This window comes from Erwinia sp. QL-Z3, from assembly GCF_004551645.1.
Lineage (GTDB): Bacteria > Pseudomonadota > Gammaproteobacteria > Enterobacterales > Enterobacteriaceae > Erwinia > Erwinia billingiae.
Genome location: NZ_CP037950.1, coordinates 4,774,149 through 4,830,187, shown reverse-complemented (window position 1 = coordinate 4,830,187; position 56,039 = coordinate 4,774,149). Strand labels below are relative to the sequence as shown.

Sequence of the window (56,039 nt, the reverse complement as noted above, 5' to 3'; positions counted from 1 at the left end):
CGGTTGAGACCGCCATGTTGATGCTGCTTTATCTGGTCGGTCCGGAGGCGGCGCACAATTCCCAGCTTTATTCAGCAGCTCGTTCCCGCGATCAGGCTGCGATTCTGTTCAATCTGGCCTCCAAAATGTGCCGGATGAACCCAACGCTCATGCAGTACGTTGCAATCAAGGACTCCGCAAAAGAGATTCACTGCCCTGATTTGGGTTCTTATTACCGGGCACTGAGCGCAGAGGCCACCACGGCATACGGATTTTCACCTCGTTTTGTTGCTCACGATGAGCTCGGACAGGTACGCGGGCCGCGTGACCCTCTCTATGAGGCGCTGGAAACGGCGACAGCAGCGCAGGAAAACCCGATTTCCATCATCATCAGCACGCAGGCACCTGATGCAAGCGACCTGCTAAGCCTGCTTATTGATGATGGGCTGACCGGTGCTGACCCGCGTACGGTGGTAAGGATAGACACCGCGCCGGAAGATATTGATCCCTTCTCAGTTGAGGCGATTCGCCTTGCTAACCCGGCGTTTGACGTGTTCATGAATCAGCAGGAAGTTCTGGACATGGCCGCAAGCGCCAAGCGTCTGCCGTCGCGGCAGGCTGAATTCGAAAACCTTGTGCTCAACCGTCGCGTTGAAGCTAAAAGCCCGTTTGTGAGCCAGACCGTATGGCATATGAACAAGGAAGAGCCAGATGATCTATCGGGCGTAACCGTCTGGGGCGGGCTCGACTTGTCGAGCGTATCCGACCTCACCGCACTGGTGCTGACTTCTGCGAAAGGTGATGTTCACAGTAAGTTCTGGCTTCCTGCTGAAGGACTTGCTGATAAAGCTAGGAATGACCGCGTACCTTATGACATCTGGGCAAAGCAGGGATACCTCAACACTACGCCAGGCAAGGCTATCGAATATTCCTTCATCGCAAGAGAACTCAGGCACATTTTCGATACGTGCAACGTTAGAGCAATGGCCTTTGACCGTTACAACATGCGCTTCCTGCGTCCACATCTCATTGATGCTGGTTTTACCGAATCAGAGCTGGAGCGATTTGTCGAGTTTGGACAGGGTTTTGTATCAATGTCACCCGCGCTACGTGAACTGGAAACAAAACTTCTTGGCGCAAAACTGAAGCACGGTAATCACCCGATTTTGGAGATGTGTGCCAAAAACGCGACAGTCATTACCGATCCCGCTGGCAACCGCAAATTCGTTAAAGGTAAATCCAGTGGCAGAATTGATGGCATGGTCGCCCTGGCAATGTCCATTGGCGCACAGAATAGCGATGACGTTGAGGACCAGGGCGACGTTAACGATTTCATTTATAACTTTTTGAGCGTTTAAAAAATGGCAGATACCGAGTACAGCATTGACTTGCGCACGCGCTCGCCATTCTGGGCGCGTATGGCTTCCATCTTTACCGGAGGAAGGTTGGTAACTCCTGATAAAGGCTCCCAGATGGGGGGAGTCTCAGCACATGGAACCGTTGGCGAATCTGTTGTTTCTGATGAACGCAACATGCAGATCAGTACTGTGTGGGCGTGTATCAGGCTGATATCGACAGTGACGGCTTCATTGCCGCTTGATGTTTACGAAACCGTCAATGATCAGCGGAAAAAGGCAGACAACACCAATCCGCTGGCAAAACTTCTGCGCTTCCGGCCAAACAACTTCATGACCGCGCTTGAGTTTCGCGAAGCCATGACCATGCAACTTTGCGCCTATGGTAACGCCTATGCTCATGTAGAGCGTAACGGCGTGGGTGATGTAATCAGCATGGTTCCGCTGATGAGCGCCAACATGGATGTCCGTCTTAGCGATAACGGTAAAAACGTCATTTACCGCTATCAGAGAGATGCTGAATACGCGGACTTCAAGCCTAAAGAAATATTCCATCTGAAAGGCTTTGGCTTTAACGGTCTGGTGGGGTTGTCACCGCTGGCGTTCAGCGCCAAATCAGCGGGTGTCGCCATTGCAATGGAAGACAATCAGAGAGAGTTCTTCGCTAATGGAGCGAAGTCACCGCAAATACTGATGACCGATGGCAAGGTGTTGACGAAAGAACAGCGCGGGCAGCTGGAGGAAAACTTTAAGGAGATAGCCGGTGGTCCAGTCAAAAAGCGTCTGTGGATACTGGAGAGCGGATTTACAACTCAGTCCATCGGTGTTTCTCCGCAGGATTCGGAAATTCTTGAAGCACGTAAGTTTCAGGTTGCTGAACTGGCCCGTTTTTACGGCGTTCCCCCTCATCTGGTCGGCGATGTCGAAAAAACAACGTCATGGGGAAGCGGTATCGAACAACAAAACCTTGGGTTCCTGCAGTACACGCTGAAACCATATCTAGACCGCTGGGAATACAGCATAGAGCGGTGGCTGGTTAAAGAATCGGACCAAGGCAGGTTACACGCCGAGCATAATCTCGACGGGCTTTTGCGCGGTGACTCAGGGGCCCGGGCGGAATATTTCAAAACCATGACGGGTAGCGCACTCCTTACTATCAATGAAGCCAGACGGCTGGACAACCGGCCACCTATTCCGGGTGGAGATATTCCTTATCTCCAGTCCCAGAACGTGCCACTCGACCAACTTGGAAAAGACAATAAGCCCCGCACTGACGGGGCTTAGTCATTTATGGGGGCTTCAATGCCGGACATTCAGAAAACACTGTCCTTTAACCAGGCGGAAATTAAGTTTGCAGGCGATGGCAGTCAGGGGATTTTTGAAGGTTACGCATCCGTGTTCAACAACACTGATTCTGATGGCGACATCATCCTACCAGGTGCATTCAAAAACACGCTGTCGACACAAAGCCGCAAGGTGGCGATGTTCTTCAATCACCGCACCTTTGAAGTGCCGGTTGGTAAATGGGATACGCTTGAAGAGGACGAGAAAGGACTTTACGTCAAAGGTCAGTTAACACCCGGCCTTAGCACTTCATCTGACCTCAAAGCAGCCATGCAGCACGGAACGGTAGAGGGTATGTCTGTCGGTTTTTCAGTTTCTAAAGATGATTACAGCATCGGCGCAACCGGCATGATATTCAAAAACATCTCTTATCTGCGGGAGATCAGTGTCTGTACCTTCCCGGCCAACGAGCTTGCTGGCGTTTCTGCCATGAAAAGCATCGAAACAATCAAAACTATTCGAGACGCGGAGGCTTTCCTGAGGGATTCAGCAGGGCTTTCACGTACAGAAGCACAGGCGTTTCTCGCCAGTGTTAAGTCCGCAGGTCGGAGTGAGTCCGGTAGCGGCGACATTGACGCGCTGACCCAGCGCATTACCTCATTTGCCGCTAATCTGCGGAATAATTAACGGAGTTTTACATGTCTGAATTAGCCACTCTGGAAAAAGCGATCGAAAACTCACAGAAAGAAGTGCGTGAACTGATCGAAGGTCAACGCAAATCGATTAATGAGAACGGTGAAATCAACAAACAGCTTCAGGCCGACCTGACAAAAGCTCAGGAAGAACTGAAAACCAATGGTACCCGCCTGTTCGATCTGGAACAGAAGCTGGCTGGCAATTCGCCAGAGCAGACTGCGCAAAAATCTTTTGCTGAGCGTGTCTCTGAGGACCTGATTAAAGGCTGGGATGGTTCTCGCACTAAAGCGAAAGTGACCAGCTTTGAAAAGGCGATCGGATCGGGCTCTACTTCTGCGGGCAGACTCGTTTTACCACAGCAGAATCCAGGTATCCTTATGCCTGGCCTGCGCCGTTTGACTGTGCGTGACCTGTTGGCACAGGGCCGTATTTCCAGCAATGCGCTGGAATATGTCCGCGAAAACGTGTTTACCAATGCTGCGGCGCCTGTGGCAGAGGGAACGCTTAAGCCAGAAAGTAATATCACCTTCACCAAAGAGACGGCAAACGTCAAAACTATCGCCCACTGGATTCAGGCATCACGCCAGATCATGGACGATGCGCCGGCGCTTCAGTCTTACATTAATTCCCGCATGATGTACGGTCTGGCGCTGGTGGAAGAAAACCAGATGCTGAACGGTGACGGTACCGGCGATAACTTGCAGGGCCTGAACGTTGTAGCTACAGACTATGAATCAGAGCTGAATGCCACAGGTGATACCGGCGCTGATGTTCTTGCTCATGCGGTTTATCAGGTTTCCCTCAGCGAATTTGAAGCTGATGGTATCGTTCTTAACCCGGCTGACTGGCACCGCATTGCGCTGCTGAAAGATGCCAACGGTAATTACATCATGGGTGGCCCGCAGGCATTTGCTTCGAAAGTTCTGTGGGGTCTGCCTGTTGTATCAACGACGGCACAGGCGGCGGGCAGGTTCACCGTTGGCGCGTTCGGCCTGGCATCACAGGTCTGGGACCGTATGGATGCCACTGTGGAGATCAGCAATCAGGATCGCGATAACTTCGTGAAAAACATGCTGACCATCCTTTGCGAAGAGCGTCTGGCGCTGGCGCACTACCGTCCCGCCGCTATCGTCACCGGTGACATCACTATTCCCGCTGCAGCATAACTGAAGGGCGCGGTCAGCAATGGCCGCGTTAGCTGACATGAAAATTAAAGCGCTTCGTATGTTTTCTCACTTCCACCTGGGCACCGTTTCGCAGGGCGAGGTGAAAGTGGTTAAAAAAGCAATTGGTGAGGCCCTTGTAGGTCTCAGCCTGGCTGAAGTTATGGACGATGAATCAAGCGATGATTCTGCTTCCAAAAACGTGAAAAAAGGTGCCAAAGGTGGAAATAAGCCCGGAGCAAATGAGCGTGGTAAAGAAGCATCTGAGAATTGATCACGACGACGAAGACGACCTGATTAAGGGTTATGCAGCTGCATCAGTCGATTTCGTTGAGTTCTTCTGTGATGGTTCTCTTGTTACTGCACGCACTCCTGCCGCTGATGATGAAGAGCCTCCGCGCGAGGTTCTTTTTACTTCAGGCATCTGGCAGGCAATGCTGCTTCTTATTGGCCAATATTACGCTAATCGTGAAGCCTCAGCGCCGAACCAAACTGAAATCCCTTTCGGAGTGGAGGCGCTGTTATTCCGACACCGTAAGTGGCACTGATGGCTTGCTCAGGGTGCCAGAAGCGGCGGGAATGGCTTAAAAAGGGGATGAGGATTGCACATGAACGAGCAACAGGTAAACGTTCTGCTGGAAGCGATGCAGAAACAGACGCAGGCACAGATCGAACAGACAGCAGCACTAAACCGCCTGGCTGAGTCGAACGAGTCACTGGCGGCCGTTTTGTATCAGACATTCGCTGAAGAAATTGAGACCACCACGCTGGAATCACCTGTAACGACTTATCTCAGCGGAAAAATGAGGGCGTAGTCATGCAGGCAGGTAAGCTACGCCACCGCATTATTCTCCAGATGCCCGTGAAAACCCAGAGTCCCACTACTGGTGCTGTTCTAAATGCCTGGGGGGATGTGGCTGGTCTTTGGGCGGATGTGGTTGATCTGTCTGCGCGGGAGTTCATTGCCGCTCAGGCGGCACAAAGTGAAATCACGACCCGCATTACCATCCGGTACCGCGATGACGTAACCAGTAAGCACCGGTTTTCTTTCAAAGGCCAGATTTACAACATACACGGAGCCCTAGCCGATGATAAAAGCGGACTGGAATATCTCACGCTTCCCTGCTCAAAGGGGGTTAATGATGGCTGACGGTATCGATTTTAAGCTCACTGGCACTGATTCCTTGATGGGGAAGCTGGATGAAATCAGCGATGACCTGCGTCGAAAGGGTGGGCGAGCGGCATTACGCCGTGCGGGTAATGTCATCATCAATAAAGCGAAGGCCAACGCGAAGCGACTGGATGATCCGGTGACGGGACGAAGCATTGCGGATAACGTAGCCCAGCGCTGGAATGCTCGTCTTTTCAAGCAAACTGGCAATCTGGGTTTCCGTATTGGCGTCATGCATGGTGCCGTATTGAAAAATCCCCCGGACAAAGCTCAGAACGCTCCAACACCTCATTGGAGGCTGTTGGAATTTGGCACGGAAAAGATGCGGGCCCAACCTTTTCTGAGACCCGCAGCGGATAACAGCATCGATGAAGTGATTAAAACCTTCACCACCGAATATGAAAACGCCATCGACAGGGCAATCAAGCGAGCCCGTAAAAAAGGTACTGCGCCATGATTGCACCTATTTTTTCCATTTGTTCTGCCAGCCCCGAAGTTAACTCTCTGATTGGGGGGGATACGCTGCGTCTATATCCATTTGGGATACAGGACGATAATGTAATTTATCCCTATGTTGTCTGGCAAAATATCAGCGGTTCGCCTGAAAATTACCTTGCCCAGCAACCAGATACAGACTCATTTACTCTGCAGGTTGATGCTTACGCTGATACAGCTGAAGAAGTGATAGCCGTGGCCGCTGCACTCCGTAATGCCATCGAGCCTTACGCTTACCTCACGCGCTGGGGCAGTCAGGAAATCGATAGTGAAACAAAGCGGTATCGCTATTCATTTGACGTTGACTGGATAGTCACACGTTGAACACCCCATCTACCCGCCGGCCATGAGCCGGTTTTTTTTTGACCGGAGATAAATAATGTCTGTATTAACTCAAGGTACGCAACTCTATGTGCTCGCGAAAGGTGCGGTGAGTGAAGTGGAATGTATTACCGCTTTTTCCCCCGGAAGCAACCCTGCCGATCAAATCGAAGATACCTGTTTATCTGAGAAACATGACCGCACATACAAGCGCGGGCTTAGAACCCCTGGACAGGCATCAGCAACGCTAAATGCCGACCCCAAAAATACAAGTCACATCATGCTTTATAACCTCTCCATCTCTGACGATGAAGAGGATCAGGACCTCACTTTTGCCATCGGCTGGGCTGATGGTGAAGACGCACCAACCGTAGCTGCGGAAGGCGCGGCTGGTTCCGTGGATGGGTTGGTGCTTCCGGACACGCGAACTTGGTTTGTTTTCAAAGGTTATGTTGGGGATTTTCCGTTCGATTTCGCAGCTAACACTGTTGTGTCAACCGCTGCGTCTATTCAGCGGTCTGGTTCGGCTGTCTGGGTGCCGAAAGCACAGGTAGCCAGTTAATTATTTTACGGGTGTGACATGTCACACCCGCTTTTAATTTCACACCAGGAAAAGAAATGAAGCTGACTCTCGAATCACTGAAGAAAGCAGGTGCATTCACCGGCCGTCCGGTTGAAAAAGAAATCAACTGGAAGCAGGGCGAAAATGAATTTACCGCAACCGTTTTTATACGTCCTCTGGGCTATCACACAGCCACTTCAGACGTACTGGCACATGTTGGAAAAATTGACGGTGTCGCTGGGCGAATTGCCGCCAGCGTTTTTGATGAAGAAGGCCATCCGGTGTTTAAGCCTCAGGATATTACTGGTGAAGCCGATCCGGAACGTGGTGCACTGGATGGTGCCCTGACAATCGCGCTGCTGGTGGCCATTCAGGAGGTGAACGATCTGGGAAAGACCACGAACTCAGTGCCGAAGATGAATTCTGGTGTGAGCTTGTCCTCAACGGAATCGGCGGAAGAACCATCGCAGAAGCCCGCGAAAGACTGAGCTTCAGAGAGTACCAGTTGTGGGTTAAGTACCGGGGGGCTTACGGCAGTCTTAATCCCATCATGCGCACCGAGTGGGGCGCAGCGTTAATAGCCAGCACGCTTGCTAACGTTAACAGGGGAAAAGATACACCTCCTTTCAAAGTGACTGATTTTTCTCCTCATATGAAGAAAGAGGGAATCAGCCTTGAAGAAGCCATGAAGCAGTGGGATTGATTAATTTAATGGGGACACCATGGCCAGTAAATCACTTGGCACACTGACTATCGACCTGGTCGCGAAAACAGGTGGTTTCGTATCCGGAATGAATCAGGCTGAGAGAGCCTCATCCAAATGGGGCAAGCAGGTTCAGGATGATGCTAAGGCAACATCTGTCGCCATTGGAAGCATCGCGGGAGCCGCAGCGGCAGCGGCCGCTGCTGTGGGGGTGTCTGGTTTTAATCTACTGAAGTCGACCTCTCAGCAGGTAGCTGCTACCGATCAGTGGGCAAAGTCCCTGAAAATCTCTACTCAGGAGTTACTCGCCTGGCAGTTCGCCGCAGAGCGTGCGGGCATTGCTGGCGATAACATGGCTGATATCTTCAAAGACCTCAGCGATAAAATCGGCGATGCGGTCCTGAATAAATCTGGTGAAGCTGTTGACGCATTGAATTCCCTTGGCCTTTCTGCTGAAAAGTTATCGAAGGTATCACCCGATAAACAGATGCTGGCCATTGGCGATGCGCTTGGCAAAATCAGCACGAATGCCGGAAAGGTCACCATTCTCGAAAGCCTCGGCAATGACCTGTCAAAATTGCTGCCGTTGTTCGACAACAATAACGAGAAGCTGAAGAACTTTATTCAGCTTGCCAAAGATTATGGAGTTGCACCTGACCCATCCTCCATTGATGACCTCGTAAAAGTAAATGATCTATTCCTGGATATGGAGGCGCAGGTCAAAGGCCTGAAGATGGAGATTGCCGGGGGCCTGGCCAAAGCCGATTTGTCACCACTGCAAGACTCACTGGAGGACCTACGAAAGGTCCTTACCGATCCCACGGTACTACAGGGAATTGTAGACCTTGTAGGCCAGGTCGCTCAGCTAACAGGATGGCTGGTTAAAGCAGCTGCCGCGGCCGGTAAGTTGGCTGCAAACACTGATAACCGAATGGCCGCGCTGGGCGGCAATATCGACATGAAAAATCCTGAGCAGATTCAGGAGAGAATTAACTGGCTGGAGAAAAATAACAGCGGCCGTTCGGGGGGCATGTACGGTCAAAGCCAGTCCTTTATAGGCTGGATGACTGGAAAAGATGACAGCGTTAAGGGCACCACGGATGAAATAACCAGGCTTAATGCTGCATTGGTTACGCTTAAGAAAACTGACTCAGGCGCACTGCCTACTACTCAGGCGACGGTCGCAGGTGGATCGGCTTTTGGCCTTGGGACCGGAGAGACAAACAGCAAAGTCACTCCTAAGAAAAGCGTCAATAAGTTTGACAACGCCTTCAAGTCAATGGAGATGAGCTATCAGCGACAGATTGCCCTCATTGATACCACTGGGAAGAAAACGGCTGAAGTCACTGAGGCTCAGAAGCTTCAGTTTGATATTGCCGATGGCAAGCTTGCCGGGATAAACGCGGCTCAAAGAACGCGCCTTGAAGGGCTCGCCGCAGAGGTAGACCGTCTCAATGATGTGAAGAAAGCAAACATTGAGATGGCTAAGGTTGCTGAATTCACCGCAAACCTCAGTGCCGGAAACCAGAATGCCCGTGAAGACCTGAGCGTTGATGTTCAGGGGGCAGGGCTTGGGGATAAAGAACGCGACAGGATGAAGGAGCGCCTCAGCATCGAGCGTGGTTTCCTGGACCAACAGCGCCAGCTTCAGCTCTCCTATCAGTCCGGCGATATAACCAAATCACTTTACGATCAGGAAACCAACTCGCTTAAAAGCGCCATGACCGATCGCCTGAGCATTCAGGATGATTATTACAAAAGTGTTGATGCGATGCAGTCTGACTGGACAGCCGGGCTCAGTGATGGCCTGGCGAACTGGCTGGATGAATCATCCAATTATTCAGCGCAGGCAGCCAATGTCGTCAGTAGTTCGATGAGCAGCGCTCTGGATACTGTTGCTGATGGATTGGTAGGTAACAAGGCTGACTGGAAAGACTGGATGAGTTCGGTACTAACCATGATTGCCAAAGTTGCTCTTCAAATGGCCGCAGTGAATATTGTAAGTGGCATTGTCAGTAGCGTTGGCAGTGCAGCTATCGGCGCGGCATCAGGAGGTGGCGGTACTGACAGTAACGCTTTCAGCAGTGGCTCTTACGACAACCTGACACTTAATGCAAAAGGCGGCGCTTATTCCTCAAGTGACCTCAGCAAGTACAGTGGGCAGATTGTGAGTTCTCCAACGATGTTTGCATTTGCCAAGGGCGCGGGATTGATGGGAGAGGCAGGGCCGGAAGCCATTATGCCTTTGACGCGTTCAGCTGATGGTTCATTGGGTGTTAGGGCGGTAGGTAGTGGCTCTGGCGGCGGGGCATCTGCAGCTCCACAGGTAAACATCAACATTGATAGCAGCGGAAATACACACACCCAGAGCACTGCAGGTTATGAGCAGTTTGGTAGCCAGATTGGATCATTCGTAGACCAGAGATACAGGGCTTTGCTGATGCGTGACCTTCAGCCTGGTGGTGATATTTGGAACTCAACCAAGGGCAGATAATTTATGGCGATTAAAACCTTCACCTGGTGCCCACGGATTAATGCCCAGGGCGACGTAAAACACAGAGTAAGGAAAGCACAGTTCGGCGATGGTTATGCTCAGCGTTCAGGTGATGGGATAAATACCCGAACACAGGAATGGAGCCTCAATTTTGTGGGTCGGGAGGATTACATCTCCGAAATAGTCGCGTTCCTGGATGAGATGGGAGGCAGCAAAGCTTTTGAGTGGAAGCCTCCGCTTTATTCACTTGGGTTATTCACCTGTGAAGAGTACAAGCCAACGGCAATGGGCGCTGGTCTTTTCTCTCTCGATGCAACATTCGAAGAGGCGTTCAAACCATGATCAACAATGACCTTCAAAAACTTGAGCCTGGTAACCGTGTCCGGCTATTTGAAGTAGATGGAACAAAGTTCGGATCAGATATCCTTCGTTTTCACAATTACATTATCCCTCACACCGAAGCTGAAATTATTGCGGCTGGTGGCGATGAGATGAAACTCCCTGCCAAGTCCATCTGGTGGCAGGGTAATGAATACAGCGCGTGGCCAGTTCAGTTAGAAGGTATAGAAGCATCAACCAGCGGTTCCAGCGCACAGCCAAAGCTGTCAGTTGCAAACCTCAACAGTTCAATTACTGCCCTGTGCCTGGCCTATGACGACATGCTTCAGGCTGAAGTGACAATCCATGACACGCTTGCTCAATATCTCGACCCTCGCAATTTTTCCGTAGGTAATAACACTGCCGATCCCACGCAGGAAAAACTGCAGGTGTTCTATATCGACAGTAAAAGTAGAGAGATACCTGGGCAATTGGTGGAATTCACCTTGAGCAGTCCAATGGACCTTCAAGGAATGATGATCCCCACCCGGCAACTTCACTCGCTTTGCAGCTGGTGTATCCGGGGGAAATACCGCACCGGTGATGGCTGCGATTACGCTGGCACCAACTATTTCGATAAACACGGAAACCCGGTAGACGACCCTTCACAGGATGTATGCAATGGCACTCTGAATAGCGGCTGTAAACCCCGCTTCGGTGCTAACAACCCCTTATCCTTTGGTGGCTTTCCCGGAACATCCCTGATCAAGAGCTAATCATGCGTGAAAAAACTCAGCGGGCTATTTTTGAGCATGCCCAGCAATGCTATCCAAATGAGTGCTGTGGCGTGGTGGCTCAGAAAAGTAGAGTAGAGCGTTATTTTCCATGCAGGAATCTTTCTGATAATCCAGAGGAGCATTTTCAACTTAGCCCAGAAGATTACGCAGCCGCAGAAGATTGGGGATCGGTCATCGCTATCGCTCACAGTCATCCAGACGCCACCACTCAACCCAGCGAACTGGACAAAGCACAGTGCGATGCCACTCAGATGCCGTGGCATATTGTCAGTTGGCCTGAAGGGGATTTTCGAACCATTCAGCCGCGCGGAGAGTTACCTCTGCTTGAGCGTCCCTTCGTTCTGGGTCACACGGATTGCTGGGGGCTGGTAATGAGCTACTTCTGGCAGCAGCACGGCATAGAGTTAACGGATTACCGATTAGATTACCCATGGTGGGAAAGTGGGGAAGAAAACCGTTATCTTGATAACTGGTATGAATGCGGCTTTCGCGAGTTCACCGGGAAACCGCAGGCTGGTGACTTGATCATTATGCAGGTACAAGCCCCGGTGGCAAACCATGCTGGCGTTCTGCTTGAAGGAAATATGTTGCTACACCACATGTACGGCATGCTTAGCCAACGCGTGCCCTATGGTGGTTATTGGCATGAAAGAACAGTGAAGATTGTCAGGCACAATGACTTTATTTAGTTTCATTGTCATGTAGATAATGGCTGCTATCATTCGTTTAATTAACTTAAAGGATGATTATGAAAAAATTTATCGTGATTTTTATTGCCCTTTCCCTTTCCGCTTGTGCAAGTACTGTAGTGCCACCAAGTCAGGCAAAGCAAGCCCCAAGCGATCGAATCTATAAGTACCAGAATTTTGAAAAGGAACAGTCACAGCTAACCGTTGTACGAGATTCAGGATTTACAGGTGGTGGCTGTTATGCTGATGTGTTTATTAACGGTGAGAAAGTAGCAACTTTGGACCCGAAAGAAAAAGCCAGCTTTGCATTGCCGCCTGGTGAATGGGCGGTAGGTGCCCAGATAATGGGTAAAGGCTTGTGCGGACAATCCGGTCAGCGGCAAGAACGATACATAACTCTCGCTCCTTCAGAAAAAAAATCAGCCAGAGTCTTTATTGATGGCGATGGGAATCTGGACATAAGACCAACCACTTTGCAATAAGCCACCTCCGGGTGGTTTTTTTATGGGGAAAATATGAGCTCACTACAACCAGAAAAAATGACAACAATTGAGCTTGCAGGACCGCTTGCAAAAGCATTTGGCAAAACTCATCAGCGGCTTGTCAGAACCAAAGCAGAAGCGATTCATGCTTTGTGCAAAACAATCCATAACTTTGAGCGTTACCTTAATAGCAGCAAGCTTCGCGGGTTAACCTATGCCGTTTTCGTTGGTAAGAAAAATATCGGCTTAGATGATTTAGGTTACCCAGTGACAGAGGAAGTTATTCGAATTGTACCCGTGGTTATTGGAAGCAAAAAAGCAGGTGCACTTCAAACAATCATAGGAGCTGTTCTCGTCGTTGTAGGTGTTGTTATAGGTTATTTCAGCGGAGGCACTCTATCTGCAGTGGGATTTGGTGTAGCCAAGGTCGGCGCTGCGATGATGCTTGGCGGGGTCATTCAAATGCTTTCACCGCAGGCCGCAGGATTGGCAAGTAAGCAGGACTCCGATAATCAGGCTTCATATGCATTTGGAGGCGTGACCAATACCGCTGCTCAGGGCTATCCGGTACCGCTCCTTTACGGTAAGCGCCGGATCGGCGGTGCAATAATTTCAGCCGGCATATACGTTGAAGACCAACAGTAAAACCCCTCAACCTTTTTAAGGTCGCTTCGGCGGCCTTTTTTCATGGGCGCAATATGGCAACAGCAACCACAATCAGTGGCCGCAAAGGTGGCAGCTCTTCATCCCGTACACCTGTAGAACAGCCTGATGACCTTCAGTCGATCGCTAAAGCAAAGTTGCTGATTGCGCTGGGTGAGGGCGAATTCGCTGGTGGGCTTACAGGACAGACTATTTTCCTAGATGGGACACCTCTTCAAAACTCGGATGGTTCAAGTAATTTCAGCGGTGTAGTTTGGGAATTTCGCGGAGGTACCCAAGCACAAACCTACATTCAGGGCTTGCCTGGCACCGAGAATGAAATCAGTGTGGGTACTGAGGTAAAAAGCTCAGTTGCCTGGACGCACACTTTCACGAACACCCAACTTTCCGCTATTCGTCTTCGCCTTAAATGGCCGTCACTTTTCAAGCAGGAAGATGACGGTGATCTGGTTGGATACTCGATCAATTACACCATAGAGCTTCAGACAGATGGTGGTGCATTCCAGACAGTTTTGAATACTGCTGTAACCGGCAAGACCACCTCAGGTTACGAGCGAAGCCATCGCATTGATTTGCCTCAAGCCGGTAGCACCTGGACTGTTCGCCTGCGCAAACAAACTACTGATGCAAACAGCGCCAAAATTGGCGATGCAATGTCGATTCAGAGTTATACCGAAGTCATAGACGCAAAGCTGCGCTACCCAAACACCGCTTTGCTTTACATTGAATTCGACTCAAGCCAATTTAACGGCTCAATCCCGCAAATCTCTTGTGAGCCACAAGGCCGGGTTATTCGCGTACCAGATAATTACGATCCTATTGCGCGAACTTATAGCGGCACCTGGACTGGCGTATTTAAATGGGCATGGACAGATAACCCTGCATGGGTTTTCTATGATTTGGTTGTGTCAGACCGTTTTGGACTCGGCAATCGGTTGACCGCTGCGAATATAGATAAATGGGAGTTATACAGTGTTGCACAGTATTGCGATCAGGCTGTTCCAGATGGTAAGGGCGGCAGCGGAACTGAGCCACGCTATAAGTGTGATGTGTACGTTCAGAGCAGGAATGAGGCATATACCGTTCTAAGAGACTTCGCTGCAATCTTTCGGGGTATGACTTATTGGGGTGGTAATCAGATTGTATCACTGGCTGATATGCCACGTGATGTTGATTACAGCTATACCCGTGCGAACGTGCTTGATGGCATGTTCACATATTCCAGCAGTACGACCAAAACGCGTTACACAACAGCTCTTGTTTCATGGTCCGATCCGGACAATGCGTATGCCGATGCAATGGAGCCGGTATTTGAACAGGACCTTGTGGCCCGTTATGGCTTCAACCAACTGGAGCTCACCGCGATTGGATGTACCCGTCAGTCAGAGGCAAACCGGAAGGGACGCTGGGGCATTCTGACCAACAACAAAGACCGGATCGTGACCTTCGGTGTTGGCCTTGATGGCATGATCCCGCAGCCTGGCTATATCATCGCTGTGGCCGATGAAATGTTGTCAGGAAAAATCACGGGTGGCCGTATTCATTCTGTGAACGGGAGGGCCATTACACTCGACCGCGTTCCTGATGCTGTGGCGGGTGGCCGGCTCATCCTCAACTTGCCGTCAGGGGCTTCGCAAAGCCGCACAATTCAGTCCGTCAGCGGCAATGTGGTAACCGTGACTGTTGCTTACGGAGAAACGCCGCAGGCAGAAAGCGTGTGGGTAGTCGAATCGAATGAGCTTTATGCTCAGCAATATCGCGTGTTGAGTGTCGCTGATAATAACGATAACACATTCACAATTTCTGCCGCCTATCATGATCCGGATAAATATGCCCGCATTGATACCGGCGCAATAATCGATGAGCGTCAAATTAGTGTAGTTCCCCCTGGTAGCCAGTTACCTCCGGCCAATATTCAGATTGGATCATATTCAATCGTGAATCAGGGTATCAGCGTCCAGACGATGCGTGCGACATGGGATGAGACGGCTAATGCTATCGCTTATGAAGCTCAATGGCGTCGTAACGACAGCAACTGGGTTAATGCACCACGCAGCTCAACAACTTCCTTTGAAGTCCCTGGTATTTATGCAGGGCGTTATCTAGTTCGGGTTCGGGCCATCAACGCTGCAGAAATATCCAGCAACTGGGGCTACTCAGATGAAGTAACGCTGACAGGCAAAGAAGGCAACCCACCAAAACCGGTTGGATTCGCGGCCACAGGTATCAACTGGGGCATACAGCTGAACTGGGGCTTCCCGGAGAACACTTCTGACACATTGAAAACCGAAATCCAGTATTCGGCAAACAGTGATCAGTCAAACCCCTTGCTCCTTTCTGATGTTCCGTATCCTCAGGCAATCTATACGCAGTTGGGTTTGCGTGCCGGTCAGGAATTCTGGTACCGGGCTCAGCTGGTCGATAAAACTGGGAACGAGTCCGGCTATACCGATTGGATCAGGGGGATGGCCAACGATAATGCAGATGATTACCTGGGCGACATCGCAGATGATTTTCTTTCTTCAGCAGATGGCGAAAGGCTCACCAGTGACATCGAAACCAACATCGAGGCGTTACTCCAGAATGCCTTGGATATTGGTGCAACCGTCGATCACCAGTTCAAACAGTATGGCGAGGTCCGCGCTGACATTCTGATAGTGAAAACGACTATTGCCGAAGTTGATAAAGCGATGGCCGAATTGTCCGCACAGGTCCAGGCACAAATCGGTGATGTCGTAGCGTCTCTGGAAGACAAGTTGACCGCAGTAGTAGATGGCAATGGCGCATCAGCAATTTATACGCTGAAGACTGGCGTGCGTATCAATGGGGTGACCTACAATGCGGGCATGTCGATCGCAGTGCTGGCTCAGGCTGGTCAACCGGTATCTACGCGTATGGGATTTAACGCCAATCAGTTTGTTCTCATGAGTGGATCCGGAGATACGCAATATTCACCATTTGCTGTTGTTAACGGCCAGGTGTTCATCAGTAGTGCATTCATTCAGGATGGCACAATAACTAACGCCAAAATTGGGGATTTTATTCAGTCCAATAATTTCGTGTCTGGCTCTGCCGGCTGGAGACTGGATAAGTCGGGTACGTTTGAACGAAACGCAGCAAATGGATCTGGCCGGGTGGTCGACACGGGTACATTGCGGCAGGTATATGACTCCAATGGGACATTACGAATCAAAGATGGGCTTTGGTAAGGGGGAGCAATGCCAGCAGGCTTACAGTGTTGGGATGCAACAGGGAAGTTAGTCGTGGATATTGGTGATTACAACTGCAGGTTTCTGGGCGCTATTAATGTCTCATATCCGGCAAATACTGCTGTAGTGACCACTGGTTACTCGGGGCTCAAGGCTAATGGAAGCTTTGGCGTTGTCGTGGCCACAACATCGGGTGGAGGCGTTTTCTCAATATCTGAATTTGCCGTGAGGACTTACGATGGCGGCTTCAGGATAATTGGTATCGCACCGAATAATGCTGCAGCAACTTTAACTGTAAATTTATATGGATTCCTATGAGCGGCTACCAGGTATTCAATGCCGCAGGAGCGGTAACTATCGACTCTGACTATTTTGGAACTTACTTCCGAGATAACAGGCCTTATGCAGGGGTTGATGAATTAGGAGCATACGGTATTACCACGCCGATCGGGGATTCAAGAGACATGGGTTACACATTGAACCCATTCCCGTTAGATGGGAACCTTCAGTGGTTCAAATTCAACAATGGCGCTAAGGCAGTCTTCTGTAACGGTAACGAACCGCTGGCAACTGTCAATGCAGGTTCAATGGCGCGAACCGGAACCGATGTACCAATAGTCAGTGGATATCGCGACGTCTATAACGCTGCAGGACAGTTAGTTTGGTCGGCAGTTTCAGCCGGCAAGATTCCACGGGTTATGGGGTTCTTCGATATCCCAGCTGGATTTGCGCTCGACACAAATGTTTATTCTCAGGCTATAGGCACAAATACCTGGCTGCTAGCCAGCAACTGCCCTGGTAATCTGTCATACGGTGAAGACTCGGGAACGGGATACTCGGGTCTATTTTTCAGATACGACTCTGGAAACCTGCAGGTCTATTGGATTAATCAGAACCAGAGAAGTTGGGCGCAGACTTTTCAGCCGTATGGTTTGCGCATTCCATACGCCATTATCCCTAATCTTTCATGATGAGCAAAAGCGATCTTTTTGATTAAAGAATATCATCCATGCGTCTGTTGCTTAAGGATTCAGCTTGTTTTAGCTTATGGAAAAACAGCGTGGAAATATTATGAAAACTTTACTTTTCATTTTGGCAATGTCCGTCAGTAGCCTCTCTCTGGCAGAAACGCATGGCATCAATTATCCCGACCGTGCTGAGCGCCTTCGGGTAACAGGCCATGCAAAAGTGCTATACGACATCGGCGTAGATGGCTTGGTGAAGAACATCAGGTTTATTGAGGCTGAACCGCGTTATGTCTTTGAGAAAGAGATAACTAAGGGGATGAAGCACTGGAAGTTTGACGAGCAGTCACCTCGGCAGGATGTCCCTCACGAATTCACATTCGCTGACAAATAGAAAATACCCTCATTCCATAAACCCGGCCACCGTGCCGGGTTTTTTATTGCCCGGAGAAATGTTATGCCAGCAGGCACTATCTCGTTAACCAACAATTCAACCACTATTACCGGCACCGGGACATCCTTCACAACTGAGCTTAAAGTTAATGACTTTGTGACCGCCACTGTGGGCGGAGTGCTTTATACCTTAGGCGTGGCCGCTATTGCGTCCAATACATCCCTAACGGTGATCCAAAAATATGATGGGCCAACAACTTCGGGTCTGTCATGGAATCCGGTGCCATACGGAACAATGGCCGCCATCACTGCCCAACTGGCAGCGCAAGTGACATACGCTATTCGTGGTATGAATCTGGATAAAAATAACTGGCAGCAGATTTTTACAGGAACAGGGAATGTCACAGTTACCTTGCCCGACGGAACTTCATGGACCGGCCCGGCATGGAACGGCATAGCTACGGCAATAACTAATAAAGCTGATTTAGTTTCTGGAGCGGTCGCTATCACCCAGGGCGGTACTGGTGCTAAAACAAAAGCAGATGCATGGACCGCTCTTGCAACTTACGGAACAACCGCCGGCACAGCAGCGCAAGGTAATGACTCACGTATCACGGGGGCATTGCAGCGAACTGGCGGAACAATGACATCTCAGATATTCAGCAGCGTGGTTGGTGCCCCAGCAATAATCAAAACCGCCCCGGGTGCGCAAAGTGGTATCAACTACCTCGGGCAAGCGTCTTTAAACAACAATCAGTACATGACTATCGACGTTACAGGAACCGCACAGAATATATTCACAAGGATTGTAACGTGGAACACCAACCCAAAAGTTTTCGGGTTTTATGATAACGGCAATGGTACATGTGACGGTTCGTGGATAAGTGGCTCGGATGAGAGGCATAAATCAAACATTAAACTTGTTCCAAAATCTTTACAGGCGGTTCTCTCATGGCGAGGTTGCACCTACGATAAAAAAGATGGCATGTCTGAAGTTGGGTTGATTGCGCAGGATGTTGAAAAAAGCTGCCCAACAGCTGTCATGAATACTGGGCTCCGCGAGTTCACTGATGGAACAGTAATAGAGGATTTTAAGTCGCTTAATGTTGCTGGTGTGGCGGCTGCATATCACACCGAAGCAATCAAAGCGCTTTTCAGTCTGGTTGAACTGGCATTGGTCGATCCCGAAAAAGCACTGTCCTCGATTGATGATATTAAAGCTGCACTGTCAAAAGGTGAGGCTACAAGCTAAATCTCCTCCTGCATCAACCATCTAACACCTCTATCTCAAAATCCCCTTGATAGCCTGCACCGATCAATACTACTGTATGCACATACAGTATTTTGTGAAGGGGATTATCATGGCACGCAGAGACGACATAGCAACAGCATTCAGAGCAAGCATCAGGATAGCGCCGAACGGCAAGCGCACGGTTACCACTGTGGAATTCGTGGAGCATCTGACGAAGGTGAACCACAATTTCACCCTGGCTGATGCCAACCGCTGGATTGAGCACTACCAGGGTAGCTTCCGCGACATATCGACTGAAGAGGGAGAACGGCGGACGTTCCACCTGTTCACTCCAAATAACGGGGGCCTCTGATATGGGATTTCCATCACCGGCACAGGACTTTGTAGAACGACCTATTTCACTCGATGAGCATTGCGTTTCCAAACCCTCGGCTACATATTTTATGAAGGCTAGCACTAACGCTCCCCAATATGGTGTGATGAGGGACGCTCTATTAGTAGTCGATAGCTCTCAAAGGCCTGTCGATGGGTCGTTGGTAGTTGCAACTATAGAAGGGGAGCATGTGCTCTGTATGATGAAATTTTACCCTCAACCTGCATTAGTGAATATTGTGACTATGGAACAGATCACAAGCTTAGGTGGGGAGCTTTTGGGAGACGAAGCAGTGGAGATATTTGGTGTGGTGACTTATGCGATTAACAAGACTACATCATATGAATTCCATGAGCGCCCCTGCATCTGAAAGAATATAATTCCATCATTCCTAATCAATGTAGATAGGAAACTGATAACAATATAAGCTTCATAAAGCAGCCAAATAAACTGCTTTATGAAGTTTTCTGAGCGCCAAGGCATGGTTCCTACAGAAGTTTTTATATTTCATCTAAGCGGCGGGAGATTTTGGATAAACCTTTTCGTACATTTCATCCATGACTTCCATAAACTTCTCTGCTTGGACAAGTACAGCCCTTGCATCTACTTCGTTGAATGTTTCAAGTAAATCGTAATCAGCTGCGACTCTCTTGGTGTGCATCTGTTTTAATCTTGAGCCTAGAGCTATGAGTTTCATTTTTTCAAATGGCTCATTACCTTTTAACCATGAGGTTGTGGTTAAATAATCCCTGATGCTTTGATGGGTATGAACAAATATAGCCTTTTCAAGTATGCATGAAACTTCATGATAGACCCCATAGTAAGCTCTACCCATGGCATTTCGATAACCGATCTCGCTGCCTTCATCAACACAACGATTTGCAAATTCTAAGAAATCTTTTCCTCTTACACTCATTGGCTCTTCTCCTTTCTACTTGAGTCGCTTTTGAACCAAGAAGTGAAAGGCTTAGAGCAGTATTTTTCATCTGAGAGCAAGTCAGAAAGCTCAATGTTTAGCTCAGCCAGCATGTAAGGGTCTTCAGTTTCAGCGCGGACAATGTATGCATTGTCGGCCTCAGAACTGACAAAGTAACTTACTCCAACACAGTTTACACCATGACGGTTTGCAATCCCTTCAACCTCGTCACAAAGGATTTCTATCTCATTAGTGGTGAGGGTAGAAGCCGTTTTGAAATTTTCAACTAGAGAAATCATGTGATCCCCTTCATCCTTGTAACGCTGACGTTGCTCGCCATCATACAAAGCTAATAACTTCAAGTTATATTTTCGTATCAGCTTGGTGTTCCCCAAGCTATAGGCGATGTTACGCGCTACACGACGGTGTTCTGAAGTGCAGTAGCGCTCTTCTAAGCGAAACAGCTCTTCTCTGTGGAATAAGTTATGAGCGGAAAAGCCTAGATAAGCAAGGTAGTTTGAGGCAATGAACTCATTTTCAGTCTTTAACGCAGTAAGAAAATACGTGACTGCCTTATCGAAATCATTTTGGGAGGCCATTAAAAGAGCCGTCAAGTATGAACGGAAAGGTTCGTCCTGATGACGTATGTCTTTTTCAATCTTGTCGATTTCTTCCAACGTAGGAACTGTATGGGACAAGATATGATCCCATAAAGTGTTGTTGACTAAGCTTGAAACTGACTGAGGGTTAGCTTGCATGGCCGCCTTTAATATAATTAGAACAATAAGTTATTGCTTTTTTTTTACTGATAACCTTAGTTATGCCGCAAATTGTACCATTACTAATACGGTTGTCACTCTTAAAGATTGAGTATCGGATCCTGCTGCTCCAAGGCTAGTGCCTAGGCAATGAGTAAAGGATATAAAACTTTATCGGTCAACTTTATGGAAGTTTTAGGGTTTTTTTATTGTGAGTACATATGTGTGTACATTCAACTGGAAGTTTTTTGATTTTATGTGATATTTTTCAGTAGCTTAATCTGTATAATTAATTAGTCCATTTAACTAAGGAGACAGCGGGCGGCAGTATAGCGCGCTTTTAGTCGCAGATTAAGCACTTACCCGGTCAACTGCTGGTTTTGTCGCCAGTTACCCACAGTTTCCTGCCGCAACTGCCCGGTTACCGCAAAACACCCCGCAAACGCAATTTTCCCTATAGCAGCTAAATCCGCAATTTATGCGCTGGATCAATATTGCCCTAATCGTGCAGGACTACTGTAAAGCAAAGTAAATCCACGGCTCTACGCTAACGTCCTGAAGAGGTAAGACTATGTCTATGAAACTGTCCCTTGCGGTGATCACAGTGATCTGGGTGGGTTATGTTGTCTATGCCGGAACCTTCTACGCCGCCACCTGGTCGATGTTCAACTAAGCGCTGACAGGATGCCAATCTCGCCGGTTATCCTGTAAAAAAGGCCCCATCGGGGCCTTTATCATTCAAGTCTGCTGCGTGACAAAACCGCCTTACTCCGCCTGCTGAACCTTGCCTTCTTTCTTCGCTTTGGCTTTTGCTTCTGCTTTCGCCTTAGCCTTGGCTTTGGTGCTCATATCGTTGCGGATCTGTGCATGGCTGATCACCGCGAAAATAAAGGTGCCGCCGATGATATTGCCGGCCAGGGTTGGCAGGGCAAACGGCCAGAGGAATTCATGCCAGCTGATCACCCCGTTAAACACCAGATAGAGCACTTCCACCGAACCAACCACGATATGCGCCAGGTCGCCCAGGGCCACCAGCCAGGTCATCAGGATAATGACCCAGATTTTTGCCGCACCGGCAGAAGGGAACATCCACACCATGGTGGCGATAATCCAGCCGGATACCACCGCATTGGCAAACATCTCTCCCGGTGAGTTCTCCATCACTTTTTGACTGATGGCCACAAAGGCATCCCGCGTAGCTTGATCAAATATCGGCATATGGGTGAAGGCCAGTGACGCCAGCGCCGTACCGACCAGGTTACCGCCCAGCACAATGCCCCACAAACGCAGCAGTAGCAGCAGGTTGCTGCCCGACGGTTTGTGCATAATCGGCAATACCGCCGTAACGGTGTTTTCCGTAAACAGCTGCTGTCGCGCCATAATCACAATGATAAAGCCAAAGGTGTAGCCCAGATTCTCCAGAATAAACGCGCTCGGCACGCCTTCCAGATTGACCTGAAAAATCCCTTTAGCCATCAGCGAAGCACCCATCGAAAGCCCTGCCGCAATGGCCGAAAACAGCAGGGCCAGCCCATCACGTTCTAACTCCTTTTCACCCTCCTGACGGATCTGCTCATGTACCGCCGCCGCGCGTGAGGGCAGGGCCTCCTCATCCACCTCGATCTCTTCGCCTTGTTCACTTTCCTGACTTTCTACTTCGCCATCATCCTGTTTCTTATTCATTATTTTAGTTCCCAGTGGTAATTACTCTCTAAGCGTAGCGTGTTTATCGGGAAGTTGAAATGTAACGAAACCTCAGAAGAAGCGTAACAAACCTTTAACCGCAAGGCTTTTTTGCGCGATTTGTGACGCGTAACAGGCATAATGCCTTACCCGGGAAAAATGCAGGGCTACTGCAGGCTGCGATGAACTGATTGCCTGTGGTACTATTTCGCCCAATTCTACTAAGCGCGAATTTTTTTGATGCTGGAAGCCAACAATCTGACCTGCGTACGCGATGAACGCACGCTGTTTAACGATCTCAGTTTTACCGTTTCAGCGGGCGATATTGTCCAGATTGAAGGGGCGAATGGGGCAGGGAAAACCTCTCTGCTGCGGATCCTTGCCGGGCTCAGCCGGGCTGAACAGGGCGACGTGCTGTGGCAGCAAAAGCCCATTCGTCACCAGCGTGAAACCTGGCACGCCGCGTTGCTGTACCTTGGGCATCAGCCCGGTGTGAAAGCGGTACTGACCGCACGCGAGAACCTGCATTTTTATCATGCCAGCCAGTCTGAAGCGTCACTGATGGCGGCGCTGGAAGAGGTGGATTTAACCGGATTTGAAGATGTCGCCGTCTCCCAGCTTTCCGCAGGCCAGCAGCGTCGTGTGGCGCTGGCCAGATTGTGGTTAAGCCGTTCGCCTTTATGGATCCTGGATGAGCCGCTCACCGCCATTGATAAATCCGGCGTGGAAAAGCTGATGGCGCTGTTTAACCTCCATGCGGAGAACGGCGGGGCGGTGATTTTAACCACCCATCAGGATTTACCGTCGGCACATCGCACAGTTCGCAAAATTCGTCTTACCTCTTCGGAGGTAGTCTGATGTTCTGGCGTGTCCTTAAGCGCGAACTGCGCATTGCATTTCGCAGTGGCTCGGAAATCATTAATCCGCTGTGGTTCTTCCTGATCGTGATTACCCTGTTCCCGTTGGGAATTGGGCCAGAACCTAAATTGCTGGCGCGTATCGCGCCGGGCATCGTTTGGGTGGCGGCATTGCTTTCCTCGTTGCTGGCCCTTGAACGCCTGTTTCGTGATGACTTTCTTGATGGCTCGCTGGAACAACTGCTGTTGTTGCCGACGCCACTGCCGATAACGGTTTTGGGGAAAGTGGCCGCTCACTGGGTGGTAACCGGCCTGCCGTTATTGTTGCTATCTCCTCTGGCTGCTTTACTGCTTTCGCTGGATTTTGCCAGCTGGCGAGCCATTGCCCTGACGCTGCTGCTGGGTACGCCAACCCTGAGTTTTCTTGGGGCCATCGGCGTTGGACTGACCGTCGGATTGCGTCGCGGCGGCGTATTACTGAGTTTGCTGGTATTGCCGTTGGCGGTGCCGGTGCTGATATTTGCCAGTGCAGCCATAGACGCTGCCGGCATGGGATTACCGATTGACGGCTACCTGGCTATATTGGGAGCCCTGTTGGTGGGCAGTGCCACCTTGGCGCCGTTCGCCACCGCCGCAGCATTGCGGGTTAGCGTGCATTAACTGATTTCTAATAAAAAACACCAGAACGCTTTTTCTTTTTATGTGAGCAAAATAATAATGTGGAAATGGTTACATCAACTCGGTAAGCCCGACCGGCTATACCGGTTATGCGGTCGTTTGGTGCCCTGGTTCGCGGTGCTGGGCGTCGCAGCACTGTTACTGGGCTGGATTTGGGGATTTGGTTTCGCCCCGGCCGATTATCAGCAGGGAAACAGCTACCGCATCATGTATATCCATGTCCCGGCCGCCATGTGGTCAATGGGTATCTATGCCTCAATGGCTATCGCTGCCTTTATTGGTCTGGTCTGGCAATGGAAAACCGCCGACCTGGCTGCTGCCGCCATGGCGCCGGTGGGCGCGGTGTTTACCTTTATTGCGCTGATCACCGGTTCTGCCTGGGGTAAGCCGATGTGGGGCACCTGGTGGATTTGGGATGCCCGCCTCACCTCTGAACTGGTTCTGCTGTTCCTTTATATGGGCGTCATCGCCCTGTACAACGCCTTTGACGACCGCCGGATGGCGGGACGTGCCGCCGGGATCCTGATCCTGGTCGGCGTGGTTAATCTGCCCATCATTCATTACTCGGTGCAGTGGTGGAACACCTTGCATCAGGGTTCCTCCGGCATGCTTCAGCAGTCGATTGACCCCAGCATGCGCTCGCCGCTGCGCTGGTCGATCCTCGGTTATCTGCTGGTGTTCATCTCACTGACGCTGATGCGCTTGCGTAATCTGCTGCTGTTTACCGAACGCCATCGCCCGTGGGTGGCTGAACTGGCAGCGAAAGGAGGGCGCAAAGCATGACCCCAGCATTCTCATCCTGGTCAGCATTCTTTGCCATGGGCGGTTACGCCTTTTATGTCTGGCTGGCGGTTGCCTGCACGCTGATTGCCCTCGCCGGGCTGGTGCTGCACACCGTTATCCAGCGTCATCGCCTGCTGCATGACATTCGCCAGCGTCAGTCGCGGGAAAGTCGCATCCGCGTCGCCAAAAGTAAAAAACGAGCCAGTGAAGCCGCAGGAGAACAACAGTGAATCCGCGCCGTAAAAGTCGCCTGATCATGGTGACAGCAATTCTGGTGGGCCTCGGTCTGGCCACCTCTTTGGTGATGTACGCACTGCGTTCAAACATCGACCTTTTTTACACACCCGGTGAAATTATTGACGGTAAAGGGGAAGCCCACGTGAAGCCCGAACCCGGCCAGCGCCTGCGCGTCGGCGGCATGGTGATGCCGGGCAGCGTGAAGCGCGATCCGCAGACGCTTCAGGTCTCCTTCAAATTGTATGATGCCCGTGGCGTCATCAGCGTCAGCTATCTCGGCATTCTTCCTGACCTGTTCCGTGAAGGGCAGGGCGTGGTGGCACAAGGTGTGCTGCAGAACGGCAATCTGGTGGAAGCCAAGGAAGTGCTGGCAAAACACGATGAAAAATATACGCCGCCAGAAATTGAGGACGCGATGAAAACCAATCCTAAAGGCCCGCAGTCGGCCTATCAGCCACCCGTACAAGGTGGCCAGTCATGATGCCGGAAATCGGCAGTTTTCTGCTCTGTCTGGCGCTGGCTATTTCGCTGCTGTTAAGTATCTACCCGCTGTGGGGCGCCGCCCGGCAGGATCGCCGTTTAATGGGGCTGGCGCGCCCGCTGAGCTTCGCGCTGTTTGCCTGTATCCTTGGCGCTTTTGCGATACTGGTTCATGCTTTTATCGTCAACGATTTCAGCGTGGCCTATGTGGCGACCAACTCCAATACGCTGCTGCCGGTTTACTACCGTATTGCGGCCACCTGGGGTGCGCATGAAGGCTCGCTGCTGCTGTGGTTGCTGTTGCTCAGCACCTGGACGCTCGCCGTCGCGCTGTTCAGCCGCGGCATGCCGATGGATTCCATCGCGCGCGTGCTGGCAGTGATGGGAATGATTAACCTCGGTTTCCTGCTGTTTATCACCCTGACGTCGAATCCGTTTACCCGCACGCTGCCGGACTTCCCGATCGACGGTAGCGACCTGAATCCGATGCTGCAGGATATCGGCCTGATCTTCCACCCGCCGATACTCTATATGGGTTACGTGGGCTTCTCGGTGGCCTTTGCGTTTGCGATCGCCTCGTTGATGGCGGGCAGGCTGGATACCGCCTGGGCGCGCTGGTCACGCCCGTGGACCACCGCAGCTTGGGTCTTCCTGACCGTCGGCATCGTGCTGGGCTCGGCCTGGGCTTATTATGAGCTTGGCTGGGGCGGCTGGTGGTTCTGGGATCCGGTTGAAAATGCGTCCTTTATGCCGTGGCTGGCCGGCACCGCGCTGATCCACTCGCTGGCGGTGACCGAAAAACGCGGCACCTTCAAAGCCTGGACAGTGCTGCTGGCAATTACCGCCTTCTCACTGAGCCTGCTGGGGACGTTCCTGGTGCGTTCTGGCGTACTGGTGTCGGTACACTCGTTCGCATCCGATCCGTCGCGCGGGATGTTTATCCTCGCCTTCCTGGTGATTGTTATCGGTAGCTCGTTGCTGCTGTATGCGGTGAAGGGCAGCAAAGTCCGCAGCCGCGTGCAGAATGAAGTCTGGTCGCGCGAGTCCTTCTTGCTGGGTAACAACGTGCTGCTGATCGCCGCGATGCTGGTGGTCTTGCTGGGAACGCTGTTGCCGCTGGTGCACAAACAGCTGGGCCTTGGCAGCATCTCGATTGGCGAACCCTTCTTTAATACCCTGTTTACCTGGCTGATGGCGCCAATGGCGCTGATGCTGGGTATTGGCCCGCTGGTGCGCTGGCGTCGTGATGAACCGCAGAAACTGTGGAAGCGTCTGGCGGTGGCCTTGGTGGGGACGCTGGTGCTGTCGATCCTGCTGCCGTGGTTGATGCAGGACCGCATCGAAGCGATGGCGGTCGTCGGCCTGCTGATGTCGATTTGGGTCATTTTCCTGACGCTGATGGAGCTGCACGAACGCGCCACTCACCGTCACAGCTTCTTTAAAGGGTTAACCCATCTTTCCCGCAGCCACTGGGGAATGGTGTTGGGTCACCTGGGCGTGGCGGTGACGGTTATCGGTATTGCCTTCAGCCAGAACTACAGCGTTGAGCGCGATGTGCGCATGCGCGCGGGCGATACGGTCGACATCCAAAACTATCACTTCACCTTCCGCGATGTGCACAACCTGCAAGGGCCGAACTATACCGGCGGCGTCGGCATTATCGACGTCACGCGTAACGGCAAGCACGAAGCGACACTGCACGCGGAAAAACGCTACTACAGCGTGGCGCACACCATGATGACCGAAGCCGCGATCAACGGTGGCTTTACCCGTGACCTGTATGCCGCATTGGGTGAAGAGCTGGGCGATAACGCCTGGGCGGTGCGTATTTACTACAAACCTTTCGTTCGCTGGATCTGGTTCGGCGGTCTGTTTATGGCCGTTGGCGGTATTTTCTGCCTGTGTGACCCGCGCTACCGTTCACGCAAAAAAGCAGAGAAGGAGCTGGCATGAGCAAGAAAATTCTTTATATCCCGCTGGTGCTGTTCCTGCTGCTGGCGGCGGCCCTGATGTGGCAGCTGAACCGCAATGCGCACGGTGACGATCCCACGCTGCTGGAGTCGGCCCTGGTCGGCAAGCCGGTGCCGGTGTTTAAGCTGGAATCACTGGATCAGCCGGGTAAAACCTACAATCAGTCAGTGCTCACTGACGGCAAACCGATCCTGCTGAATGTCTGGGCGACCTGGTGCCCGACCTGCCGGGCCGAGCATCAGTATCTGAATTCGCTGGCGTCAACGGGCGTGCGCGTGGTCGGGCTGAATTATAAGGACGATCGCAATAAGGCGATCAACTGGCTGAACACGCTGGGCAACCCTTATGCCCTGAGCCTGTATGACGGTGATGGCATGCTGGGGCTGGATCTGGGCGTCTATGGCGCGCCGGAAACCTTCCTGATCGATGGCAAAGGGATTATTCGCTATCGCCACGCCGGGGATCTGAACGACGACGTGTGGAACCGTGAAGTGAAGCCGTTATGGGATAAATACAGCAAGGAGGCGGGTGCATGAAAGGGATCGTCCTGATTTTAGCGCTGTTTCTCAGTGGCAGCGTGCTGGCTGACAACATTGATACCTATAAATTTTCTTCCGTCGATCAGGAGCAGCAGTATCGCCACCTGACGGAATCGTTGCGCTGTCCAAAATGCCAGAACAACAGCATCGCCGATTCCAACGCGATGATCGCCAGCGACATGCGGCTGAAGGTCTATGAACTGCTGCAAAACGGCCAGACGCCGGATCAGGTTAAGCAATATATGGTGGCGCGCTACGGCAATTTCGTCACCTATGAACCGCCGGTAATGCCATCAACCCTGATTTTGTGGGCCGGTCCGGCGCTGTTTGTGATTATTGGCGCGATGGTGATCGTACTGCGCAGTAAAAAGCGCAGGCCAGATGACGAGATAGATGCGGAACAGCAACAGCGCCTGAATGCGCTCTTAAAGAATAACAGGAAGCAATAATGGGTGGATTTTGGTTAACCATTCTGGCGCTGTTAATAGCGTCCTGCGCGCTGTTGCTGATTGCCGGCGGGCGCAAACATCGCCCGGTTTCAATTGAACGCGATGCGCTGAATAAAGCCTTTTATCATCAGCGTCTGAAAGAGCTGGAAGAAGATGAAGATCAGGGTGTGGTGGGCGAGCGGCCAGAGATGGTGCGTGAGTTACAGCAAACCCTGCTGCACGATATCCCAAAAGATGAAGAGATCGTTGAACGTAGCGTAGGGCGTTGGGTGCTGTTGCCTGGCGTGCTGGTGCTGATTCTGGTCAGCCTGGGCTTCTACTTCAAAACCGGTGGCTTTGCGCAGGTGATGTCCTGGCAGCAGGTGAAAAACGATCTGCCGGCCTTGCGTGCGCAGGTGATGGATCCCGCTGCCAAACCGCTGACCATGGAAGAACTGGCGCGGCTGGGGCTTGGCGTGCGCAGCTCGCTGCAGGACGATCCGCAGAACGTCAACGACTGGCTGATGTTGGGGCGGATCGGCATGGTGCTGAATAATGCCGATACGGCCACCAAAGCCTTCCAGCGCGCGATGCAGCTGGCGCCCAATAATCCCGAAGTGAAGCTCAGCTACGCGGACGTACTGACGCGTTCTCCCGATCCGGAAGATAATCGTCAGGCGAGCGTGATGCTGAACGAGATGATCAAAGCGGACGGTGATAATTTGCGGGTGCTAAGCCTGTTGGCATTTAATGCTTTTAGTCAGCAGCACTATCCTGAGGCCATTGCCGTTTGGCAAAAGATGTTACAATTGTTACCTGCTGACGATAAGCGCGGGGTAATGATCCAGCGCAGCATCGAGCAGGCAAAAACGGAATCCGGCAAGCAGAACAGCCATCTGGCGCTTTCCGTCACTCTGGCACCGGGTGCAGAAAAAATGTTACCCGCTGGCGGAGTGTTGTATATTTCCGTTGCTGATGGTGTTTCTCCCGTCCCGGTGGCGGTGAAAAAATTACCGTTAAGCCATTTTCCTCTATCGCTGACGCTGGATGACAGCAATGCCATGATGCCGGAGCGGCTTCTTTCTGCTCAGCATCAGGTTCAGGTACGCGTGCGTATCTCACGTGATGGCAGCGCCAACCCGCAGTCCGGGGATTGGTTCGGCACCAGTGCCGTCACGCCATTTGATGGTCATCAGCAACTGTCTGTTGAGATTAATCAGCAGCAGCCATAGGCGGTATTACACAGAAGACAGGGAGTAAGAGATGAGCTACCGCGTGACGGGTGTAGCGCTGGCCAGCGTGCTGCTGATAGGTTGCGCCAGTTCGAATACGGCAGATGAGCCACAAGGGCGGTCCGATCCGTTCGAGGGCTTTAACCGCTCGATGTTCAACTTTAACTACAACGTGCTCGACCCGTACGTAGTTCGTCCTGTGGCGGTGGCCTGGCGTGACTATCTGCCGGTGCCTGCGCGCACCGGGCTGAGTAACTTCTTCAGCAACCTTGATGAGCCGTCGACGATGGTGAACTACTTTATTGAGGGTAAACCTTATAAAGCGATGATCCACTTCAACCGTTTCTTCCTGAATACCATTCTGGGGATGGGCGGCTTTATCGACGTGGCGAGCATGGCGAATCAAAAGCTGGCCAAAGAAGAGGCGCGCGGGTTTGGTAGTACGCTGGGGAATTACGGCGTCGGCTACGGTCCCTACGTTGAAGTGCCGGGCTACGGTGGCTTCACCCCGCGTGAGGATGTCGGTGGGCTGGTTGACGATCTTTACGCGCCGCTCAGCTGGCTGACCTGGTGGAGGTCGGCAGGGAAGTGGGCGTTGGAAGGGGTTGAAACCCGTGCTCAGCTGCTGGATTCAGATGCGATGCTGCGTAACTCGAAGGACCCTTATGCCTTTGTGCGTGCGGCATACTTCCAGCATCATGATTTCCTCGCCAGCGATGGCAGGCTGATCCCGCAGGAAAACCCTAACGCCTCGGCGATTCAGGGCGATCTGAACGATATCGACTCTAACTAACCGTTGCGGTGATATAAAAAAAGGCCTGTCGCAAGACAGGCCTTTTTTGTTGCCGGCGTGCTATCAGAACTTGTAGTTAAAGTTCGCGCCGTACAGCCAGGCTTTACCGGTAGAGTTAAAGGTGTAAGGGCCTTCTTCTACCGTGACATGCTGACCGTGCATATAGGACAGGCCAACGTCGACGGAAGCATCCTGGTTAAAGGCGTAGGAAGCACCGGCGCTCAACCACAGACGATCCTGATCCGGGATAGAGATGGAACGGTTTTCTGCCGGGACCGGACTGTCATCGAAGGCAATACCGGTGCGGAAGGTCCAGTTTTCATCATAGAAATAGGACGTTCCCAGCGCGATGCGGTAAGCATCCTTAAAGCTCTCATCTTTATAGAACAGCGTCTGGCCATTGCTGCCGGTCGCTTTCAGCTCCTGGAACTGGCTCCAGCTGGTATACGTCAGGCTGTAGTGCACGGCCCATTGCGGCGCTACTTTATGGTAACCGGACAGCTCCCACATTTCAGGCAGGTTCAGGGTCAATGCGCCCGGAACAGTTTGACCGCTGGTACCGTAAGGCAGGCCGAAATTACCCGCCTGATTAATTGGGTTAATATAGGTTGGGATGCTGCTCTTATAATCGCCGTCAAAGTCGATTTTAACTTCAGAGCGGTAAGTAAAGCCGAAACGGTTATTCGGATCCACTTCATACAGAATACCGGCATTCCAGCCGTAACCCCATTCATCCCCTTTCAGATGGGCAATCTGCGTATCTGCTGGCAAGCCCAGTGCGGCACCGGATTCACCCGCATAACGTTCAATCTTGGCACGGGCATAAACGGCATCAAAGCCCACACCAAAACTGAAGTTCTGATTAAGACGATAAGCGGTGCTTAAATTAAAGTTCACCGTTTGCAGATCGGTTTTACCGCCATATCCGCCCGCGGTGTAGTCATCATTAAATTCGGTTGCCAGGCCATAATTGGAGGTTGCCGACGCGCCTAACCACCATTGATCGTTAATAGGCTGGACGTAATGAAGGTTGGGTACCCATTGCGTTGGCGCAATATTATTGGCATCCAGACTTTGTCCTGACTGGCTGTCGCCACTGATATTGACATCGGGATCAATAAATACGGCACCGACAGAAAACATCGGGCGATCCATTAACGCCATGGTGGCCGGGTTACGGCTGGCAGATGCCGCGGTATCCCCCATGGCGCCTTCGCCTGAATAAGCGCGTCCTAAACCTATGGCCGAAAATTCATTCAATTGAAAGCCGGCTGCGTAAACGTTAGAAGAAACAATTGCCACTGCAGCTGCGAGAGCAGACTTCGCAAACAGGTTTTTATGGTTCATGACCACAACCTCATTTATTTGATTTTTATTGAACTTTGTCACGGATGTAACAAAGGTTCACGAATTTTAGGGACTGACGTACGGCTAACAAATCAGACCAGTGGCACCAGTATAGGTCCGACCTGTATCGATGTTGCAATGTTGTTTTATAAATATTTCTGAAATGATCTAAGAAAAGCGATCTGCTTAACAAAAAACTGCGTGTCTGAATTGAACCTATCGAGTCTAGCTTGTTTCAGATCAAATTTGACGTGGATATATGGCACTTATTGGCGCTATATCGCGCAATTGCCAGACAGCCTTTCGCCGCAGGGGTAACATAGCGGCCAGCGAATACACTTTCTGCCGCAACCCGCGCGGCTAACAGGAGATTTCCCATGTCCCATGCCATTAATAAATGCAGCGCCAATGAAACCGCCGCCTGCTGTTGTGTCGATGTTGGTACGATCATGGACAATACTGACTGCACCGCAAGCTGGAGCCAGCTGTACGGAACTCGCCAGCAGGCGGAAGCCATGCTCAGCCAGCTGACGGAAAAAGCGCGTCAGGTCGAATCCGATCCCTGCCAGATTGACGCGCGCTTTAGCGAGCAGCCTGAGGGTGTGCTGCTTGACGCTGATTTCACCTTCAGCTGCCAGGCTGAAACGATGATTTTTCAGCTCGGCCTGCGTTAATCCCCCGTCTTCCGCAATGAGTGGGTTTTCCCACTCATTGTTTTCTAAAGCGTGTTTGCTCTCGCAATTTTCTCTCATTCCGCGTGCACATTGTTAAAATCTGGTTAACCTTAGAGGTCAGACCTGTTAGGCAATGATGCCGTTTGACTGTTAAGGGTAATCAGAATGAGCAAAGCGCTTCCTTTGCTGACGCGTCAGGGCGATCGCATCGCCATTACACACGGACTCCGCACCCCGTTTGCCCGCCAGGCAACGGCATTACACGGCGTGCCGGCGATTGAGCTGGGGCGGATGGTGGTGAGTGAACTCCTGGCGCGTAGCGAACTGCCGCCCGAAGTCATCGAACAGCTGGTGTTTGGCCAGGTGGTGCAGATGCCCGAAGCGCCGAATATTGCCCGCGAAATCGTCCTTGGCAGCGGCCTGAGTGTGTCGACCGATGCCTACAGCGTCAGCCGCGCCTGCGCCACCAGTTTTCAGGCGGTGGCGAACGTTGCTGAAAGCATGCTGGCGGGCACCATTCAGGCCGGAATTGCCGGCGGGGCGGACTCTTCCTCAGTGCTGCCGATTGGCGTCAGCAAAAAGCTCGGTCGTATTCTGGTCGATCTCAATAAAGCAAAAACCTTCTCGCAGAAAATGTCGCTGTTCAGCCAGCTGCGCCCGCGCGATTTGCTGCCGGTGCCGCCCGCCGTGGCAGAATACTCTACCGGACTCAGAATGGGTGACACCGCCGAGCAGATGGCAAAAACCCATGGCATTACCCGCCAGCAACAGGACGCGCTGGCTCACCGTTCCCATCAGCGTGCCGCCCGGGCCTGGGAAGATGGCCGCCTGGCGGGTGAAGTGATGACCGCGTTTGTTCCGCCGTGGCGCAAAGCGTTTGAGCAGGACAATAACGTGCGCATGGCCTCGACGCTGGATGACTACGCGCGTCTTCGTCCCGCCTTCGATCGGCAGCACGGCACCGTCACCGCCGCCAACAGTACGCCGCTGACCGATGGTGCCGCTGCTGTGGTGCTGATGACCGAATCGCGGGCGAAAGCGCTGGGCATCGTGCCGCTGGGCTATCTGCGCAGCTATGCCTTTACCGCGATAGACGTCTGGCAGGACATGCTGCTCGGGCCGTCGTACGCTTCGCCGCTGGCGCTGGACCGGGCCGGGATTACCCTGGACGATCTGACGCTGATCGATATGCACGAAGCGTTCGCCGCACAAACGCTGGCTAATCTGAAAATGTTTGCCGACGAGCGTTTTGCCCGCGAGGTGTTAAAACGCCCGCATGCGCTGGGCGAAGTGAACGAAGAGAAATTTAACGTGATGGGCGGTTCAATCGCTTACGGCCATCCTTTTGCGGCGACCGGCGCACGCATGATTACCCAGACGCTGAACGAGTTGCGTCGTCGCGGCGGTGGGCTGGGGCTGGTCACCGCCTGTGCCGCCGGTGGGTTAGGCGCAGCAATGGTTCTGGAGGCCGAATGACAACGATGATGACGCACAACCCAGAAAAAGCCTCGGCATTCAGCCTGGTGATGCGGCTGGATAACGTCGGGGTAATTACCATTGATGTGCCTGGCGAAAAGATGAATACGCTGAAGGCGGAGTTTGCCGGGCAGATCCGGGAGGTGATCGCCCAGGCGCGCGCTAATTCGCACCTCGCGGGACTGGTGCTGATTTCCGGCAAACCGGACTCGTTTATTGCCGGTGCGGACATCTCAATGATCGACCGCTGCAAAACGGCGCAGGAAGCGGAAGCGCTGGCGCATGAAGGGCAGAAAGTGATGGCCGAAATTGCCTCGCTTTCCGTGCCAGTGGTTGCTGCGATTCATGGCGCCTGCCTCGGCGGTGGGCTGGAGTTGGCACTGGCCTGCAATCAACGCGTTTGTTCGCTGGATGATAAAACCCGGCTCGGGCTGCCAGAAGTGCAGTTAGGTTTGCTGCCGGGCTCCGGCGGTACGCAGCGACTGCCGCGACTGATTGGCGCATCGAGAGCGCTGGATCTGATCCTCACCGGCAAAACCCTGCGGGCAAAGCAGGCCGTCAAAATGGGGCTGGTGGAAGACGCCGTGCCGCAGGCCATTCTGTTGGAAACGGCGGTGAAGATGGCCTTGAACGGCCGTAAGCCGCGAAAAACCTTACCGCTGCGCGAGCGGTTGCTGAATGCTCCGGCAGGGCGCGCGTTGCTGTTTGCCATGGCGACCAGACAGACGGAAGCCAAAACCAAAGGCAATTATCCGGCCACCCGTAAAATATTGTCGGTGGTAAAAACCGGCCTGCTGAAGGGCAGTATTATCGGCTATGCCGCAGAGGCCAAAGCCTTTGGCGAGCTGGCGATGACGCCGGAATCACAGGCGTTACGGTCGATTTTCTTCGCCACCACCGAGATGAAAAAGGATCGCGGTGCGGATGCCAGCCCGCGTGAACTGAAATCAATTGGCGTGCTGGGTGGCGGCTTAATGGGCGGCGGCATTGCCTATGTCACCGCGACGCGTGGCAAGTTGCCGGTGCGCATCAAAGACATCAAGCCGGAAGGCATTAATCATGCGATGAAATACAGCTGGGATTTGCTGAGCAAAAGCGTGCAGCGCCGGCATCTGCGCCCGGCAGAACGCCAGCAACAAATGGCCCTGATTGGCGGCGGCACCGACTACCAGGGCTTCCATCATCGTGACGTGATCATTGAAGCGGTGTTCGAAGACCTGACGCTGAAGCAAATCATGGTGGCAGAGGTTGAAGCCAATACTTCGGGCCAGACGATTTTTGCCTCCAATACCTCCTCGCTGCCGATTGCTGATATTGCAGCTAACGCCAGCCGGCCGGAAAACGTCATCGGCCTGCACTATTTCAGTCCGGTAGACAAAATGCCGTTGGTCGAAGTGATCCCACATACCACCACCTCGGCCGAAACCATCGCCACCGTGGTTTCGCTGGCGAAAAAGCAGGGCAAAACGCCGATTGTGGTGGCCGACCGGGCCGGATTTTATGTCAACCGCATCCTGGCGCCGTACATTATTGAAGCCATGCGCTGTTTGCTGGAAGGAGAGCCGATCGACAGCATCGATCGGGCGCTGGTGAAGTTTGGCTTCCCGGTCGGGCCCATCCAGTTACTGGATGAAGTGGGCATCGACGTCGGCACGCACATGATGCCGGTGCTGGAACAGGCCTGGGGCGAGCGCTTTAATACGCCGGACGCCTTTGCCGCGGTATTGAATGATGACCGTAAAGGGCGCAAGAATGGACGCGGTTTCTATCTCTACAACCGTAAAACCTTCAGCCGTAAAAAGTCGGTTGATGAGAGTATTTATAAACTGCTTAAGCTGAATCCTAAAACCCATCTCAGCGCCGATTCTGTCGCTGAGCGGTGCGTGATGATGATGCTGAACGAAGCCGCAAGAACCCTCGACGAAGGCGTGATTCATTCCGCCCGCGATGGCGATATTGGCGCGGTATTTGGCATCGGTTTCCCGCCGTTCCTCGGCGGCCCGTTCCGCTATATGGATCGTCTGGGGGCGGCGGCCGTGGTCAACACATTAGAGCGGCTGATGCAGTCACACGGCGAACGTTTTGCCCCATGCGAGGCGCTGAAGCGACGGGCAGCCAGCGGCGAATGTTTTTACAAAACGACGGAAAAATCGAATAGCCATGCCGATTCAGGGGGTTAGATTTTACCGCAAAACAGGGGCGCTTTAGCACTGTTCTGGAAAGCGCTCATTTAATAAACAATCGGTTGACTATACTCAAGGCATTAGGGTACAACACAGCGTTCATTCACTGAATGAAGAGTCGGGAAGCTGTGTTTTCCGGCGTTTACGTTTAACAACAGCGGTGCATTATGCAAGTTTTCATTATGCGTCACGGCGATGCGGCATTAGATGCGGCTAGTGATTCTGTACGACCTCTGACTCATTGCGGATGTGATGAATCACGCCAGATGGCGAAATGGCTTAATGGCCAGACAGTAGATATTGAACGTGTGTTAGTCAGCCCGTACCTGCGTGCTGAACAGACGCTGGCTACGGTGCGTGAAGCACTGATCCTGCCGGAGGGGCAGGAGGTCTTGCCTGAACTGACGCCTGGCGGCGATCCCGCGATGGTGGCCAGTTACCTGCAAGTGCTGGCGAAAGAAGGGGTGAAATCTGTATTAGTGATTTCCCACCTGCCGTTGGTGGGCTACCTGGTGTCTGAGCTCTGCCCGCAGGAATCGCCGCCGATGTTCGCGACCTCGGCCATTGCCCGTATCGACTACGATGCTGACAACGGCACCGGTAAGCTGGAGTGGCAGGTCAGTCCTTCCAAACTGGCGAAAGCGATGTGATGTTACAGGGCCAGGCGATCTGGCCCTGACGCCGTCTTAAGGTAATTCTGGCGGCATCCACTCTTCCCCCTCAATCAGCACCAGCAGCGCGGCATCGCCGCCGAACAGCTTGGGCGCCTGATGAAATGCCATCACCATCGGATGCTGTGCCAGCCACAGCGGCGACTGCTGCTTCAATACATGCTTGCCGTGGCCGTGCATCACGCTGGCGCAAAAAATGTGCTCACGTCGGCACGCTGCAATCAACGCACCCAGCTCTTCCTTGGCCTGCCGTTGCGTAAGTCCATGCAAATCCAGAAAAATTTCCGGCGTGTAATCGCCACGCCTCAGCTTTTTCAGCTCGTAATGGCTGACATCACTGCGCACGTAGCGCGTGGGGCCTTCCTCGGCCAGCAAAGGCTGGAATTCATCGGAAAAATAGTGACTGGCATCCATCTGCTCAGAAATCAGCTTTTTCTGCGGAACCACCGCGAGGTTTTTCTTCTGCGGTTTGTGGACAATGGTGTCCTGCGCCAGCTTTCGGGTGCCGGTCATTAATCCGCGAAACAACGCCTGATCTTCGGCGCTGAGGGGCTGTTTTTTACTCATCAGGTTCTCATTGTCCGGCTTAATAAGGCAAAACGGCGCGGAACGTCGTCTTCAGGAAATGCTGACAGTCTACCCTGAGTTGTGGCGGCAAAAAACAAATGTCAGCTTTTTCACACCGCCGCGCTGAATTATGGCCCGCTTCATGGCAAACTAGCTGCCGAGTTTTAGTAAGGCCTGTGGAGGGCACTTTGGACAAAATTTTCGTCGATGAGGCAGTCAGTGAGCTGCACACCATTCAGGATATGCTGCGCTGGACGGTAAGCCGTTTTTCCGCCGCCGAGCTCTGGTATGGTCACGGCACCGATAATCCCTGGGACGAAGCGGTTCAGCTGGTATTGCCCACCTTATATCTGCCGCTGGATATCCCGGAAGACATGCGCAGCGCACGGCTGACATCCAGCGAGCGTCATCGCATTGTCGAGCGCGTGATCCGCCGCATCAACGAACGTATTCCGGTCTCCTACCTGACCAACAAAGCCTGGTTCTGCGGACACGAGTTCTATGTCGATGAACGCGTGCTGGTGCCGCGTTCGCCCATCGGCGAGCTGATCAACGATCGCTTTGCGGCGCTGATCCCGGATGAGCCGAAATATATTCTGGATATGTGTACCGGCAGCGGCTGTATCGCCATTGCCTGTGCCTATGCCTTCCCGGACGCCGAGGTGGATGCGGTCGACATCTCCACTGACGCGCTGGCGGTGACCGAGCAGAATATTGAAGCGCATGGCCTGACCCACAGCGTCACGCCGATCCGCGCCGATCTGTTCCGCGAACTGCCAAAAACCCCTTACGACCTGATCGTCACCAATCCGCCGTACGGGGATGAAGACGATATGGACGATTTGCCAAACGAATACCGCCATGAGCCTGAACTGGGCCTGGCTGCCGGACGTGATGGTCTGAAGCTGGCGCGCCGTATCCTGGCTAACGCGCCAGATTACCTGAGCGAGCAGGGCGTGCTGATTTGTGAAGTGGGCAACAGCATGGTGCACATGATTGACCAGTACCCTGACGTGCCGTTTACCTGGCTGGAGTTTGCCAACGGCGGCGACGGCGTCTTTATGCTGACGCGTCAGCAGATCGTCGATGCGCAGCACCACTTTGGCATTTTCAAAGATTAATAAAGAACAATAAAAGAGGTCATCATGGCTGGTAACACTATTGGGCAACTGTTTCGCGTCACCACCTTCGGTGAGTCTCATGGACTGGCGCTGGGCTGTATTGTAGACGGCGTGCCGCCCGGCATTCCGCTGACCGAAGCCGATCTGCAGCACGATCTGGATCGCCGTCGTCCTGGTACGTCACGTTACACCACCCAACGTCGCGAACCGGATCAGGTCAAAATCCTCTCCGGCGTGTTTGAAGGTGTGACCACCGGCACCAGCATCGGGCTGTTGATTGAGAACACCGACCAGCGTTCTCAGGATTACAGTGAGATCAAAGACGTGTTCCGTCCCGGCCATGCTGACTACACCTACGAGCAGAAATATGGCCTGCGCGACTACCGTGGCGGTGGCCGTTCGTCGGCCCGTGAAACCGCGATGCGCGTTGCCGCTGGCGCCATTGCCAAAAAGTATCTGGCACTGAAGCACGGCATCAAAGTCCGCGGTTTCCTGGCGCAGATTGGCGATGTGGCCTGTGAGCTGAAGGACTGGGATCAGGTTGAACAGAACCCGTTCTTCTGCCCGGATCCCTCGAAGCTGGAGGCGCTGGACGAACTGATGCGCGGGCTGAAGAAAGCGGGTGACTCGATTGGTGCGAAAGTGTCGGTGATGGCCGAAAACGTCCCGGTTGGCCTTGGCGAACCGGTTTTCGATCGTCTGGATGCGGACCTGGCGCATGCGTTGATGAGCATCAATGCGGTGAAAGGTGTTGAGATTGGTGACGGCTTTGCGGTGGTCAACCAGCGCGGCAGCCAGCACCGTGACGAAATTCGTGCGGATGGCTTCCAGAGCAACCACGCCGGCGGCATTTTGGGCGGCATCAGCAGCGGTCAGCCGATTCTGGCCAACATCGCCATGAAGCCAACCTCAAGCATTACCGTGCCGGGCAAAACCATCAACCGCTTTGGTGAAGAAGTCGAGATGATCACCAAAGGCCGCCACGATCCCTGCGTGGGGATCCGCGCGGTGCCGATCGCGGAAGCGATGATGGCGATCGTGCTGATGGATCACTTACTGCGTCAGCGCGCTCAGAACGCTGATGTGCACACGGACATTCCTCGCTGGTAACCGAATGAAAAAGACGCTGATGGCGCTTGGTGCGCTGCTGATAAGTGCTTCCTCGCTGGCGGCAACGCCCTGGCAATCGATCCGCCAACCGATTAGCGGCACGCCGCAGTCGATTGGTCAGTTTGCTAACGGCTGTATCGTTGGCGCAGAACAACTGCCGCTGGATGCGCCTGACTATCAGGTCATGCGTCAGGATCAGCGTCGCTACTTCGGCCATCCGGACCTGATCATGTTTATTCAGCGTCTGAGTACGCAGGTGCATAACCTGCAGCTCGGCGAAGTGTTGATTGGCGATATGGGCATGGCTGCCGGTGGGCGCTTCAGCAGCGGTCACGCCAGCCATCAGTCGGGACTGGATGTGGATATCTGGCTACAGCTGCCTAAATCGCGCTGGTCCTCAGCGATGCTGTTAAAGCCTCAGCCACTGGATTTGGTGGCGGCGGACGGTAAAAACGTGGTCGCGCGCCACTGGCAGCCGGAAATCGACAGCCTGATTAAACTGGCGGCGAAAGATGATGATGTGACGCGCATCTTCGTCAATCCGGCAATTAAAAAGCAGCTGTGTGCCGATGCCGGTGCCGATCGGGACTGGTTACGCAAAGTGCGTCCATGGTTTGGTCACCGCGCGCACATGCATGTGCGTTTGCGTTGCCCTGCGGGCAGCCTGCAGTGCCAGGATCAGCCCGCGCCGCCGGCCGGTGATGGCTGTGGTGCCGAGCTGCAAAGCTGGTTCCTGCCTGCCAAACCGGGCAGTGGTGCGCCAGTGAAGCGCGAGCCGCCGCCGTTACCGCCATCCTGTCAGGCGTTACTGGATAAACATTTGCTTTAGGGATCGAAGATGGATTGGTTCGTTGTCAGCCCACTGTTTGTTGGGCTGCTGTTCTTTGTCGCCATGCTGGCCGGGTTTATCGATTCGATTGCCGGTGGCGGCGGGCTGTTAACCGTGCCGGCGCTGATGTCCGTAGGCCTCTCTCCCGCGCAGGCGATTGCCACCAATAAATTGCAGTCAGTTGGCGGCTCGTTCTCGGCAAGCCTCTATTTTGTCCGTCGTGGCGCGGTCAATCTGCGCGAGCAGCGGCTGAATATCGGCATGACGTTTCTGGGTGCAGTGACCGGTGCCATTCTGATCCAGCATTTGCAGGCCGAACTGCTGCGGCAGGTTCTGCCGATCCTGCTGATCGCTATCGGGCTGTACTTCCTGCTGCTGCCGAAAATTGGCGAAGAAGATCGCCAGCGTCGCCTGCACGGCTTGCCATTTGCGCTGGTGGCCGGTGGTTGCGTCGGCTTTTATGACGGCTTTTTTGGTCCCGGCGCGGGCTCTTTTTACGCGCTGGCTTTCGTCACCCTGTGCGGCTATAACCTCGCAAAATCCACGGCTCATGCCAAAGTGCTGAACTTCACCTCCAATTTTGGTGGCCTGCTGTTCTTTATGTTTGGCGGCAAAGTGGTGTGGGGAACCGGACTGGTGATGCTGGTGGGCGCCATCTGTGGTGCCCGGTTAGGTGCACGCATGGTGTTAAGCCGTGGGCAAACGTTGATCCGCCCGATGGTGGTGATCGTGTCTGCTGTGATGAGTGCAAAACTGCTTTACGACAGTCATGGCGCGGCGATTGCGGCCTGGTGTCACCGTCTGTTGGGTTGAGAAAAGAAAGAATGAACGATAGCCACCACTACACGCAGCTGATTGAAATTTTTGACCGCTGCTTTTTTGCCGATTTTCAGACACGCCTGATTAAAGGCGATGACGAACCGATCTATCTTCCTGCTGATGACGACGTGAATTATCACCGCGTGGTGTTTGCTCACGGCTATTACGCCAGCGCGCTGCATGAAATTTCGCACTGGTGCATTGCCGGTGCTGAACGCCGCAAGCAGGTTGATTTTGGCTACTGGTATTGCCCGGATGGCCGTGATGCCATGACGCAGAACCAATTCGAAACGGTAGAAGTGAAACCGCAATCGCTGGAGTGGATGTTTTGTGTTGCGGCAGGGTTTCCCTTCAATGTAAGTTGTGACAATCTCAACGGAGATTGTGAGCCGGATCGCATCGCGTTTCAGCGCAAAGTCCATGCTCAGGTCATGACGCATCTGGAACAGGGTCTTCCTGCTCGTCCAGCCCGATTGATTGCTGAACTCTGCTCGTATTACTCAACGCCCCCGCTGACGGCGGCACAGTTTCCCTGGCCAGAAGACCTGTGATCGTGGGGACAGGAACGAATAAGGAATTTTATGATCGATGAATTTGAGGCGCGTATTCTGGCCCTGATCGACGACATGGTGGAAAGCGCCAGTGACGACGAGCTGTTTGCCAGTGGTTATCTGCGTGGGCATCTGACGCTGGCCGTGGCTGAGATTGAACTCTCCGGCGAGCATACCCCTGAAGCATTACAGATTCAGGTGCAGAGAAGTCTGCAGAACGCCATCCAGGCCGGTGAACTCTCGCCGCGCGATCAGGCGCTGGTGATTGGCATGTGGGACAACCTGTTCCTGCAGGCGCGCAAACCGTCCTGAAAACCGGGCGGCCACCGTGCCGCCTGGCTTAATTCTCCTGTCAGAACGCCGTTTTAATCGCTTTCCCTTTCAGTAATTTCCTTACCCAGTAACGATTCGGATGCATCGCTGCCAGCGTGTCGGCATCCAGCGGGATCGGTTCGCCACAGAGTTCAGCCGCCAGCACTTCTGCGCCCAACGGACCGCTGCACAACCCGCGTGAACCTAACGCACCCAACACAAACAAGCCTTTATGCAGCGGCGCTGCCTGCGCGGTCTCTTTATGCTGAGCCAGATCGGCATACTGTTCCAGCGTTTGCTGATAATCGGGCAGGGGACCAAACATCGGCAAATGGTCGCGAGAGGCGCACCGCACGCCGCTGCGGGATTCACCGGCGCTGACGTCCACTTCTTTCGGCCAGTCTGCCTGTGGCAGGCAGCGGATCAGCCTTTCGCGGTTTTCCTGCTGGTCCTCTTCACGGTAGTCGGTTGAGGTGTCCGCGCGATGATAGCTGGCACCAATACAGTGATGCTGATTGTGCGGGTTTGCCGGCGTCAGGTAACCGTCATAGCACAGCACCTGCTTTAGCGGGCTTAACCCAGGCGTGGTGGGAATATGGCTGACCTGGCCGCTGACGGCATAGGCGGGCAGCATTTCGCTCTGGGCAAAGGACGCCAGTGTGTGGCCGGTGGCCAGCACCACGTTGCGGTGCGGCTTAGCAGGCTGGTCCCGGAACTGTAACTGCCAGCCATCCGCCTCGGGCCGCATTTCCGTCAGCGTATGCTGCCAGTGGATCTGCAATCCTTGTTGCAATGCCAGTTCAAACAGCGCCGGGGTCAGTTGCCCCGGAGAGAGCCAGCCGCCCAGCGGATAGCTTATTCCGCCGCAGCCTGTTTCCACGCCGCACAAGGCTTCCGCTTCGGCCTGCGACACTTCGCGGGCAATCTCTTCAGGCAAGCCCATGCTCAGCAGTTTGGCGATCTTCTCGCGGCTTTTTTCATCCCAACCCAGCTGCGTGACGCCGCACCAGTCGTGATCAAAAGCGACCGGCAGGCTGTCGTAAAGCCGGCGGGCAAAGGTGAACGCCAGTGGGAAGAAGGTGGCTAATGCTGGATCGTGCTGATTGAGCAGGGGATAGAGCGCGCCCTGACGATTCCCGGACGCGCCTTCGGCGGCCCTGGCATCCGCGCAGTATAGGGTGACCTTTTTGCCGCGACGTAACAGCGCCAGCGCCAGCAGCGCGCTGGCAATGCCGCCGCCAATAATGGCGATATCATCGCCTTCAGCAGCCGGACGTGCGTACCACGGCATGTTTGCATGAGGGGACGTTAACGCGTCCATTGTACCGCAAAGCATTTCGCGTTTCGGGCCAAAGCCTTTGCTGCGAATAACGTTAAATCCCGCATCTCTCAGACCGCGACGAACAAAGCCCGCGGCGGTAAAGGTGGCAAAGGTGCCGCCCTGGCGGGCCAGTTTTGCCATGCAGGCAAACAGTTCGGGCGTCCACATATCGGGATTTTTAGACGGCGCGAAGCCATCCAGGAACCAGGCATCGACCTGATGCTGCAGGCTGTCATCAAAAGTGTGGATCAGCTGGTTAATATCGCCAAACCACAGATCCAGCGTGATGCGGCCGCCGTCCAACAGCAAGCGGTGACAGCCTGGCAACGCTTGCGGCCACTGTTGGCAAAGTTCCGCCGCGTAGTCGGCCAGTTCAGGCCAGACGGCCAGCGAACTGGCGAGATCTGTCACGTTTAAAGGATATTTCTCACTGCTGATGAAGTGTAAACGCTGTAATTTAGCCTCGGGATGCGTTTCCCGGAAGCGATCGAACGCCTGCCAAAGGGTCAAAAAGTTCAGACCAGTCCCAAAACCTGTCTCAGCAACGATAAATAAATCGCGCGAATGTTGAGCAAATCGATCGGGTATTTGGTTGCCACCGAGGAACACATGGCGGGTCTCTTCCAGACCATTTTCATTGGAGAAGTAGACGTCGCCAAACGCTCGGGATACAGGTGTACCCTGTTCATTCCAGCTTAATTCGGCATACTCGATCGGGGTCGTTTTCAAGGGGGAAGCTCGGTTATCAGGCGGTGCCGCGATTGTAACGGTGTGAGCTGGCCCACGCAAATTTACAAAAGTTAAGCGCTGATCGGACTTGTTCGGCGTACAACTGTAAGCTAAAGTGCCTGTCGAATCCTAATATAAGTAGTGAATGAGGTATTGAATGAAACGTGCAGTGATTACTGGCTTGGGTATCGTTTCCAGCATTGGTAATAACCAAGAGGAAGTTTTGGCATCTCTGCGTGAGGGTCGCTCAGGCATCACCTTCTCCCAGGAGCTGAAAGATTCCGGCATGCGTAGTCACGTCTGGGGTAACGTCAAACTGTCTAAAGACGAAATTTCAGCTCTCATCGATCGCAAAGTATTGCGTTTCATGAGCGATGCGTCCATTTATGCTTACATCTCCATGCTGGAAGCGGTGAAAGATTCCGGCCTGACCGCCGAGCAGTACCAGAACAACCCACGTGTGGGTCTGGTTGCCGGTTCCGGTGGCGGTTCCCCTTACAACCAGGCTGCCAGCGTTGATGGTATGCGTGCAAAAGGCCTGCGTGGCGTGGGTCCTTATATGGTGACCAAAGCCATGGCATCCGGCGTTTCTGCCTGCCTGGCAACACCATTCAAAATTCACGGTGTGAACTACTCCATCAGCTCTGCTTGTGCGACCTCCGCTCACTGTATCGGTAATGCGGTTGAGCAGATCCAGCTGGGCAAACAGGATGTGGTATTTGCTGGCGGCGGCGAAGAGCTGTGCTGGGAAATGTCCTGTGAGTTCGACGCGATGGGCGCACTGTCCACCAAGTACAACGAAACCCCAGAAAAAGCCTCCCGTACTTACGATACCAGCCGTGACGGCTTCGTTATCGCTGGCGGCGGCGGTATGGTGGTGGTTGAAGAACTGGAACACGCGCTGGCTCGCGGTGCTCACATCTATGCAGAAGTGGTTGGCTACGGCGCGACTTCTGATGGTGCTGACATGGTTGCCCCATCAGGCGAAGGCGCAATGCGCTGTATGCGTCTGGCAATGGCCGATGTGGATACCCCAATCGACTACCTGAACACCCACGGTACCTCTACGCCAGTGGGCGATGTGAAGGAACTGGGTGCAATCTGTGAAGTGTTTAGCGAGAACATGCCTGCCATGTCCGCGACCAAAGCAATGACCGGTCACTCTTTGGGGGCCGCCGGCGTGCAGGAAGCCATTTACTCTCTGCTGATGCTGGAACACGGCTTTATCGCGCCAAGCATCAACATTGATGAGCTGGACCCCGCGGCGAAAGGTCTGAACATCGTGACCAAGCCAACCGAGCAGAAGCTGAAGACCGTTATGTCTAACAGCTTTGGCTTCGGCGGGACTAACGCCACCCTGGTGATGCGTAAGCTCGACTAAGTTTCAGGGGGCGAAATGTCGCCCCCTGTCTTTCCCTTCAGCGTTCTCTCTGTTCCATCGGCCGCAATCGCTTCGGCAAGCCGGCAACCACCAAATCGTAAGATTCCTCTACCAGCTGCCGTACCAGGCCTTCACTAATTTGTTCGCCGGGATAAATCGAGATCCAGTGACGTTTATTCATATGGTAAGCCGCATGAATGCTGTCGTAGATCGCCCGTTGTAGCAGTGCGTTTTCGGGATCGCATTTCAGATTCACAATCCGCTCGCCGCGAACCTGTGCCAGTAAAGCGAACATCTTGCCGCGCACCTTAAACACCTCATATTCGGGGCCAAACGGGTAGCAAAGCTCGGCTGAAGGCAGGGTCCGGGCGACGTCGGCCGCCAGCTGATGAATCTGTTTTCCGTCCATTGTATGGCTCCATCGCGGGGATTTCTGTCCAGCAGGCTAGCATAACCGCACCCTCCGGCTCACCCCCGATTTTATTCTTTCTCCCGCAGCACCTTGCCAACATTTCCCGCAGGATGAACCGCCAGCAGCGTTTCCCGGCTGTAGCCACTTTGCGTCATTAACACCGCTATCATCGCGTCAAACACCGCCAGCACGCTGATAATCGAGGTGGTGGCCAGCATATTCAGCGGATCAATTTCCTGAGTTTCAGGCATCAGCAACAGCCGATCGGCTGCCTGAGCAATCGCCGATCCGGCGTTTTCAGTGACGCTTACCAGCGTGCAGCCTTTGCTTTTTACCGTCGGCAATAAGCGGGTTAACTCATCGGAATTGCCGCCGCGCGACAGCATAATCAGCACGTCGCTGGCGCGCAGAAAACCGATATCACCGTGCGCCGCATCGGCAGCGCTAAGCCAGGTGGCGGGACGCTCTACGCAGGAAAGCATATGGGCGATCTTTCTGGCGGCAATGCCCGAGGTGCCAATCCCGGTGACCGCAATTTTCCCCTCGCAACGGGCCAGCGTGTTGAGTACCGCCAGCCACTGCTGACGGTCGAGCCGGCTTTCCAGCGTGGCTAGCGCATCGCGATAGGTCTGCCAGCCACAGGTGGCCTGTGACCAGGCGTCGATGTGCTCCATCAGGCCTCCTGCATCATCTGGCGATACTTCATATGGTCGTGATACATCTCGCGGAATACCTGGTATTTGCGATCGTAGTAATGTTTGATCTCATTGGTTTGCGGCGTGACGGTTTTGCCGATACGGCTCATGGCATTCATCGCTTCCGGCAGGGATTCATACACCCCGGCGGCCACGGTGCCCATCATTGCGCTGCCCAACAGCATCGCTTCACTCTCTTCCGGTAGCAGCATTGCACAGCCGGTGGCGTTGGCATGTTCCTGCACGAAGATCGGGTTTTTGGTGCCGCCGCCGCTGGCCATAATGGTATCGATGCTGTAGCCGGTCTGGTTCATGGTTTCGATGATATGGCGGGCTCCCAGCGCAATCGCCTGAATGGTCGCCAGGTAGTGCAGCGCCATATCTTCCGGCGTGCGCGAGAGTTTCAGCCCGGTGAGGATGCCGGTCAGATTCGGGTTCGCGCGCGGTGAGCGGTTACCGTGAAAATAGGGCAGCATATGGATATCGCGGGTCAGAAAGGCAATCTTTTCGGGCTCGCCGGCCATTTTGCGCAGCAGATCGTTTAGGACTTCATAGATGGTTTTGCCCTGCGCCTTTCCCTGATCGCGCAGCGTGGCATAGCAGGGGTGAGACTGGATCATATGGTCAATCAGCGCGCCGGTGGCCGACTGGCCGCCTTCGTTCAGCCATAAGTCGGGCAGAATGGCTGAGAAGTAGGGGCCCCAGACGCCTTTAATAAAGCGCGGCTCTTTCGAAATGGCCATATGGCCGGTGGAGGTGCCGCCTATCAGCGCGATGCGCCGGTCAAAGTCAGCATGTTCCCCGGACGCGCCCGCCGCACCCAGCGTGCCGAGGCTGCCCGCATGGGCATCAATGATCGACACGCTCACCGCCGTGCCGGGCAGCAGGCCCATTTCGCTGGCGGCTCGCTGCGTCAGGCCGTGCCCCAACGGTTCACCCATGGTTTTTACATCGCGGCCAATTTTCGCCGCGTCATGCTCGAGCAAATCTTCCAGCCCAATCTGGCGGAAATAGCTCTCATCCCAGCGGTTCTCATGACCCATATAAGTCCATTTGCACACCAGCGAGCACAACGAACGCGTTTCATCCTGGGTGGCCCGCCAGGTGAGGAAGTCGGGCAGGTCAAATACATGGCCGATGTTCTGCCAGCTGTTGGGCATATGCTGTTTCAGCCACAGCAGCTTTGGCGTCTGCATTTCGGGTGAGATCACCCCACCAACATAGTCCAGCACCCGGTGCTGGGTGGCGTTAATACGCTCGGCCTGCGAAATGGCGCGGTGATCCATCCACACGATAATATTTTGCTCGCTGCGGCCCGACGGACTGACCGTCAGCGGTTTGCCTTCTTTATCCAGCACCACCAGTGAACAGGTGGCATCAAAGCCGATGCCTTTAATCTGTACCGGATTGATGTTGCTTTGATTGACGGCATCGCGCACCGCCTGGCACACCGCCTGCCAGATATTGTCTGACGACTGCTCGACAAAATCGGCCTGCGGGCGAAACAGCGCAATTTCCCGGCTGGCCTGGCCCATCATCCGGCCCTTAAGGTCGAAAATTCCCGCACGTGCGCTGCCGGTCCCTACATCCACACCCAGATAATAACTTGTCATTGTTAGCCTCGACCGTCAGGTTCTGCGATTCTGTAACGCAATAAACAGGATAAGCACACCGCCCCAGAGCGCCATCGTCAGATAGCTGCTTACGCCCAGCAGATTGAGCCCGCTTTCCAGCATTTGTAAGACGATCAGCGCCAGCACCATGCCAATCACCCGGCCAAACCCGCCGTCGGGATTTACCCCACCCAGCACCGAGGCCAGAATGGTCACCAGCAGCCAGGACTCGCCGTAGCCTGCCTTCGCCGAGTTGAACATCGACATCATCAGCAGCGCCGCGCCCCAGCTCAGCAGGGCAGAGAAGATATACACCGTGATTTGCACCCGCGCGGTGTTGATGCCGCTGAAGCGGGTGGCCTGTTCGTTAGATCCCAACAGATAAATGCTGCGGCCCAGCGTGGTCTGTTCCAGCAGAACCCATAGCGCAAAGGCCACCAGCAGGAACAGCAGCAGGGCAAAAGGCACGCCAAACACCTCGCCATTGCCGAGGAACTGAATCAGCGGTGGGAAGCCGGAAATCACCGCGCCGTTGGAGAGCAGGATATTCAACCCGGCGATCAGCGTCATGGTGCCGAGGGTGGCCAGAATCGGCGACACCCCAATCACCGCGATCAGCAGACCATTCAGCGTGCCGATCAGCACCGCCAGCAGCGCACCGGCGATGAGCGCCAGCAGCAGAAACAGTGGCTGACCGGGATGGGCAACGATGATCGCGCCCATCAGCAGGGAACAGGCGTTGGCGCTGGCGATAATCGACAGGTTGATGCCGCCGGTCAGCATGGTCAGCCCCATGCCCAGCGCCAGTAAGCCTAAAACGGGCAGTTGGGTGGCAATCGACTGGAAGTTGCCCGCGCTGAAGAACCGTCCACCCAGCGTCAGCGAGAACAGCGCCAGCACAATGACAATCATCAGCAGCTGCAGGCGAATAATCCGGTCGCCCGGAAGGATTTTGATTATGGCGTTCATTTCACATCCCCTTCGCCAGTTTGCGTTTTTCATTCCACGCGGTGGCGCTGATGCTGACCAGAATAATCAGCCCGCTAAACACCATATGCCAGTAAGAGGAGACGGCGAGCAGCGTCAGGCCATTTTGCAGGAAGGCCAGCAGCAGCACCCCCAGCAGCGTGCCGAATAATGAGCCACGGCCGCCGGTCATGCTGGTGCCGCCGAGAACCACGGCGGCCAGCACCGTGAGTTCATAGCCGACCAGCGAATTGGGCGCGACTGACTGGGTGGTCTGCGCCTGAACGATGGCGGCAACACCGGCCAGCAGTCCCATATAGCCGTAGACGTAAAAGTGCAGCGTCAGCAGGTTCATGCCCAACCGGGAAGCGGATTCGCGGTTGCCGCCCATCGCATAAATCTGCCGTCCCAGCCGGGTATAGCGCATCAGCACGCCGGTCAGCACAAACACCGCCAGCAGGCAGAAGAGCGGCAGCGTCAGCCCGTATTCATAGCCATCGGCGGCCGTGAAAGAGAACCAGTTGATGCCGTTCATAAACCACTCGGGGAAACCGTACAGCCAGGTGCCATCGGTAAACCACACCAGCAGGCCATAGAACAGGTTGAGCGTGGCGATAGTGATAATGATCGCCGGAACGCGTAAGAAGTAGACCAGCGCGCCATTGATCAGCCCCAGCAGCAGCCCGCAGCCCATGGCAATCGCGAAGATCGTCACGAAGTTGCCGCCGTGCGCCAGCAGGGTACTGGCCATCGCGTACTGCGCAATCGCGGTCATCGCCGGGAAGGAAATGTCGATCCCGCCGGCGATCAGCACCACAAACAGTCCGCAGGCCAGAATACCGAGGATGGCATAGCTGGTGGCGACATCGGTCAGGTTACCGAGCGTTAAAAACTCGCTGGAGCGCAGGCTGAGGCCCGCGGCCAGCAGCAGGATCAGCATCCCCAGCCAGAACTCATGGTGGCCGATCAGATGTCGTAATTTGTTATTCATTGACCACCCCGGCAATCTCGTCTTCCTGGCACTGGTGCGGCGCAAAACTGGCGACCAGTTCGCCTTTCCGCATCACCAGTACGCGATGGCTGTTGTAATACGCTTCCGGGATCTCATCGCAAATCATCAACACGGCCATGCCGGATTCGGCAAGATCGCGGGCAATCCGGTAGATCCCTTCTTTATTGGCGATATCGACGCCGACCGTGGGCGAGTCAAGGATCAGCACTTTCGGATGGGTCGCCACCCATTTGGCGATGGCCACGCGCTGCGCATTGCCGCCGGACAGGGTTTGCACCGGCAGCTGGCTGTCCGACACCTTGATGTTCAGTTCGCGGATCAAGGTGGCGACCTGATGACGGGCCTTTTTCTGGTCCATCAGCCCGGCACGGTTATGCAGCCGGTTAAAAATCGGCACCAGCATGTTGTCGAAAATAGACTGCTGCATCACCAGCCCCTGGGTCTGCCGATCTTCGGAAACATAGGCAATGCCGTGGCGGATCGCATCCCGGTTGCTGCGCAGGCTGACCGGCTGGCCCTCAACGCTGATTTCACCGCTGTCCGGCTGAGTCATGCCAAACAGGGACAGGCACAGCTCGGTGCGTCCGGCCCCGAGCAGGCCAACAATTGAGGTAATCTCACCCCGGCGCAGGCTCAGATTGATTGACTGATACTGGCCTTTGCGCGACAGGTTGCGCACTTCCAGCAGGGGCGTTTCGCTTTTATCGGCCCGTTCAGGCAGATGGCTGAAGGCAAAGCGTTGCCCGGTCATCAGGAACGCCAGCTCGTCGCTGTTCAGCTCGCTGGCCGGGAAGGTTCCCACCAGTTTGCCGTCGCGCATCACGCTGATGCGGTCCGCCACTTCCATGACTTCATCCAGCTTATGGCTGACAAACACCACGCAAATCCCGGCGGCTTTCAGCTCGTTGACCACCCGCAGCAGGCCATTGACTTCATGTCGGGTCAGGGAAGCGGTGGGTTCATCCATGATCACCAGGCTGGCATCCGCGGCCAGCGCGCGACAGATGGCCACCAGCTGGCGATCGGCTATCGACAGCTTTTCGACTTTGCGGTCCGGATCGAGCGTCACGCCAATGCGTTGCAGGGTATCGACCGCCAGTTTGCGCATTGCCGCTCTTTTTACCCAGAAGCCACCGCCGGGCAGATAGCGATGCACGGCGATATTCTCTGCCACCGTCAGATTGGGAAACAGCGACAGATCCTGATAAATCACCTGTACGCCGTAAAAGGCCGACAGGGAAGGGCTGAGATGGTTGAACAGCTTGCCATTGATGCCAATGTGCGAGCCTTTATCGGGTTGATACACCCCGGAAATCACTTTAATCAGCGTGCTTTTCCCGCAGCCGTTTTGTCCGGCCAGGCAGTGGACTTCGCCTTTATTCAGCGTCAGGCTGATGTTATCCAGCGCCTGGACGCCAGGAAAGGATTTGCTGATATGGTCGAGAGAGAGAAAGGTTTGCGACATAGAATTTACTCACCGTAGGGACTGTAGCCGCAGGCGGCCCGCTTGCCGGTCACCGATGTGACCGGCCGGGCCCAGCCATCAGAATCCGAGCGTTTTGGCGTTATCTTTGGTCACTTCCAGAATGCGGTTAAAGCGGATCACATGGGTTTTCATATCCACATCGGCTTTACCGAGGCCATCGATGGTCAGGTCAGGCGTGACCTGTTTGCCATCCAGAATCTGGTCGGCCAGACTCACCAGTGCAAAGCCGGCATCTTTCGGGTCCCACAGCAGCGCTTTCTTGATGTCGCCAGACGCCAGGTACGGCGCGGCCTGCGCTGGCATCGCGATACCCACTACGGCAATTTTGTTTTTCGCCCGTTTACTTTTCACTGCCTGACCGGCACCAATCGGGCCAAGCGAGCCAAAGCCGATGATCCCTTTCAGGTCAGGGTAGGTGCGCATCAGGTCGAGGGTGGTGGCGTAGGATTTATCAATACTTTCCGCCACGGGCAGGCGGGAAGTGACTTCATGCATATCCGGGTATTTCTGTTTCTGGTATTTGATGGCGGCGTCAGCCCAGGCGTTATGCAGCGGCACGGTCAGCGATCCGACATAAATCGCGTAACCGCCTTTGCCGCCCATCGCGCTGGCCAGCTCATCCATGTTCTTTTCGGCATATTTCTGGCTGTCGATGGTTTCCACATCCCACTGACCAATCGGCTGATCCGGGGATTCATGGGTCAACACCACGATGCCCTGATCGCGGGCCTTCTTCAGCACCGGCTCCAGCACCTTGGCATCGTTTGGCACCACGATAATGGCATCGACTTTTTTGGCGATCAGATCTTCAATCACCTTCACCTGCTGCGCCGGATCGGGCGTTGAACCGCCGACCTGATAGGCATTGACGTCAAGCTTGGTGGCGGCTTCTTTCACGCCCACTTCCATGCGGGTAAACCAGGGAATGCCGGTGACTTTCGCCACCACGGCGATATCATGTTTTTCAGCTGAGAAGGAGGGTGTTGTAAACAGCATGCAGGCAGAAACCACACATGCATTGAGTAATGCGACGTTGAATTTCATAGCAATACCTTATTGTAGGGCGCGGACTCTCCGCTTTAGTTACCCGCCAGGCGCGAGCTTATAGTGGTCAGATAGGGCGTTAGCCACCGGAGCACGATAGCAAGCAAATTTCAGGACTCTGGCAGCCAGCTGAGGGAAGTGTGATCGCTGACTTTTTTAGTTAAAATTGAGGGTAAACTAAGTTAAATAATTGTTAATAAATTATAAATATTGGATTAATGCATCAAAATAATGTTTTTATTTTGTTAATTTTAGGTGTTTTTGTATCTTTCCATTAACAATTTGCTGGCAGCGCTGATGACCTGGTTTAAAAATGGCCACTTGTTGACGCCCGTGCGCATTTGATATGCAGGAAGTGTGAGTTTCTTCGCAGTTGAAGGGCAAACAAGCCCAAGATTGGCCCAATTTTCCGGTAATTTCCGACGTAATTCGCTTACAGTCGTCCCGTTTACAAACGTTGACGGTTGGCGGACTTTCCTCCACACTTTCCACTCAAGATTACTCCCCTCAACGTCGCCACGATGTTGCGTAAGCGTCTAACGTCAAACAACGCGCCCCTGGCATTGCTACGGCAATGGCACTTTTGGGCGCGTCTGAACCGGCGAGCCCTTACGTAAAACAAGGACAACCATGTCGACAACACTTTCTGAACGCTCAGCCAAGCCTACGACCTCGCTGGCGAGCATCTCTTTTGCCGTTTTCCTCACCTATCTGACTGCTGGCCTCGCCTTGCCGGTGATCCCGCTGTTCGTGCATCAGGAGCTGGGACTGAATAACGTGATGGTCGGGGTCGCGGTCGGTATTCAGTTTTTTGCGACCTTACTGACGCGCGGCTATGCCGGCAGGCTGGCGGATCAGCGCGGTGCCAAACGTTCGGTGTTACAGGGTATGCTCGCCTGTACGCTGGTCGGACTGGCGTATGTGCTGGCGGCGGTGCTGCCGTTGCCGGTGATGGGTAAGTTTGCGCTGCTGGTGGTAGGGCGTTTACTGCTGGGCTTTGGAGAAAGCCAGCTGCTGACCGGCAACCTGACCTGGGGAATGGGGCTGGTTGGCCCGAAACGTTCCGGCCAGGTGATGTCATGGAATGGCATGGCCATCTATGGTGCGCTGGCGGCCGGCGCGCCGTTGGGCCTGATGCTGCATGACAAATGGGGCTTTATGGCGATGGGCATTGCCACAATGATCCTGCCCGTTGTCGCGCTGCTGTTTAATGTTTGGGTCAAGCCGGTGCCCACCCACGGCGGCGAGCGTCCTTCGTTGTGGACGGTGGTGGGTCAGATCCTCTCTCCAGGTTTTGGGCTGGCGTTGCAGGGCGTGGGCTTTGCGGTGATCGGCACCTTCACCTCGCTCTATTTCGCCAGCCAGCAGTGGGGGAATGCCGGTTTTGCCCTGACCGCATTTGGCCTTTCGTTTGTGCTGGTACGCATTTTGTTTGGCTGGATGCCGGACCGCCTTGGCGGTTTGAAAGTGGCGCTGATTTCACTGACGGTGGAAGCGGTTGGCCTGCTGGTGCTGGGCTTATCCACCTCGGCGTGGATGGCGTTGCTGGGTGCGGCGCTGACCGGTAGCGGCTGCTCGCTGGTGTTCCCTTCACTGGGCGTGGAAGTGGTTAAGCGCGTTGCGCCACAGGTGCGCGGCACGGCGCTGGGAGGATTCTCAGCCTTTCAGGATATCGCCTACGGTGCCAGCGGCCCGTTAACCGGTCTGCTGGCCACCTCGATGGGCTACGGCTCGGTGTATCTGGCCGGCGCTGTCTGCGCCCTGTTGGGTATCGCCGTGACGCTCAATTTTGCCCGCAATCAGTAACGCAGCTTCGCCAGTTTCTCTACCGCCTGAATAATCTCTGCCCGTTGCAGGGCAGAGAAGCCTAATATCCATCCTTCCTGCTGCGCGTCTGCGGAATATAACGGCGACAGGCGCGGCAGGATTATCCCCCGTTGCAACGCCTCCTCAGTCAGTCGCGCTTCTCCGCCTTTCGGCAGCGTCACCGCCAGCTGCAGTCCGCTGCTGTGGCTTAGCGGCACCAGGTTATCGCCCAGCTTGCTGGCTAATTGCTCCAGTAATAATGCTCTGCGGCTGGCGTAGAGCTTGCGCATCAGCCGCAGGTGCGCCTGAAAATGGCCGTTATTGATAAAATCGGCGGTGACGGCCTGCATCAGTTGGGCACTGTGACCGTCCATCACGCTGCGCAGCTTAGACAGCGGATCAACCAGCGAAGGCGGCACCACCAGATACGCCAGCCGCAGTGAAGGGAACAGCACTTTAGAGAACGTGCCGAGATACAGCACCCGATTGCTGTCATCCAGCCCTTGTAGCGCGGGCATCGGCTGATCCTGGTAATAAAATTCACTGTCGTAATCGTCTTCCAGCAACCAGCAGCCTTCGCGGCGGGCCAAAGCCAGCCACTGCAGGCGGCGCTGGAGCGTCATCGCCACGCCGGTGGGATACTGATGGGAAGGGGTCAGATACACCAGCCTGGCGGCTTTTTTATCGGGTATGGTTGCTCCTTCTTCATCCAGCGGCATCGGGATGACGTTGGCGCCGGCGCTGATAAAAGCATTGCGGGCACCGCTGTAGCCGGGCTCCTCAAGCCAGACGGTATCACCCGCATCGCACAATAGCAGCGCCAGCATTTGCAGCGCCTGCTGGGAGCTGGTGAGGATCATCACCTGCTCCGGTTCGCAGCGCACGCCGCGTGACTGTGCAAGGTAGCGGGCCACCGCGTGCTGCAGCAGCGGCAAACCCTGCGGATGACCATAGCGCATCATCTCTTCCGGCGCGTGCCGCAGGCGCTGACCCACCAGCCTGCGCCAGATGGCATGCGGAAAGGCGTGCAGGTCAGGGGAACCGGCGGCAAACGCCTGCGGAAACAGCGGATCCTGGCAACCGCCGGTGGCCACGATGCGGTTGCCACGGGCGGAAAGGGTGGCCGCCGTCGGCTCAGGCGGTTTTTTGCGTGGCGGATGGTCTCCCAGACTCACCGCCACGAAGGTGCCTTTTC

Annotated in this window: 61 protein-coding genes and 1 pseudogene (2 of these 62 cut by a window edge); 48 read left to right on the top strand and 14 right to left on the bottom strand. The window is 53.9% G+C overall.

All coding sequences use genetic code 11. From position 1 onward, the window contains the following. From E2F51_RS23055 to E2F51_RS24170, 26 genes and pseudogenes are all read left to right on the top strand, one after another. On the top strand, positions 1 to 1,337 hold the 3' portion of the coding sequence (locus tag E2F51_RS23055; RefSeq protein ID WP_134824677.1) for a terminase large subunit. It extends 196 nt beyond the left edge of the window; only the last 1,337 of its 1,533 coding nucleotides appear in the window; its start codon lies off the left edge, out of view; it ends in the stop codon at positions 1,335 to 1,337. A 3-nt stretch (positions 1,338 to 1,340) separates the two neighbouring features. Beyond that, entirely contained in the window at positions 1,341 to 2,618 is a 1,278-nt protein-coding gene (locus E2F51_RS23050; protein WP_134824676.1) for a phage portal protein, read from the top strand. An 18-nt stretch (positions 2,619 to 2,636) separates the two neighbouring features. Continuing rightward, complete coding sequence (locus E2F51_RS23045) at positions 2,637 to 3,305, top strand: HK97 family phage prohead protease (protein WP_134824675.1); 669 nt, start codon at positions 2,637 to 2,639, stop codon at positions 3,303 to 3,305. 11 nt (positions 3,306 to 3,316) lie between these two features. Continuing rightward, positions 3,317 to 4,480 carry a phage major capsid protein gene (locus E2F51_RS23040; RefSeq protein WP_134824674.1) on the top strand — a complete coding sequence of 388 codons (1,164 nt, stop codon included), beginning with the start codon at positions 3,317 to 3,319 and terminating at the stop codon, positions 4,478 to 4,480. A 19-nt stretch (positions 4,481 to 4,499) separates the two neighbouring features. Continuing rightward, positions 4,500 to 4,751, top strand: coding sequence for a hypothetical protein (locus tag E2F51_RS23035; RefSeq protein ID WP_134824673.1), 252 nt, complete (start codon positions 4,500 to 4,502; stop codon positions 4,749 to 4,751). Then, positions 4,720 to 5,025 (top strand): head-tail connector protein, encoded by a 306-nt coding sequence (locus tag E2F51_RS23030; RefSeq protein WP_134824672.1) that lies wholly within the window; start codon positions 4,720 to 4,722, stop codon positions 5,023 to 5,025. The genes E2F51_RS23035 and E2F51_RS23030 overlap by 32 nt, the downstream gene beginning before the upstream one ends. Before the next feature lie 60 nt (positions 5,026 to 5,085). Continuing rightward, on the top strand, positions 5,086 to 5,292 hold the full coding sequence (locus E2F51_RS23025) for a hypothetical protein (RefSeq protein ID WP_134824671.1): 207 nt from the start codon (positions 5,086 to 5,088) through the stop codon (positions 5,290 to 5,292). 2 nt (positions 5,293 to 5,294) lie between these two features. Then, positions 5,295 to 5,627 (top strand): phage head closure protein, encoded by a 333-nt coding sequence (locus E2F51_RS23020; protein ID WP_134824670.1) that lies wholly within the window; start codon positions 5,295 to 5,297, stop codon positions 5,625 to 5,627. Further along, positions 5,620 to 6,105, top strand: a complete 486-nt coding sequence (locus tag E2F51_RS23015) for an HK97-gp10 family putative phage morphogenesis protein (RefSeq protein WP_134824953.1) — start codon at positions 5,620 to 5,622, stop codon at positions 6,103 to 6,105. The genes E2F51_RS23020 and E2F51_RS23015 overlap by 8 nt, the downstream gene beginning before the upstream one ends. Beyond that, positions 6,102 to 6,467 (top strand): DUF3168 domain-containing protein, encoded by a 366-nt coding sequence (locus tag E2F51_RS23010; protein ID WP_134824669.1) that lies wholly within the window; start codon positions 6,102 to 6,104, stop codon positions 6,465 to 6,467. Before E2F51_RS23015 ends, E2F51_RS23010 begins: the two co-directional genes overlap by 4 nt. A 55-nt stretch (positions 6,468 to 6,522) precedes the next feature. Beyond that, on the top strand, positions 6,523 to 7,026 hold the full coding sequence (locus E2F51_RS23005) for a phage tail tube protein (protein WP_134824668.1): 504 nt from the start codon (positions 6,523 to 6,525) through the stop codon (positions 7,024 to 7,026). Positions 7,027 to 7,082: 56 nt separating this feature from the next. Next, a complete protein-coding gene (locus tag E2F51_RS23000) occupies positions 7,083 to 7,514 on the top strand; it encodes a phage tail assembly chaperone family protein, TAC (protein WP_134824667.1) in 432 nt (143 codons plus the stop codon). Between the two features lie 234 nt (positions 7,515 to 7,748). Beyond that, positions 7,749 to 10,223, top strand: a complete 2,475-nt coding sequence (locus E2F51_RS22990) for a phage tail tape measure protein (RefSeq protein WP_134824666.1) — start codon at positions 7,749 to 7,751, stop codon at positions 10,221 to 10,223. 3 nt (positions 10,224 to 10,226) lie between these two features. After that, a complete protein-coding gene (locus tag E2F51_RS22985; protein WP_134824665.1) occupies positions 10,227 to 10,565 on the top strand; it encodes a phage tail protein in 339 nt (112 codons plus the stop codon). Continuing rightward, entirely contained in the window at positions 10,562 to 11,317 is a 756-nt protein-coding gene (locus E2F51_RS22980; RefSeq protein WP_134824664.1) for a phage minor tail protein L, read from the top strand. Before E2F51_RS22985 ends, E2F51_RS22980 begins: the two co-directional genes overlap by 4 nt. Positions 11,318 to 11,319: 2 nt before the next feature. Beyond that, positions 11,320 to 12,027: a C40 family peptidase gene (locus E2F51_RS22975; RefSeq protein WP_134824663.1), complete on the top strand. Its 708-nt coding sequence runs from the start codon at positions 11,320 to 11,322 to the stop codon at positions 12,025 to 12,027. A 59-nt stretch (positions 12,028 to 12,086) separates the two neighbouring features. Then, on the top strand, positions 12,087 to 12,509 hold the full coding sequence (locus E2F51_RS22970; protein WP_134824662.1) for a hypothetical protein: 423 nt from the start codon (positions 12,087 to 12,089) through the stop codon (positions 12,507 to 12,509). 33 nt (positions 12,510 to 12,542) lie between these two features. After that, positions 12,543 to 13,154: a tail assembly protein gene (locus E2F51_RS22965; protein WP_225309832.1), complete on the top strand. Its 612-nt coding sequence runs from the start codon at positions 12,543 to 12,545 to the stop codon at positions 13,152 to 13,154. Positions 13,155 to 13,207: 53 nt separating this feature from the next. After that, positions 13,208 to 16,381: a host specificity protein J gene (locus tag E2F51_RS22960; RefSeq protein WP_134824661.1), complete on the top strand. Its 3,174-nt coding sequence runs from the start codon at positions 13,208 to 13,210 to the stop codon at positions 16,379 to 16,381. A gap of 9 nt (positions 16,382 to 16,390) precedes the next feature. Continuing rightward, positions 16,391 to 16,699, top strand: coding sequence for a hypothetical protein (locus E2F51_RS22955; RefSeq protein WP_134824660.1), 309 nt, complete (start codon positions 16,391 to 16,393; stop codon positions 16,697 to 16,699). Next, on the top strand, positions 16,696 to 17,352 hold the full coding sequence (locus E2F51_RS22950) for a hypothetical protein (RefSeq protein WP_134824659.1): 657 nt from the start codon (positions 16,696 to 16,698) through the stop codon (positions 17,350 to 17,352). The genes E2F51_RS22955 and E2F51_RS22950 overlap by 4 nt, the downstream gene beginning before the upstream one ends. A 100-nt stretch (positions 17,353 to 17,452) precedes the next feature. After that, on the top strand, positions 17,453 to 17,740 hold the full coding sequence (locus E2F51_RS22945) for a TonB family protein (RefSeq protein ID WP_167738424.1): 288 nt from the start codon (positions 17,453 to 17,455) through the stop codon (positions 17,738 to 17,740). Between the two features lie 63 nt (positions 17,741 to 17,803). Continuing rightward, on the top strand, positions 17,804 to 18,991 hold the full coding sequence (locus E2F51_RS22940) for a tail fiber domain-containing protein (protein WP_134824657.1): 1,188 nt from the start codon (positions 17,804 to 17,806) through the stop codon (positions 18,989 to 18,991). Positions 18,992 to 19,100: 109 nt separating this feature from the next. Beyond that, positions 19,101 to 19,343, top strand: a complete 243-nt coding sequence (locus E2F51_RS22935; RefSeq protein WP_209215461.1) for a DNA polymerase V — start codon at positions 19,101 to 19,103, stop codon at positions 19,341 to 19,343. After that, positions 19,234 to 19,497, top strand: a pseudogene (locus E2F51_RS24360) (hypothetical protein); the annotation flags it as partial. The gene E2F51_RS22935 and the pseudogene E2F51_RS24360, both read left to right, overlap by 110 nt. 66 nt (positions 19,498 to 19,563) lie before the next feature. Then, positions 19,564 to 19,734, top strand: a complete 171-nt coding sequence (locus E2F51_RS24170; RefSeq protein WP_245174208.1) for a hypothetical protein — start codon at positions 19,564 to 19,566, stop codon at positions 19,732 to 19,734. Positions 19,735 to 19,875: 141 nt separating this feature from the next. Here E2F51_RS24170 and E2F51_RS22925 read toward each other — a convergent pair whose 3' ends face one another. The 3 genes from E2F51_RS22925 to E2F51_RS22915 form a co-directional block, all read right to left on the bottom strand. Continuing rightward, positions 19,876 to 20,280 (bottom strand): hypothetical protein, encoded by a 405-nt coding sequence (locus E2F51_RS22925; RefSeq protein ID WP_134824655.1) that lies wholly within the window; start codon positions 20,278 to 20,280, stop codon positions 19,876 to 19,878. Further along, entirely contained in the window at positions 20,277 to 21,038 is a 762-nt protein-coding gene (locus tag E2F51_RS22920) for a hypothetical protein (protein ID WP_134824654.1), read from the bottom strand. The genes E2F51_RS22925 and E2F51_RS22920 overlap by 4 nt, the downstream gene beginning before the upstream one ends. 765 nt (positions 21,039 to 21,803) lie before the next feature. Further along, positions 21,804 to 22,721, bottom strand: coding sequence for a formate/nitrite transporter family protein (locus E2F51_RS22915; RefSeq protein WP_134824653.1), 918 nt, complete (start codon positions 22,719 to 22,721; stop codon positions 21,804 to 21,806). A 240-nt stretch (positions 22,722 to 22,961) separates the two neighbouring features. Here E2F51_RS22915 and ccmA point away from each other — a divergent pair, with 240 nt between their 5' ends. Genes ccmA through mlaA form a run of 10 tightly spaced genes read left to right on the top strand, consistent with a single transcriptional unit; the run spans position 22,962 to position 30,719 of the window. After that, entirely contained in the window at positions 22,962 to 23,579 is a 618-nt protein-coding gene (ccmA, locus tag E2F51_RS22910) for a cytochrome c biogenesis heme-transporting ATPase CcmA (protein ID WP_053144373.1), read from the top strand. Next, on the top strand, positions 23,579 to 24,238 hold the full coding sequence (ccmB, locus tag E2F51_RS22905; RefSeq protein WP_013203166.1) for a heme exporter protein CcmB: 660 nt from the start codon (positions 23,579 to 23,581) through the stop codon (positions 24,236 to 24,238). The genes ccmA and ccmB overlap by 1 nt, the downstream gene beginning before the upstream one ends. A 57-nt stretch (positions 24,239 to 24,295) precedes the next feature. Next, positions 24,296 to 25,039 (top strand): heme ABC transporter permease, encoded by a 744-nt coding sequence (locus E2F51_RS22900; RefSeq protein WP_013203165.1) that lies wholly within the window; start codon positions 24,296 to 24,298, stop codon positions 25,037 to 25,039. After that, on the top strand, positions 25,036 to 25,269 hold the full coding sequence (gene ccmD, locus E2F51_RS22895) for a heme exporter protein CcmD (RefSeq protein WP_134824652.1): 234 nt from the start codon (positions 25,036 to 25,038) through the stop codon (positions 25,267 to 25,269). The genes E2F51_RS22900 and ccmD overlap by 4 nt, the downstream gene beginning before the upstream one ends. Continuing rightward, positions 25,266 to 25,757, top strand: coding sequence for a cytochrome c maturation protein CcmE (ccmE, locus tag E2F51_RS22890; protein WP_134824651.1), 492 nt, complete (start codon positions 25,266 to 25,268; stop codon positions 25,755 to 25,757). The genes ccmD and ccmE overlap by 4 nt, the downstream gene beginning before the upstream one ends. Next, on the top strand, positions 25,754 to 27,709 hold the full coding sequence (locus tag E2F51_RS22885; RefSeq protein WP_053144365.1) for a heme lyase CcmF/NrfE family subunit: 1,956 nt from the start codon (positions 25,754 to 25,756) through the stop codon (positions 27,707 to 27,709). The genes ccmE and E2F51_RS22885 overlap by 4 nt, the downstream gene beginning before the upstream one ends. Then, positions 27,706 to 28,263: a DsbE family thiol:disulfide interchange protein gene (locus E2F51_RS22880; RefSeq protein WP_013203161.1), complete on the top strand. Its 558-nt coding sequence runs from the start codon at positions 27,706 to 27,708 to the stop codon at positions 28,261 to 28,263. The genes E2F51_RS22885 and E2F51_RS22880 overlap by 4 nt, the downstream gene beginning before the upstream one ends. After that, a complete protein-coding gene (locus tag E2F51_RS22875) occupies positions 28,260 to 28,715 on the top strand; it encodes a cytochrome c-type biogenesis protein (protein ID WP_134824650.1) in 456 nt (151 codons plus the stop codon). The genes E2F51_RS22880 and E2F51_RS22875 overlap by 4 nt, the downstream gene beginning before the upstream one ends. Next, the gene (ccmI, locus tag E2F51_RS22870) at positions 28,715 to 29,926 is read left to right on the top strand and encodes a c-type cytochrome biogenesis protein CcmI (RefSeq protein WP_013203159.1); all 1,212 of its coding nucleotides are present in this window, start codon (positions 28,715 to 28,717) and stop codon (positions 29,924 to 29,926) included. Before E2F51_RS22875 ends, ccmI begins: the two co-directional genes overlap by 1 nt. A 31-nt stretch (positions 29,927 to 29,957) precedes the next feature. Continuing rightward, positions 29,958 to 30,719 carry a phospholipid-binding lipoprotein MlaA gene (mlaA, locus tag E2F51_RS22865; RefSeq protein ID WP_134824649.1) on the top strand — a complete coding sequence of 254 codons (762 nt, stop codon included), beginning with the start codon at positions 29,958 to 29,960 and terminating at the stop codon, positions 30,717 to 30,719. A 63-nt stretch (positions 30,720 to 30,782) separates the two neighbouring features. Here mlaA and fadL read toward each other — a convergent pair whose 3' ends face one another. After that, positions 30,783 to 32,066 (bottom strand): long-chain fatty acid transporter FadL, encoded by a 1,284-nt coding sequence (gene fadL / locus E2F51_RS22860; protein WP_013203157.1) that lies wholly within the window; start codon positions 32,064 to 32,066, stop codon positions 30,783 to 30,785. Between the two features lie 377 nt (positions 32,067 to 32,443). On the opposite strand from fadL, the gene E2F51_RS22855 reads away from it, so the two are divergent. The 4 genes from E2F51_RS22855 (at position 32,444) to sixA (ending at position 37,049) form a co-directional block, all read left to right on the top strand. Continuing rightward, positions 32,444 to 32,740: a YfcZ/YiiS family protein gene (locus tag E2F51_RS22855; RefSeq protein WP_013203156.1), complete on the top strand. Its 297-nt coding sequence runs from the start codon at positions 32,444 to 32,446 to the stop codon at positions 32,738 to 32,740. A 165-nt stretch (positions 32,741 to 32,905) separates the two neighbouring features. Further along, entirely contained in the window at positions 32,906 to 34,216 is a 1,311-nt protein-coding gene (gene fadI / locus E2F51_RS22850) for an acetyl-CoA C-acyltransferase FadI (protein ID WP_013203155.1), read from the top strand. A gap of 5 nt (positions 34,217 to 34,221) precedes the next feature. Further along, complete coding sequence (gene fadJ, locus E2F51_RS22845; protein WP_134824949.1) at positions 34,222 to 36,396, top strand: fatty acid oxidation complex subunit alpha FadJ; 2,175 nt, start codon at positions 34,222 to 34,224, stop codon at positions 36,394 to 36,396. A gap of 170 nt (positions 36,397 to 36,566) precedes the next feature. Continuing rightward, positions 36,567 to 37,049, top strand: a complete 483-nt coding sequence (gene sixA / locus E2F51_RS22840) for a phosphohistidine phosphatase SixA (protein ID WP_013203153.1) — start codon at positions 36,567 to 36,569, stop codon at positions 37,047 to 37,049. A 36-nt stretch (positions 37,050 to 37,085) separates the two neighbouring features. On the opposite strand, the gene smrB is transcribed toward sixA, so the two are convergent. Continuing rightward, on the bottom strand, positions 37,086 to 37,637 hold the full coding sequence (gene smrB / locus E2F51_RS22835; RefSeq protein ID WP_134824648.1) for an endonuclease SmrB: 552 nt from the start codon (positions 37,635 to 37,637) through the stop codon (positions 37,086 to 37,088). Between the two features lie 188 nt (positions 37,638 to 37,825). Here smrB and prmB point away from each other — a divergent pair, with 188 nt between their 5' ends. The 6 genes from prmB to E2F51_RS22805 are packed head-to-tail and all read left to right on the top strand — an operon-like array spanning position 37,826 to position 42,379. Then, positions 37,826 to 38,758 carry a 50S ribosomal protein L3 N(5)-glutamine methyltransferase gene (gene prmB / locus E2F51_RS22830; protein WP_134824647.1) on the top strand — a complete coding sequence of 311 codons (933 nt, stop codon included), beginning with the start codon at positions 37,826 to 37,828 and terminating at the stop codon, positions 38,756 to 38,758. 24 nt (positions 38,759 to 38,782) lie between these two features. Then, positions 38,783 to 39,868 (top strand): chorismate synthase, encoded by a 1,086-nt coding sequence (gene aroC, locus E2F51_RS22825; protein WP_013203149.1) that lies wholly within the window; start codon positions 38,783 to 38,785, stop codon positions 39,866 to 39,868. 4 nt (positions 39,869 to 39,872) lie between these two features. Continuing rightward, positions 39,873 to 40,697 (top strand): penicillin-insensitive murein endopeptidase, encoded by an 825-nt coding sequence (gene mepA, locus E2F51_RS22820; RefSeq protein WP_013203148.1) that lies wholly within the window; start codon positions 39,873 to 39,875, stop codon positions 40,695 to 40,697. Between the two features lie 9 nt (positions 40,698 to 40,706). Beyond that, a complete protein-coding gene (locus E2F51_RS22815) occupies positions 40,707 to 41,510 on the top strand; it encodes a sulfite exporter TauE/SafE family protein (protein WP_134824646.1) in 804 nt (267 codons plus the stop codon). An 11-nt stretch (positions 41,511 to 41,521) separates the two neighbouring features. Further along, entirely contained in the window at positions 41,522 to 42,067 is a 546-nt protein-coding gene (locus E2F51_RS22810; RefSeq protein ID WP_013203146.1) for an elongation factor P hydroxylase, read from the top strand. Between the two features lie 30 nt (positions 42,068 to 42,097). Further along, positions 42,098 to 42,379 (top strand): YfcL family protein, encoded by a 282-nt coding sequence (locus E2F51_RS22805; RefSeq protein WP_013203145.1) that lies wholly within the window; start codon positions 42,098 to 42,100, stop codon positions 42,377 to 42,379. Between the two features lie 40 nt (positions 42,380 to 42,419). On the opposite strand, the gene mnmC is transcribed toward E2F51_RS22805, so the two are convergent. Continuing rightward, positions 42,420 to 44,429: a bifunctional tRNA (5-methylaminomethyl-2-thiouridine)(34)-methyltransferase MnmD/FAD-dependent 5-carboxymethylaminomethyl-2-thiouridine(34) oxidoreductase MnmC gene (gene mnmC, locus E2F51_RS22800; protein WP_134824645.1), complete on the bottom strand. Its 2,010-nt coding sequence runs from the start codon at positions 44,427 to 44,429 to the stop codon at positions 42,420 to 42,422. Positions 44,430 to 44,586: 157 nt separating this feature from the next. On the opposite strand from mnmC, the gene fabB reads away from it, so the two are divergent. Continuing rightward, on the top strand, positions 44,587 to 45,810 hold the full coding sequence (fabB, locus tag E2F51_RS22795) for a beta-ketoacyl-ACP synthase I (protein WP_013203143.1): 1,224 nt from the start codon (positions 44,587 to 44,589) through the stop codon (positions 45,808 to 45,810). 37 nt (positions 45,811 to 45,847) lie between these two features. Here the strand turns inward: fabB and E2F51_RS22790 are convergent, their stop codons facing one another. The 7 genes from E2F51_RS22790 to E2F51_RS22760 form a co-directional block, all read right to left on the bottom strand. Beyond that, positions 45,848 to 46,219: an MmcQ/YjbR family DNA-binding protein gene (locus E2F51_RS22790; protein WP_134824644.1), complete on the bottom strand. Its 372-nt coding sequence runs from the start codon at positions 46,217 to 46,219 to the stop codon at positions 45,848 to 45,850. 71 nt (positions 46,220 to 46,290) lie between these two features. Then, positions 46,291 to 46,896: an SIS domain-containing protein gene (locus E2F51_RS22785; RefSeq protein WP_134824643.1), complete on the bottom strand. Its 606-nt coding sequence runs from the start codon at positions 46,894 to 46,896 to the stop codon at positions 46,291 to 46,293. Continuing rightward, the gene (locus E2F51_RS22780) at positions 46,896 to 48,530 is read right to left on the bottom strand and encodes an FGGY-family carbohydrate kinase (protein ID WP_134824642.1); all 1,635 of its coding nucleotides are present in this window, start codon (positions 48,528 to 48,530) and stop codon (positions 46,896 to 46,898) included. Before E2F51_RS22780 ends, E2F51_RS22785 begins: the two co-directional genes overlap by 1 nt. Positions 48,531 to 48,545: 15 nt before the next feature. Further along, the gene (locus E2F51_RS22775; protein ID WP_013203139.1) at positions 48,546 to 49,499 is read right to left on the bottom strand and encodes an ABC transporter permease; all 954 of its coding nucleotides are present in this window, start codon (positions 49,497 to 49,499) and stop codon (positions 48,546 to 48,548) included. A gap of 1 nt (position 49,500) precedes the next feature. Further along, on the bottom strand, positions 49,501 to 50,487 hold the full coding sequence (locus E2F51_RS22770) for an ABC transporter permease (protein ID WP_134824641.1): 987 nt from the start codon (positions 50,485 to 50,487) through the stop codon (positions 49,501 to 49,503). Further along, entirely contained in the window at positions 50,480 to 51,973 is a 1,494-nt protein-coding gene (locus tag E2F51_RS22765; RefSeq protein ID WP_134824640.1) for a sugar ABC transporter ATP-binding protein, read from the bottom strand. Before E2F51_RS22765 ends, E2F51_RS22770 begins: the two co-directional genes overlap by 8 nt. Positions 51,974 to 52,051: 78 nt before the next feature. Further along, positions 52,052 to 53,038 (bottom strand): autoinducer 2 ABC transporter substrate-binding protein, encoded by a 987-nt coding sequence (locus E2F51_RS22760; protein ID WP_013203136.1) that lies wholly within the window; start codon positions 53,036 to 53,038, stop codon positions 52,052 to 52,054. A gap of 630 nt (positions 53,039 to 53,668) precedes the next feature. Between E2F51_RS22760 and E2F51_RS22755 the strand changes: the two genes are divergently transcribed. Beyond that, positions 53,669 to 54,844 (top strand): MFS transporter, encoded by a 1,176-nt coding sequence (locus E2F51_RS22755; RefSeq protein WP_134824639.1) that lies wholly within the window; start codon positions 53,669 to 53,671, stop codon positions 54,842 to 54,844. Here E2F51_RS22755 and E2F51_RS22750 read toward each other — a convergent pair. Then, positions 54,838 to 56,039, bottom strand: the 3' portion of a protein-coding gene (locus tag E2F51_RS22750; protein ID WP_134824638.1) for a PLP-dependent aminotransferase family protein. It continues 232 nt past the right edge of the window; the window shows 1,202 of its 1,434 coding nt (coding positions 233-1,434); the start codon falls outside the window, past its right edge; the stop codon is at positions 54,838 to 54,840. The genes E2F51_RS22755 and E2F51_RS22750 overlap by 7 nt on opposite strands.

Coding starts and splice junctions, on each gene's coding strand:
- fadI (WP_013203155.1), top strand. CDS start 32,906: ATGAGCAAAGCGCTTCCTTTGCTGACGCGTCAGGGCGATCGCATCGCC.
- E2F51_RS22920 (WP_134824654.1), bottom strand. CDS start 21,038: ATGCAAGCTAACCCTCAGTCAGTTTCAAGCTTAGTCAACAACACTTTA.
- E2F51_RS22760 (WP_013203136.1), bottom strand. CDS start 53,038: ATGAAATTCAACGTCGCATTACTCAATGCATGTGTGGTTTCTGCCTGC.
- E2F51_RS22880 (WP_013203161.1), top strand. CDS start 27,706: ATGAGCAAGAAAATTCTTTATATCCCGCTGGTGCTGTTCCTGCTGCTG.
- E2F51_RS22765 (WP_134824640.1), bottom strand. CDS start 51,973: ATGTCGCAAACCTTTCTCTCTCTCGACCATATCAGCAAATCCTTTCCT.
- E2F51_RS22980 (WP_134824664.1), top strand. CDS start 10,562: ATGATCAACAATGACCTTCAAAAACTTGAGCCTGGTAACCGTGTCCGG.
- E2F51_RS22855 (WP_013203156.1), top strand. CDS start 32,444: ATGTCCCATGCCATTAATAAATGCAGCGCCAATGAAACCGCCGCCTGC.
- ccmB (WP_013203166.1), top strand. CDS start 23,579: ATGTTCTGGCGTGTCCTTAAGCGCGAACTGCGCATTGCATTTCGCAGT.
- E2F51_RS24170 (WP_245174208.1), top strand. CDS start 19,564: ATGATGAAATTTTACCCTCAACCTGCATTAGTGAATATTGTGACTATG.
- E2F51_RS23030 (WP_134824672.1), top strand. CDS start 4,720: ATGAGCGTGGTAAAGAAGCATCTGAGAATTGATCACGACGACGAAGAC.
- fadJ (WP_134824949.1), top strand. CDS start 34,222: ATGATGACGCACAACCCAGAAAAAGCCTCGGCATTCAGCCTGGTGATG.
- E2F51_RS22990 (WP_134824666.1), top strand. CDS start 7,749: ATGGCCAGTAAATCACTTGGCACACTGACTATCGACCTGGTCGCGAAA.
- E2F51_RS22940 (WP_134824657.1), top strand. CDS start 17,804: ATGCCAGCAGGCACTATCTCGTTAACCAACAATTCAACCACTATTACC.
- E2F51_RS23045 (WP_134824675.1), top strand. CDS start 2,637: ATGCCGGACATTCAGAAAACACTGTCCTTTAACCAGGCGGAAATTAAG.
- aroC (WP_013203149.1), top strand. CDS start 38,783: ATGGCTGGTAACACTATTGGGCAACTGTTTCGCGTCACCACCTTCGGT.
- E2F51_RS22960 (WP_134824661.1), top strand. CDS start 13,208: ATGGCAACAGCAACCACAATCAGTGGCCGCAAAGGTGGCAGCTCTTCA.
- E2F51_RS23025 (WP_134824671.1), top strand. CDS start 5,086: ATGAACGAGCAACAGGTAAACGTTCTGCTGGAAGCGATGCAGAAACAG.
- E2F51_RS23050 (WP_134824676.1), top strand. CDS start 1,341: ATGGCAGATACCGAGTACAGCATTGACTTGCGCACGCGCTCGCCATTC.
- E2F51_RS22925 (WP_134824655.1), bottom strand. CDS start 20,280: ATGAGTGTAAGAGGAAAAGATTTCTTAGAATTTGCAAATCGTTGTGTT.
- E2F51_RS22975 (WP_134824663.1), top strand. CDS start 11,320: ATGCGTGAAAAAACTCAGCGGGCTATTTTTGAGCATGCCCAGCAATGC.
- E2F51_RS22775 (WP_013203139.1), bottom strand. CDS start 49,499: ATGAACGCCATAATCAAAATCCTTCCGGGCGACCGGATTATTCGCCTG.
- E2F51_RS22790 (WP_134824644.1), bottom strand. CDS start 46,219: ATGGACGGAAAACAGATTCATCAGCTGGCGGCCGACGTCGCCCGGACC.
- E2F51_RS22900 (WP_013203165.1), top strand. CDS start 24,296: ATGTGGAAATGGTTACATCAACTCGGTAAGCCCGACCGGCTATACCGG.
- ccmD (WP_134824652.1), top strand. CDS start 25,036: ATGACCCCAGCATTCTCATCCTGGTCAGCATTCTTTGCCATGGGCGGT.
- fadL (WP_013203157.1), bottom strand. CDS start 32,066: ATGAACCATAAAAACCTGTTTGCGAAGTCTGCTCTCGCAGCTGCAGTG.
- E2F51_RS23020 (WP_134824670.1), top strand. CDS start 5,295: ATGCAGGCAGGTAAGCTACGCCACCGCATTATTCTCCAGATGCCCGTG.
- E2F51_RS22805 (WP_013203145.1), top strand. CDS start 42,098: ATGATCGATGAATTTGAGGCGCGTATTCTGGCCCTGATCGACGACATG.
- ccmI (WP_013203159.1), top strand. CDS start 28,715: ATGGGTGGATTTTGGTTAACCATTCTGGCGCTGTTAATAGCGTCCTGC.
- E2F51_RS22780 (WP_134824642.1), bottom strand. CDS start 48,530: ATGACAAGTTATTATCTGGGTGTGGATGTAGGGACCGGCAGCGCACGT.
- E2F51_RS22755 (WP_134824639.1), top strand. CDS start 53,669: ATGTCGACAACACTTTCTGAACGCTCAGCCAAGCCTACGACCTCGCTG.
- ccmA (WP_053144373.1), top strand. CDS start 22,962: ATGCTGGAAGCCAACAATCTGACCTGCGTACGCGATGAACGCACGCTG.
- E2F51_RS23005 (WP_134824668.1), top strand. CDS start 6,523: ATGTCTGTATTAACTCAAGGTACGCAACTCTATGTGCTCGCGAAAGGT.
- E2F51_RS23040 (WP_134824674.1), top strand. CDS start 3,317: ATGTCTGAATTAGCCACTCTGGAAAAAGCGATCGAAAACTCACAGAAA.
- E2F51_RS22815 (WP_134824646.1), top strand. CDS start 40,707: ATGGATTGGTTCGTTGTCAGCCCACTGTTTGTTGGGCTGCTGTTCTTT.
- E2F51_RS22985 (WP_134824665.1), top strand. CDS start 10,227: ATGGCGATTAAAACCTTCACCTGGTGCCCACGGATTAATGCCCAGGGC.
- mlaA (WP_134824649.1), top strand. CDS start 29,958: ATGAGCTACCGCGTGACGGGTGTAGCGCTGGCCAGCGTGCTGCTGATA.
- E2F51_RS22885 (WP_053144365.1), top strand. CDS start 25,754: ATGATGCCGGAAATCGGCAGTTTTCTGCTCTGTCTGGCGCTGGCTATT.
- E2F51_RS22915 (WP_134824653.1), bottom strand. CDS start 22,721: ATGAATAAGAAACAGGATGATGGCGAAGTAGAAAGTCAGGAAAGTGAA.
- E2F51_RS22955 (WP_134824660.1), top strand. CDS start 16,391: ATGCCAGCAGGCTTACAGTGTTGGGATGCAACAGGGAAGTTAGTCGTG.
- E2F51_RS22810 (WP_013203146.1), top strand. CDS start 41,522: ATGAACGATAGCCACCACTACACGCAGCTGATTGAAATTTTTGACCGC.
- E2F51_RS22875 (WP_134824650.1), top strand. CDS start 28,260: ATGAAAGGGATCGTCCTGATTTTAGCGCTGTTTCTCAGTGGCAGCGTG.
- sixA (WP_013203153.1), top strand. CDS start 36,567: ATGCAAGTTTTCATTATGCGTCACGGCGATGCGGCATTAGATGCGGCT.
- E2F51_RS22770 (WP_134824641.1), bottom strand. CDS start 50,487: ATGAATAACAAATTACGACATCTGATCGGCCACCATGAGTTCTGGCTG.
- E2F51_RS22970 (WP_134824662.1), top strand. CDS start 12,087: ATGAAAAAATTTATCGTGATTTTTATTGCCCTTTCCCTTTCCGCTTGT.
- E2F51_RS23010 (WP_134824669.1), top strand. CDS start 6,102: ATGATTGCACCTATTTTTTCCATTTGTTCTGCCAGCCCCGAAGTTAAC.
- E2F51_RS23000 (WP_134824667.1), top strand. CDS start 7,083: ATGAAGCTGACTCTCGAATCACTGAAGAAAGCAGGTGCATTCACCGGC.
- E2F51_RS22785 (WP_134824643.1), bottom strand. CDS start 46,896: ATGGAGCACATCGACGCCTGGTCACAGGCCACCTGTGGCTGGCAGACC.
- E2F51_RS22950 (WP_134824659.1), top strand. CDS start 16,696: ATGAGCGGCTACCAGGTATTCAATGCCGCAGGAGCGGTAACTATCGAC.
- E2F51_RS23015 (WP_134824953.1), top strand. CDS start 5,620: ATGGCTGACGGTATCGATTTTAAGCTCACTGGCACTGATTCCTTGATG.
- smrB (WP_134824648.1), bottom strand. CDS start 37,637: ATGAGTAAAAAACAGCCCCTCAGCGCCGAAGATCAGGCGTTGTTTCGC.
- mepA (WP_013203148.1), top strand. CDS start 39,873: ATGAAAAAGACGCTGATGGCGCTTGGTGCGCTGCTGATAAGTGCTTCC.
- fabB (WP_013203143.1), top strand. CDS start 44,587: ATGAAACGTGCAGTGATTACTGGCTTGGGTATCGTTTCCAGCATTGGT.
- E2F51_RS22935 (WP_209215461.1), top strand. CDS start 19,101: ATGGCACGCAGAGACGACATAGCAACAGCATTCAGAGCAAGCATCAGG.
- E2F51_RS23035 (WP_134824673.1), top strand. CDS start 4,500: ATGGCCGCGTTAGCTGACATGAAAATTAAAGCGCTTCGTATGTTTTCT.
- E2F51_RS22945 (WP_167738424.1), top strand. CDS start 17,453: ATGAAAACTTTACTTTTCATTTTGGCAATGTCCGTCAGTAGCCTCTCT.
- E2F51_RS22965 (WP_225309832.1), top strand. CDS start 12,543: ATGAGCTCACTACAACCAGAAAAAATGACAACAATTGAGCTTGCAGGA.